Annotated in this window: 31 protein-coding genes; 16 read left to right on the top strand and 15 right to left on the bottom strand. The window is 55.9% G+C overall.

The genetic code is table 11. From position 1 onward, the window contains the following. Window positions 1-126 precede the first annotated feature (126 nt). From ACTCIA_RS07745 to ACTCIA_RS07735, 3 genes are all read right to left on the bottom strand, one after another. On the bottom strand, window positions 127-3,450 hold the full coding sequence (locus ACTCIA_RS07745; protein ID WP_463001235.1) for a carboxyl transferase domain-containing protein: 3,324 nt from the start codon (window positions 3,448-3,450) through the stop codon (window positions 127-129). A 51-nt stretch (window positions 3,451-3,501) separates the two neighbouring features. Next, window positions 3,502-5,202, bottom strand: a complete 1,701-nt coding sequence (locus tag ACTCIA_RS07740) for an AMP-binding protein (RefSeq protein ID WP_463001234.1) — start codon at window positions 5,200-5,202, stop codon at window positions 3,502-3,504. A 244-nt stretch (window positions 5,203-5,446) separates the two neighbouring features. Next, window positions 5,447-8,626, bottom strand: coding sequence for a sigma 54-interacting transcriptional regulator (locus tag ACTCIA_RS07735; protein WP_463001233.1), 3,180 nt, complete (start codon window positions 8,624-8,626; stop codon window positions 5,447-5,449). 254 nt (window positions 8,627-8,880) lie between these two features. Between ACTCIA_RS07735 and ACTCIA_RS07730 the strand changes: the two genes are divergently transcribed. Further along, a complete protein-coding gene (locus ACTCIA_RS07730; RefSeq protein ID WP_463001232.1) occupies window positions 8,881-10,068 on the top strand; it encodes an MFS transporter in 1,188 nt (395 codons plus the stop codon). On the opposite strand, the gene ACTCIA_RS07725 is transcribed toward ACTCIA_RS07730, so the two are convergent. Genes ACTCIA_RS07725 through ACTCIA_RS07715 form a run of 3 tightly spaced genes read right to left on the bottom strand, consistent with a single transcriptional unit; the run spans window position 10,049 to window position 12,848 of the window. Further along, window positions 10,049-11,284, bottom strand: a complete 1,236-nt coding sequence (locus tag ACTCIA_RS07725) for a hypothetical protein (protein WP_463001231.1) — start codon at window positions 11,282-11,284, stop codon at window positions 10,049-10,051. The genes ACTCIA_RS07730 and ACTCIA_RS07725 overlap by 20 nt on opposite strands. 10 nt (window positions 11,285-11,294) lie before the next feature. Further along, the gene (locus ACTCIA_RS07720) at window positions 11,295-11,753 is read right to left on the bottom strand and encodes a YcgN family cysteine cluster protein (protein WP_463001230.1); all 459 of its coding nucleotides are present in this window, start codon (window positions 11,751-11,753) and stop codon (window positions 11,295-11,297) included. Window positions 11,754-11,780: 27 nt separating this feature from the next. Then, entirely contained in the window at window positions 11,781-12,848 is a 1,068-nt protein-coding gene (locus tag ACTCIA_RS07715; protein WP_463001229.1) for a DUF362 domain-containing protein, read from the bottom strand. A 200-nt stretch (window positions 12,849-13,048) separates the two neighbouring features. Here ACTCIA_RS07715 and ACTCIA_RS07710 point away from each other — a divergent pair, with 200 nt between their 5' ends. The 6 genes from ACTCIA_RS07710 to ACTCIA_RS07685 all read left to right on the top strand — a co-directional run bounded on the left by ACTCIA_RS07710 (window position 13,049) and on the right by ACTCIA_RS07685 (window position 22,033). Further along, the gene (locus ACTCIA_RS07710; protein WP_463001228.1) at window positions 13,049-14,617 is read left to right on the top strand and encodes a B12-binding domain-containing radical SAM protein; all 1,569 of its coding nucleotides are present in this window, start codon (window positions 13,049-13,051) and stop codon (window positions 14,615-14,617) included. Window positions 14,618-14,693: 76 nt separating this feature from the next. Further along, window positions 14,694-16,481: a sigma-54 interaction domain-containing protein gene (locus ACTCIA_RS07705; RefSeq protein ID WP_463001227.1), complete on the top strand. Its 1,788-nt coding sequence runs from the start codon at window positions 14,694-14,696 to the stop codon at window positions 16,479-16,481. Window positions 16,482-16,932: 451 nt separating this feature from the next. Then, the gene (gene dctP / locus ACTCIA_RS07700; protein ID WP_463001226.1) at window positions 16,933-18,030 is read left to right on the top strand and encodes a TRAP transporter substrate-binding protein DctP; all 1,098 of its coding nucleotides are present in this window, start codon (window positions 16,933-16,935) and stop codon (window positions 18,028-18,030) included. A 92-nt stretch (window positions 18,031-18,122) separates the two neighbouring features. Then, window positions 18,123-18,638 carry a TRAP transporter small permease subunit gene (locus ACTCIA_RS07695; protein ID WP_463001225.1) on the top strand — a complete coding sequence of 172 codons (516 nt, stop codon included), beginning with the start codon at window positions 18,123-18,125 and terminating at the stop codon, window positions 18,636-18,638. Continuing rightward, entirely contained in the window at window positions 18,635-19,957 is a 1,323-nt protein-coding gene (locus ACTCIA_RS07690; protein ID WP_463001224.1) for a TRAP transporter large permease, read from the top strand. Before ACTCIA_RS07695 ends, ACTCIA_RS07690 begins: the two co-directional genes overlap by 4 nt. Window positions 19,958-20,002: 45 nt before the next feature. Continuing rightward, entirely contained in the window at window positions 20,003-22,033 is a 2,031-nt protein-coding gene (locus ACTCIA_RS07685) for an acyl CoA:acetate/3-ketoacid CoA transferase (RefSeq protein WP_463001223.1), read from the top strand. Window positions 22,034-22,084: 51 nt separating this feature from the next. Here the strand turns inward: ACTCIA_RS07685 and ACTCIA_RS07680 are convergent, their stop codons facing one another. Genes ACTCIA_RS07680 through ACTCIA_RS07660 form a run of 5 tightly spaced genes read right to left on the bottom strand, consistent with a single transcriptional unit; the run spans window position 22,085 to window position 29,600 of the window. Next, complete coding sequence (locus ACTCIA_RS07680; RefSeq protein ID WP_463001222.1) at window positions 22,085-23,356, bottom strand: sensor histidine kinase; 1,272 nt, start codon at window positions 23,354-23,356, stop codon at window positions 22,085-22,087. Beyond that, window positions 23,353-24,030: a response regulator transcription factor gene (locus ACTCIA_RS07675; RefSeq protein ID WP_463001221.1), complete on the bottom strand. Its 678-nt coding sequence runs from the start codon at window positions 24,028-24,030 to the stop codon at window positions 23,353-23,355. Before ACTCIA_RS07675 ends, ACTCIA_RS07680 begins: the two co-directional genes overlap by 4 nt. Beyond that, window positions 24,024-27,173: an efflux RND transporter permease subunit gene (locus ACTCIA_RS07670; RefSeq protein WP_463001220.1), complete on the bottom strand. Its 3,150-nt coding sequence runs from the start codon at window positions 27,171-27,173 to the stop codon at window positions 24,024-24,026. Before ACTCIA_RS07670 ends, ACTCIA_RS07675 begins: the two co-directional genes overlap by 7 nt. Then, a complete protein-coding gene (locus tag ACTCIA_RS07665; RefSeq protein ID WP_463001219.1) occupies window positions 27,166-28,338 on the bottom strand; it encodes an efflux RND transporter periplasmic adaptor subunit in 1,173 nt (390 codons plus the stop codon). Before ACTCIA_RS07665 ends, ACTCIA_RS07670 begins: the two co-directional genes overlap by 8 nt. Beyond that, window positions 28,335-29,600: a TolC family protein gene (locus tag ACTCIA_RS07660; protein ID WP_463001218.1), complete on the bottom strand. Its 1,266-nt coding sequence runs from the start codon at window positions 29,598-29,600 to the stop codon at window positions 28,335-28,337. Before ACTCIA_RS07660 ends, ACTCIA_RS07665 begins: the two co-directional genes overlap by 4 nt. Before the next feature lie 807 nt (window positions 29,601-30,407). Between ACTCIA_RS07660 and ACTCIA_RS07655 the strand changes: the two genes are divergently transcribed. The 4 genes from ACTCIA_RS07655 to ACTCIA_RS07640 all read left to right on the top strand — a co-directional run bounded on the left by ACTCIA_RS07655 (window position 30,408) and on the right by ACTCIA_RS07640 (window position 35,443). After that, window positions 30,408-31,253 carry a radical SAM protein gene (locus ACTCIA_RS07655; RefSeq protein WP_463001217.1) on the top strand — a complete coding sequence of 282 codons (846 nt, stop codon included), beginning with the start codon at window positions 30,408-30,410 and terminating at the stop codon, window positions 31,251-31,253. Next, on the top strand, window positions 31,235-32,089 hold the full coding sequence (locus ACTCIA_RS07650) for a substrate-binding domain-containing protein (protein WP_463001216.1): 855 nt from the start codon (window positions 31,235-31,237) through the stop codon (window positions 32,087-32,089). Before ACTCIA_RS07655 ends, ACTCIA_RS07650 begins: the two co-directional genes overlap by 19 nt. Further along, window positions 32,082-32,888: a 4Fe-4S binding protein gene (locus ACTCIA_RS07645; protein ID WP_463001215.1), complete on the top strand. Its 807-nt coding sequence runs from the start codon at window positions 32,082-32,084 to the stop codon at window positions 32,886-32,888. Before ACTCIA_RS07650 ends, ACTCIA_RS07645 begins: the two co-directional genes overlap by 8 nt. A gap of 236 nt (window positions 32,889-33,124) precedes the next feature. After that, window positions 33,125-35,443, top strand: a complete 2,319-nt coding sequence (locus tag ACTCIA_RS07640) for a PAS domain S-box protein (RefSeq protein WP_463001214.1) — start codon at window positions 33,125-33,127, stop codon at window positions 35,441-35,443. A gap of 33 nt (window positions 35,444-35,476) precedes the next feature. Here the strand turns inward: ACTCIA_RS07640 and bioD are convergent, their stop codons facing one another. From bioD to ACTCIA_RS07620, 4 genes are read right to left on the bottom strand one after another with little or no spacing between them, the layout of a single operon-like run. Then, the gene (bioD, locus tag ACTCIA_RS07635) at window positions 35,477-36,100 is read right to left on the bottom strand and encodes a dethiobiotin synthase (RefSeq protein WP_463001213.1); all 624 of its coding nucleotides are present in this window, start codon (window positions 36,098-36,100) and stop codon (window positions 35,477-35,479) included. After that, entirely contained in the window at window positions 36,097-37,275 is a 1,179-nt protein-coding gene (locus ACTCIA_RS07630; protein ID WP_463001212.1) for an aminotransferase class I/II-fold pyridoxal phosphate-dependent enzyme, read from the bottom strand. Before ACTCIA_RS07630 ends, bioD begins: the two co-directional genes overlap by 4 nt. 16 nt (window positions 37,276-37,291) lie before the next feature. After that, window positions 37,292-38,572, bottom strand: a complete 1,281-nt coding sequence (gene bioA / locus ACTCIA_RS07625; protein ID WP_463001211.1) for an adenosylmethionine--8-amino-7-oxononanoate transaminase — start codon at window positions 38,570-38,572, stop codon at window positions 37,292-37,294. Next, window positions 38,565-39,539, bottom strand: coding sequence for a biotin--[acetyl-CoA-carboxylase] ligase (locus ACTCIA_RS07620; protein ID WP_463001210.1), 975 nt, complete (start codon window positions 39,537-39,539; stop codon window positions 38,565-38,567). The genes bioA and ACTCIA_RS07620 overlap by 8 nt, the downstream gene beginning before the upstream one ends. A gap of 274 nt (window positions 39,540-39,813) precedes the next feature. Between ACTCIA_RS07620 and ACTCIA_RS07615 the strand changes: the two genes are divergently transcribed. From ACTCIA_RS07615 to ACTCIA_RS07595, 5 genes are read left to right on the top strand one after another with little or no spacing between them, the layout of a single operon-like run. Next, window positions 39,814-40,356 carry an N-acetyltransferase family protein gene (locus tag ACTCIA_RS07615; protein ID WP_463001209.1) on the top strand — a complete coding sequence of 181 codons (543 nt, stop codon included), beginning with the start codon at window positions 39,814-39,816 and terminating at the stop codon, window positions 40,354-40,356. 17 nt (window positions 40,357-40,373) lie between these two features. Further along, the gene (locus tag ACTCIA_RS07610; RefSeq protein ID WP_463001208.1) at window positions 40,374-41,471 is read left to right on the top strand and encodes a M20 family metallopeptidase; all 1,098 of its coding nucleotides are present in this window, start codon (window positions 40,374-40,376) and stop codon (window positions 41,469-41,471) included. Window positions 41,472-41,491: 20 nt separating this feature from the next. Continuing rightward, complete coding sequence (locus ACTCIA_RS07605) at window positions 41,492-42,424, top strand: DUF362 domain-containing protein (protein WP_463001207.1); 933 nt, start codon at window positions 41,492-41,494, stop codon at window positions 42,422-42,424. Window position 42,425: 1 nt separating this feature from the next. Beyond that, window positions 42,426-44,087 carry a 4Fe-4S binding protein gene (locus ACTCIA_RS07600; protein ID WP_463001206.1) on the top strand — a complete coding sequence of 554 codons (1,662 nt, stop codon included), beginning with the start codon at window positions 42,426-42,428 and terminating at the stop codon, window positions 44,085-44,087. Window positions 44,088-44,147: 60 nt separating this feature from the next. Next, window positions 44,148-44,684, top strand: a complete 537-nt coding sequence (locus ACTCIA_RS07595) for a hypothetical protein (RefSeq protein WP_463001205.1) — start codon at window positions 44,148-44,150, stop codon at window positions 44,682-44,684. Window positions 44,685-44,787 lie beyond the last annotated feature (103 nt).

Below are 44,787 nucleotides of genomic sequence, written 5' to 3'. Positions count from 1 at the left end.
AAAGTCCTAAAACTGGTATAATCGCCAACCAATAAAAAAATAACTTTTTGATTTTACTTAACACTTAATCACTTAAAACTTAACACTGCCTGTAAAAAAAGACTTTTTACAGGCTTATCAAACTTACTACCATGTATCAATATCCGGCCGTTTTTTCCCGGTCCGGGCGGCGGCCGGGGGCATGGCGGCAAGGCCGCGCATGATCCAGTGCCGGGTGTCTGCGGGATCGATCACATCGTCGATTTCCAAAAACGAGGCCATGTTGATGGCCTTCCCGTGCTCATAGGACATGGCCACCAGGGAATCGTATAACTCCTGGCGCTTTTCCGGGTCTTTTTCCGCCTCCAAATCCTTTTTAAAACCCAGCTTCACCGCTCCTTCCAGGCCCATGCCGCCGAATTCGCCCGTGGGCCAGGCGATGTTGAACACCGGCCGGTGATAGCCGCCGCCCACCATGGCCATGGCCCCCAGGCCGTATCCCTTGCGCAGAACCACGGAAAACACCGGGATGGTGGCGCCGGCCGCAGTCACAAACAACCGGGCAAAGCGCCGCACCTGGGCGCTTTTTTCGGCTTCCGGGCCCACCATGAAACCCGGGGTGTCACAGAGCACCACCATGGGAATGTCAAATGCGTCGCACAACTTCATGAACCGGGCAGCCTTGTCTGCGGCATCCCCGTCAATGGCCCCGCCCAGGTGCCAGCAGTTGTTGGCCATCAGGCCGAAGGGCCGGCCCTGGATACGAATCAGGGCGGTGACAATGCCTGTGCCGTACTGACCGCGAAGTTCGGTAACAGAGTCCGTATCCGCCAGAAGCAAAATGATTTCCGATACATTGTAGGCCCTTAGCCGGTTTTCCGGAACACACCGGCGCAGCCTGCGCTGATCTGCACACTGCCAGTCATCCACCGGACCCTGAAAATAGGAAAGGTATTTTTTGGCCGCAGCCACAGCCCCGGCCTCGTCTTCCACGAGGATGTCAATAACCCCGTTGGGTCCCTGCACGCTGGCAGGCCCGATCTGCTCGGGCCGGCATTTGCCCAGGCCGCCGCCTTCGATCATGGCGGGTCCGCCCATGCCGATGTTGGCGTTTTTCGTGGCAATAATCACGTCGCTGCAGCCCAGCAAAGTCGCGTTTCCGGCAAAACAGTACCCGGAAACGATGCCCACCACGGGCACCAACCCGCTTAAGGCGGCATACCGGGTAAAAGTATCCAGGTCCAGTCCGGCCACCCGCAGTTCCATGGCGTCCACGTCCCCGGGCCGCCCACCGCCGCCTTCGGCAAAAAGCACCACCGGCAGGCGCCATTGCTCTGCCAGATGCAGCATGCGGTCGGTTTTCTGGTGATTAAACGCCCCCTGGGTGCCGGCCATGGCCGTGTAATCATAGGCCAGCACCATGCACCGGGCCTTTGTCTCGTCAAACCGATTGCCGTTAACCGATCCGATCCCGGTGATCAGCCCGTCTGCCGGGCTTTTTTTGATCAGTTCCGCCAAAGACCGCCGACGGCGCTGGGCGGCTACCGCCAGGGCGCCGTACTCGATAAAGCTGTCATCATCCACCAGGTCTGCGATATTTTCCCTGGCCGTGCGCTGTCCGGTTTTTCTGCGCTTTTCAACCGCTTCGGGCCGGGCCTCGTCCATGCAGGCCCGGTGCCGGTCGGCAACCTCGGCCAGATCCGGCCGGATATGGTCCAGATCCACCTCTTTTTCCGCATCCGCCTGCTCGGCATCCACATGGCCTGGTTCAATCCAGGCCAGCGCCCTGCCCCTGGCCAGGGTGTCGCCGCGCTTGACACAGATGCGCCGGATCACGCCGCTGACGCCGGCTTCGATTGCATGCTGCATTTTCATGGCCTCAATTACGGCCACGACCTGTTTTTCATGCACCACCTGCCCTTCTTCCGCCTCGACTTTCACCACCGTTCCGGGCATGGACACCCGGCAGGGCTCGGTGTTTTCCGGGGCGTCGTTTGCATCATCGGCCTGCCCCGCGTTTTTTCCCGGGCCCGGGCTGTCTTCAGGCTGATCAAAATAATGCGCCCGGTGGCCGCTGTCTGCCGCTCCGGTCAACCGGCCCAGTTGGGTTTCCACAAACCGGGTGGTCACCTTGTTTGCCACAACATCCGGGTGCCGGACCAGGTTCTGGAGCAGGCCGATATTGGTGGCCACTCCCTCGATGCGAAACTCGCACAGGGCCCGGTAGGCTTTTGCCAGAACATCGGCATATTCGGGTGAGCGGCTGTGGCAGATCAGCTTGGCCAGCAAAGAATCAAAATTGGGATTGATTTCATAGCCGGCATATCCAAAGGTATCCACCCTTACCCCCGGACCCAGGGGCGGTTCAAACACCCGCAGGGTGCCGGATGAAGCCGATATATCGCCGTTTTCCGAAATTTCTTCCATGTTGATACGCAGTTGCACGGCATGGCCCGCGGGCGCGCTGATCTGCTCCCGGCCAAGCCCCAGATCCGGCAGGCTCCGGCCCCGGGCGATTTCAATCTGGGCGCGCACCAGGTCAACGCCGGTGATCTCCTCGGTGACCGTGTGCTCCACCTGGAGCCGGGGATTGACCTCAAGGAAATAAAAGGGCTCGGGACCGGCTGCCTGTCCTGCATCCACCAAAAACTCGAACGTGCCCAAACTCCTGTAATCAACGCTTTGGGCCAGCTCCACGGCCGCATCTGTCAGGCGGGTGCGCAGGGAGTCGTCCATGCCCGGGGCGGGTGCGATTTCCACAAGCTTCTGGTTGCGGCGCTGCAGGGTGCATTCCCGCTCCCACAAATGCGAAACCCCGCCCCGGCCGTCGCCGATGACCTGGACCTCGATGTGACGGGCATCGGCAATCAGCTTTTCCACGTACACATCCCCGCAGCCAAAGGCCGCCTCGGCCTCGGAACAGCACATGTCAAATGCCGCATCCAGGTCTTCCAGGCTGTACGCCGCCCGCATGCCCCGGCCCCCGCCTCCGGCCAGGGCCTTGATCATCACGGCCGCACCATCTCCCAAAGACCCGAAAAACTCCCGGGCCTGATCTTTGGTGACCGGTCCGGGAGTTGCCGGCAGCAGGGCAATGTCGCATTTTTGCGCCTGCTGCCGGGCCATGGCCTTGTTGCCGAACAGCTCCAGGCTTTCGGGCGTGGGGCCGATAAAGGCGATGCCGGCGGCTTGGCATTTTTCTGCAAACTGCGCGTTTTCGGAAAGAAACCCGTATCCCGGGGCAATGGCCATGCACCCGTTGTCCCTGGCCGCGGCAATGATCTGATCTGCGTCCAGATAAGCCGCCGCCCCCAGTCCCTGAAGGGGCACGCTTTTATCCGCAAACCGGGTGTGCAGGCATTTTTCATCATCTTCGGAGAAAACCGCCACAGTTCCCATGCGCAGCTCTGCTGCCGCGCGGATGATGCGCACGGCAATCTCGCCCCTGTTGGCCACCAGTATCTTTTCCATATTTTTTCCCCGTAAAAGCTTCTCGCATCTCTTGTTGTTTATCTGGAAGAATTATAATTTATCTCTTAGCTGTTCCTTCTGCACCTTGCCCGTGGCGGTGAGGGGCAATTGATCCACGATCCGGATCTCCGGGATCTTGTAGCCGGCCATGTTCTGCTTGCACCAGGAAAGCAGCTGTGCCGCATCAAGGGCTTCGGTCTGATCCGGATTGAGCTGGACAAAAGCAACCGGCACCTCGCCTTTGTCCGCATCCGGCCGGCCCAGCACCGCGCTGCCGGCAATTGCCGGATGGCGGCCCAGCAGGGTTTCCACTTCCGATGGAAATACGCTCATGCCCTTGACCTTGAGCATTTCCTTGCTGCGGCCCAAATAAATCAGATGCCCCTGCTCATCAATTGCCCCGATATCGCCCGTGTGCAGCCAGCCATCCCTGAGCTGGTCAGCAGTGGCTTCGGGCTTTTTCCAGTACGCCTTCATCAATGAAGGGGTCTGGATGAGGATCTCACCCTCCTGTCCCAGGGCCAGGGGTTTGGCCGTGGCAAAATCCACCACCATAAACCGGGTCCCGGGCATGGGAAATCCCACAAACACCGGGCGGGAGGCCAGATCCATGTCGTTTTCCTGCATGCCCGCGGTAAAAGTGTCCAGGGTATGGGTTTCGGTCATGCCGTAACTGCTTTCGCGCATCACCGTGCCGGTGAGCTCATACCAACGCTGCCGGTAATCCTTGTTGAGTTTTTTCACAAAGGAGGAAACCAGGGTTTCGCGCAAAGACGAAAAATCCGTGGCAGACGCATCCGGATGTTCCATGAGTTCGACCATGTTGTCCACCAGGCCGTAAATGATTGAGGCCCTGTATTTTTCAATGGCTGCCAGCACGGCCGCGGCATCCCACCGGACCATGAGCACCTCGGTCACCCCGGAAAGCACCGGTGAGAGCACCCCGGCATCCTCGCCGGCAATCCAGAACACCGGCAGGTAGTTGAGCATCACGTCCTGTCCCCCGGGCCGGCCCAGGGCAAAAATGGAGCCGCATGCGGCCGTGTAGAGCATATCCCCGTGTGTATGCACACATCCCTTGGGCATGCCTGTTGTGCCGCCTGTATAATTGAGCGCGGCCGTATCGTCAAGATGGATATCCACCCCCGGACAGGACCGGGTTTCTTCATTTAAAACAGTCATAAAATCCAGGGAACCGGGGCACTCCTGGCGGGGGACCTGCGCCAGATCCGGGATTGCAATGGCCGGTGTCTCCGGCAGCCAGTCGGTCAGACTGGTGGAAAGCACGGCTTCCAGGTTGGTCTGGTCCCGGGTTGCGGCCACCACCCCGTAAAGCAGATCCAGGGCCACGATAACCCTGGGCCCGGCATCCTGGATTTCGTAAACAAACTCGGTCTCCTTGAACAAGGGGTTGACCGGCACGTGGATGCAGCCCAGCTTGAGAATGCCATAAAATGCAATTAAAAACTGCGGGCAATTGGGCATAAACACCGCCACCCGGTCGCCTTTTTCCAGCCCCTGACCGGCCAACCAGGCGGCAAACCGGTCACTGTAGTCATCGAGCTGGGCAAAGGTCATTTCCGCCCCGTAATAAATAATGCATGCCTTGTCCGGCATCTGCCGGGCCTGTTTGCGCAAATAGCCGGTCATGGGGATTTCTCCCAGGGGATATTCCACCGCCCGGGGCATGCCCGCGGGCCAGTTGTCCTTCCACAGCTTTTCCAGTTCATCCAGATAGGTCTGCCGGTCCATACACCCTCCCTTGATTTTCATTTATGATTGCCAACCATCCCGGAATACGACCCGATCAGACCGCGGTCACGGAAAATCGGGTTATTGTTTTCACGGTACTGAATGTATCATTGAATGGGAAAGCAATGATTGTGCCGGCCCCCGGCATTTAAAAAACAATTATAATTTTAACATGTTATTTAACAGCGGCAGAAAAAGGAAAAGCACGAGAGCACGAAATTTCAAAAAACAACGATATTTCGTGTCATATTTTGACATCCTCCCCCGTGTCCGCCAAAAAAGCCGAACCCGTTTTGGTTTCAGCGGCAAATGTGGATTTCCGGGAAATGTCCAGCTTTTTCATTCGCGAAAACAAGGTATTGGGATGGATGTCCAAAATCTCCGCAGCGCCTCCGGCTCCGGCCACTTTTCCCCGGGTTTGCGCCAACACCCGAAGAATATGACTGCGTTCGTTTTCCCGCAGTGTAACCCGTGCCTGATCCGGGGAAGGGTGGTCTTTGCGGAGATCCGGAACCTGGTAAAACGACCCGCTGCTGAGAATCACGCCCCTTTCAATAACATTTTCCAGCTCCCGGACATTGCCGGGCCAGTCATAGGCCGTAAGCTTTTCCATTTCCATGAGAGGTATGGTTTCCAGGTTCTTGTTGCATTTATTGGCATACACCCCGAGAAAATACTCAGCCAGCAGCGGGATATCCTCTTTTCTGCGGCAAAGCGGGGGCACTTGTATGGGAAACACGTTTAAGCGGTAATACAAATCCCGGCGGAAGCGGCCCGCCTCCACCTCAAGGCCCAAATCCCGGTTGGTGGCGGCAATCAGCCGGAAATCGGATTTCAGCACCCGGCTGCCGCCGACCCTTTCAAATTCATGACTCTGGAGCACCCGCAGCAGCTTGACCTGCACTTCCATTGAAATGTCCCCGATTTCATCCAGAAACAGGGTCCCGCCATTGGCCAACTCGAACCGGCCGATTTGCCTGGAGACCGCCCCGGTGAACGCACCTTTTTCATGCCCGAAAAGCTCGCTTGCAATCAGGTTTTCCGGAAGCGCACTGCAATGGACCCGGATAAAAGGCTTGTCCGAACGAAGGCTGTGGCGGTGAATGGACCGGGCCACCAGCTCCTTGCCCACCCCGGTCTGTCCGAAAATCAGCACCGTGGTATCGGTTGGCGCTGCTTGCCGGGCCTGGCGGAAAACGGTCTGAATGGCCGGGCTTTTGCCCACAAAATCGTCAAAATGGATGGTCTCCAGGTATTCTTTTTCGTAATGCTCTTTTTCAAGTTGTTTTTGTTCATACAAGCCCCGCAGTGTCTCCCAGGCCTCGGCATTGTCCATGGCAATGGCGGCCTGGGCGGCAAAATACTGCAGCACCTCCAGATCCGTTTCCTTGAATGCGCTCCGGAAAAGGCGGTTGTCGTGATATAAAACCCCGATCAACTCATTGCGGATTTTCAATGGCACGCAGATGCAGGACCGGATGGCACTGCCGGCTGCCGGCCGATCCCCGCCCGCAGTGTCGAAATCCATGATCCGTCCCCTGCCGGTTTCCACCGTTTGGCCGATCACCCGCATGGATGGCCTGAAGTCATTTCCTGTGACGTCTTTGGTGGTGAGATTTTTGGCGGCCTTTAACACTGGTTTGCGGGAATGCTGATCCTCCAGAATGAATATGGCGCCCCTTTCGGCCCCGGTAATCCGGTTGGCAGCGGAAATGATTCTGCGCAAAAGCGCACGAAAATCCCGGATGCTTGTCAACTCCTGGCTCAACTGCAGAATTTCTTCAAGAAGGCTTTCCCCGTAGCGCAAATTCCGGACCAGGGGCCGGATATCATCGGGCACAAGGGTTTCATTAAAAGAAAACAATTCCCGGGCCGCAGGCTGTGCATATTCCATGGCCATTTTCTCATCACCCGTCCGGATATATTCCCTGGCGGCTTCCACCATGGACCTGGCGCGCTCAATTCTGTGCCCGCAGGTTTCAAGGTCTGAAATGGAGCGGCTGATCAGGTCCAGGACCGGCTTGCCGGAAAGCCCGGAATTTCTAAGCATCAGGGCCTTGTGGCGGCAGGCCACCCCGCGCATGAGCAGGTTTCCGCTTTCAATGGAATAACGGATCTCTTCGGCCAGATCCAGGCCCTCCATGCGGGGAAACGTCCCCTCGGCCGCGGCCTGGCAGATCAGCAACATGAGCGCGCTGTATTTCACTGTCATGGCCGACTTGCGGCTGTCGTCAAGATACTGCCGGATGCAGGAAACAGCCTTATCGGACCGGCCCGCCAGATGGTAGCCGTATCCGAGCAGGGCCAGGCCGCCAAGCCGGGCATACAGGCTTTTGCTTTTTTCGATTTCCGCCCAGGAGTTGTTAATGGTTTCAATGGCGTCCTCCGGCCGGTGCAGTTCCAGCAGCAGATACCCCATGGAAACCCCGGCCAGGCCGGATATGGACAGATTGCCGATACTGCGGCCATGCTCCCGGATGGCATGCAGCATTCCCAGGGCCTGGGAATAAAGACCCGTATGGCCCAGACAGACCCCGGCGGTCAGCGCGGCCAGAAGCGGCAGCCGGCCTTTCGGAAACCGGTCTTCCACGTCCGGCACCAGGGTTTCATAAATCCCCACCACATCCCGGTACCGGCCTGACCAGTAATGATAGAACATCCCGAAAATGCTCACCGACTTTTGAATGGAAGGATCATCAATGCTGCGGGTCAGTTCCCACCCGCTTTGGAAATGATCCAATGCCGGCTGATAACGGGAACGAAGCCACTCGCTTTTGCCCAGGTGCATCCTGAGAAAGCCGGCGGACTGCTGGTTGTCAATGGCTTCTGCCCTGGCAATGGCTTCTTTGAGAATGGCAATCACCCGGGCCGGGTTGTCGCTGTCCGTGGAAACCCTGGCGTATTGAAGCGTGGCTTCAACAAAAAGCGCATCCGCCTCAGGACCGGAAATCCGCCGGAGATCCTCAATGGCTTTGTCATAATATTGCCTGGCCTGTTCATCCCGGAATTGACGGCGGTGAATGTCGCCGTTTTCAATCAAGATCCGGCATCCGTCAGGACCATTGGCCACATGGAGAAGGTGCCAGGCCACCCGCAGGGTTCTGTCCCTGCCGCGGACAAGGTTTCTGCCCAGCATTTCCGCGATATGCCCATGCAGGCGCTCTGCTTTCTCAAATGGCAATTGCGCCCTGAATTCCTGCTGCACCTGATGATCCAGAAAATAAAAGTCTCCCGGACTGCTCCGGGCAAGCCATTTTTTCTCCACACCCCAATCCAGGGCGGCAAAAATCGCAGAGGCCTTGTGACCCGACAGGTCCTGGAGCCAGTCAATGCTGAACTCGCCTTCAAACAGGGCCGCCAAAGCCAAAATGGCTTCACATTCTGAAGAATTATCCGATTCCGGGAAAAGTGCTTTGCGGCTCATGGATCCGACCTGATTCAAAAACATTTCACATGAACAAAATTAAAATGCCTAACGAATTCACCTCAGGCTGTCAATTCTCAACCCGAGGATGCGCGGTCAAAAAACAGGCAGGCGGTCTTTTGCACAATGCCCTGCAGGCCTGGAAGTTCAGACATAATGATTGCATTTATTCACGGAACCGATATTTTTGAAACGCTCAGTTTAAGTGGGAACAAACAAACACATGCCCCAGGCTTTTCCCGGGACCCGGATTTATGCAAAAATACATTCTTTTTACGGTGCTTTCAGCCATATTCATCGTTTTTGTGGGCATGGGCATCATCGTACCCATTCTGCCCATATATGCGGCCGAACTCGGGGCCACCGGGTTTGCCCTGGGGGTTATCGTGGCCGCGTTTGCCTTAAGCGGCGGTCTGCTGCAGCCCTTTGTGGGCAGCTTCTCAGACCGGCACGGCAAAAAAGGGTTTCTGATCACCGGGCTTTTGATATTCGGGCTCACCGGCTATACCTATACCCTGGCCTCATCCGTGGGACACATGGTGCTGATCCGCACCCTGCACGGGGCCGGATCGGCCATGATCGTTCCCATTGCCATGGCCTACATGACCGAAATTTCCGCCGGGAAAAACGTGGGCCGCTACATGGGCATGCTCAATATCGCCATTTTTTCCGGAATCGGCGCCGGACCGGTGCTGGGCGGTTTTTTCCTGGACCTGTGGGGCAGAAACTCGGCCTTTTACACCATGGCCCTGCTCAGCTTTCTGGCCGCAGCCCTGGTGGCGCTCGTCCTTCCCGGCCGCGATCCCCTGACCATACAGGAAAAGCAGGGCTCCATGCTTTCGGTGTTTGCCCGCATGCTCCACCACCGGAAGGTCATGGGCATCCTGCTGGCCAGAATGGCCACCATGATCATCATGGTGCCCACCTTCGCGTTTCTGCCGCTTCTGATGACCCGGCATATGACGGCCAGCGGCACGGAAATCGGTATGGTCATTGCCAGCCGCACCATTGTCAATGCCGTATTTCAGATGCCTTTTGGCAGCCTGGCCGACAGGTACAACAAAAACCGGCTTCTGCTTTTGGGAAGTACCATCATCAGTATCGGCATTTTCTCGGTTCCGTTTGCCGTCAGCTTTGCCGCGCTTTTGCTTTTGTTCGCGCTTATCGGCCTGGGCGAGGCCATTTCATGGCCGGCCATGGGCGCCCTGGCCGCGGAAGAAGGCCATCTCTACGGGCAGGGCTCCATGATGGGGGTGTTTAACACCGCCATGAACACCGGGATTTTTGTGGGCGCCATGGGCGTGGGCGCCCTGGTGGACGTACTGGGCATTGCCTGGGCGTTTTACATTGTGGCGGGATTTTTGTTTTCCAGCACAATCATTGCCGCTGCCATGATCCGGCCCCGGCAAAACACCTGCCTTTCTACAGGCGATAAATCGTAGGTCTTTCATCCATGTCAATGTCGATGCCGATCATATCGCCGGTTTTAAAGCCCAGTCCCGCCAGTTCGGAGACGATCTGATCCTGTTTTTCGTATTTCCAGTACACAAACCACACGGGATTGCGCACGGTATCAATGCCGTAGGCGTCATGGGTGCACAGGTTCAGGCGAATTCTGTCCTTGGCAATGATGGTGTCGGCCTCGGACAAAAAATAATCGATTTTGTACTGGTTTTCATAAAGTGCCCGGCTCAGCTGCTTTTGCAGTTCAGGGCTGTCATCGAGGTAATGATTGGCAATCTGGAAAAGATCGTCAGGGATCTTGATGGAAAAGCCCAGAACCCCGAAACGTTCATGTTTCAGGGCAAAATCCCGCAGCTCGGCTTCGTAATCATCAATGCGCTGCACAATGTCTTCTATGGTGCGGGCCGAATCCCCCCATCCGTGAACCAGATCCTCGCACCGGTTGATGATGTCGAGATAAAATGCCTTGTTGTTCATGACATAAATCATCCGCTCCCGGTAATTTCTTCTTTTCCGGATTCTGCGGATTCCGTCGAGCTGCACCGAGCGATTGTCTATATCCTGATCCAGAAGCTCCACACGGGAAATGTCTTTTGCCTGAACCACGTGAATATCCCTTATTTTTGAAACAATGTATTCAATCTCGCAGGCAAAGCCCAGGTTGTCCTGGATCTGCTCGGAGACGCGCAGCAGGGTCATATCATGGGGGGTTTCGGTGATATAGGACTCGCACTGGATTTTGTGGGCAAATTCATTGGTATAGCCAAATTCCCAGTGCTTTCCCATGCGTTTGGCCATGACCTTGACACCTTCGATAAAAGGCATGACAATCACGCCCATGTCCTCGGCATCAATTTCCGGGGCATTGTTGAATTTCTGCTGTCTCTCGATGTTTAGTTGCTTGGCTGTTTTGGCAAGGGTGATGATCCGGTTTCTGGCATAGCGGATCCCGGCGATATCGGCATTGACCTCCAGGGAATCAAACGTCCCGCTTTTAAAACGCGATTCCAGGGGGTGGGCTGAGCGCACAATCACCTTGTAGCTTTGACAGGATTTTTTCAGAAAATCCGCCAGGGCGCCAAAATTTTCATTCTCAAAATCTTCGGCTGTGAGATAAATAAAATCCGGAACCTCAAATCCGGATTTTTTCAATATTTCCAGAAGCCTTATTTTTTCAGGCAGGGCTTGTTGCATTGGTTTATCCTCAATTGCCCGGCGATTCGGCCAGGTCTTGTTCAATAATATAAGTTTCCAGATCGTCCGGATTGATCCAATCTTCCGGGATGGCCTTATTGCGCACGGAGATGCCGGCTTTATGCGCTGATTCGGGATCGCCTGTGACAAGGGGATGCCAGGAGGCCAGATCCCGGCCTTCAAACAGCATCCGGTAGGCGCAGGTTTTCGGCAGCCAGGTCATCTCAGAAATGTTTTCCGGCGTGAGGCAAAAACATTCGTTTCTGACGGCTTTTCTGTGCTCATAAGCGGTACATCGGCATTTAGAAATATCGAGAAACCGGCAGGCCACGCTGGTATATACAATCTCGCCGGTATCTGCGTATTCCAGCTTATGCAGGCAGCATCTGCCGCACCCGTCGCAAAGCGCTTCCCACTCCGCAAAGCTCATTTCTGCAAATGTTTTCTGCTGCCAGAATTTTTTGTTCATAAACGCCACAACCATAATATTTCTGGATCATTTCAGGCTCAGAGCCTTTTCCGGACAGATCTCCTGGCAGCAGAAACAGGTGATGCAGATTTCGGCATCCACATGGGGCAAGTCGTCATCTCCCATTTCAAGAGCGCCCACAGGGCATTGCTCCACACATGTTCCGCATGCGGTGCACCATTGGGAGGCTTGCGGCAACAGCTGCGCACGCCGGCCCATGAACTCCTGGATGGGCGGATTGCCCACAATGGCATCTCCGCCCAAAGGCGGCAGCACAAAGCCTTCAATCCGCTCAAGCTCGCCAATGACCTCTATAGTCTCCGGGTTATAATCGCCCAGGCCGTCTTTTCCGGCTTTGCGGAAAAAACCAAGCCGCCGGGGGTCAACGCCCATCATCTGCGCGATCACCGCATCCAGGGCCACGGCGTTATCCGATGCCAGGACTTTGCCAATCTCGCGGATATCCGGGGAGGCCGGGCCGTTTCCCTCCATGCCGAGCACTGCATCCACGATAAACAAATCCGGCACACGCAGCTTAAACACGTCCACCACCAACTCGTGAAAGCGCTCCGGGCTCCCGGCAGCCTGGTGAAGCTTGGCCTTCTGAGCCCCGGGCAGAATCCCGTAGCTGTTTTTAATGGCACCAGTGATCACGGTCAAACCATGGGTTTTGAACTTGGGCAGGCTGATGATCACATCGGCTTCCATCACGGCCCGGGAAACGCTCACAGACGCCATAAATTCGGGATTAAAGTCCATTTTCACCGAATCGATGCCGATATTTTGGTAATAGCCCTTTGCCGCCTCCATAAGCCCGGTTTCTTCAAAGGCTTTTTCGTTGGCACCGTAATCAAACAATCCCGGATTGTCGCCCACAATGATTTGAGCAGGCCCCTGGCTTTCCACCCGCTCAACAACCGCCCGAACAAGGGCCGGATGGGTGGCAATGGCCTCATCCGGTTTTGCAGAACGAAGAACATTGGGCTTTATCAGCACCCGTTTGCCGGCCAAATCCTGCGGAAAATGGTCAAATGCCAGGTCAACAGCACTGCGGATATTTTCATAGGCTGCCGGATGAATCAGTACCCTGCTCATAGCCATGCCTCCTGTAAGCACATCGGATTGATTTTACTTTTGATCATATTGCCGAATATATTCCAAATCCCCCCGGGTGTCAAAACAGGATTGCACAACCCGGCCAAACCATACCAGCGGTTGCATTTTTCCCCGATCAGACGTAAGGTGTGCCAACACAATCAAAACCCTTAATCATTCTTCAATAATTGCTGACACAAATGCCCGATCCCTGGATTGCACTGATTTATCCGCCCGTGGCCAAACCGGCAGAGCCGCCGGCCGGCATTGCCCGCCTGGCCGGGGCCCTGCGCGCCGGCGGTGTGGGCTGCAGGGTCATTGACGCCAATATCAGCGGGCTTTGTCATCTGCTCAATACAGTCTTGCCGCAAAACGACACATGGTCTGCAAGGGCGTTCAAACACCGCGACAACCATCTTCACGCCCTTCGGGACCCTGCGGTTTACGCCCGGCCGGATGCATACAGCCGCGCCCTGTCAGATCTGGGCCGGCTACTGCACAATGCCGGTCAGCCCACTGGGACGCGCCCGGGGCTGGCAGATTTCACCCACGCCCGATTCAGCCCCGTAAGCAGCGCGGATTTGCGCAAAGCCGCCCAAAGGCCCCGGGACAACCCTTTCTATGATTACTACCAAAACCATCTTGCACAAGAAGTGCTCAACTCCGGTGTCCGAGTGGCCGGCATTTCGATTAACTATTTGTCCCAGGCCCTGTGCGGGTTTGCCCTGATCGGAGTGCTCAGACATGTCCGTCCGGATCTCGGAATTGTTCTGGGCGGCGGCCTGATCACTTCCTGGATGCAAAAGCCGGGCTGGAAAAACCCTTTTGAGGGCCTTGTGGATGCCCTGATTTGCGGACCCGGGGAAAAAGCGCTGCTGGAAATGGCAGAATGCCGGGACACCGGCAGATTGCCGGCGCCCTTGCCCGATTATACGGACCTGGCCGCAAACCCCTATCTGAGCCCCGGTTTTGTGCTGCCCTACAGCGCCTCAGACGGGTGCTGGTGGAAAAAATGCGCATTTTGTCCGGAAAAGGCCGAAAAAATGCCGTTTCGCCCGGTTGCCCGCAGCACGGCAGCAGCCCAGCTCCGGCACCTGACCCAACAGTTTCAGCCGCGTCTGATCCATCTGCTCGACAATGCCATTTCCCCGGCCCTTTTGGGCCAAATGGTCCATACCCCGCCCGGAGCCCCGTGGTACGGGTTTGTGCGCATGGGCCCGCCCCTGGATGATCCGCACTTCTGCTGCAAGCTGGCCGCCTCAGGCTGCGTGATGCTCAAACTCGGGCTGGAATCCGGCAGCCAGAAGGTGATCGACCACATGGAAAAAGGCATTGATTTGAAAACCGCCTCAAAAGTGCTCAAAAATCTGGCCCGGGCCGGCATTGCCGCCTATGTTTACCTGCTGTTTGGCACACCGGCTGAAAGCCGTGCAGAGGCCTTCCAGACCCTGAAATTTACCGCGGCACACAGCCCATATATTGATTTTCTCAACCTGGCCGTGTTTAATCTGCCCGCACACAGCCCTGAGGCCCAAACCCTGGAATCCAGGAATTTTTATGCAGGCGACCTTGCCCTGTACCGGGATTTTGCCCACCCCTTTGGCTGGCAGCGGAGCCAGGTGCGGCGTTTTCTGGAAAAAATCTTTAAAAAACATCCCGCCATCCGTCCTATTGTCCGCCGGGACCCGCCGGTATTCGGCGCCAACCATGCCCCGTTTTTCGCCCGCGCCTTTGAGCACCCGGGAAAAATGCGGTCAATGCCCTGTTGATTTTGCCTTTTTTCAAGGATATATTCATCGATATATCCGCAAACACATTGTTTTCAAATTGTATCGGGAACCGCTCATGACCGCCAACCGCAAAAACTGCTCCATGGAACATCTTTATGCTGTGTTAAACTCCACCCACAACGGTATCATTGCCGTGGATAACCACGGCATGATCACACTGTTTAACCGGGGGGCTGAAAAAATCCTCGGATTTTCCACTCAGGAAGCGCTGGGCCAAAAAGTTGATGCCCTGTTTAATGTGCCCTCGCTTCTCACCACGCTGCGCTCTGGCCAACCCGATGTGGGCCGCAACGTGGTCATCAACGGCAAAAGCATCTATTCCAACCGCTCGCCGGTTTACAGGGACGGCAAACAGGTGGGCGCGGTGGCCATCTTCCAGGATACCACGGATATCGAAAAGCTGAGTCAGGAACTCGCCGCTGCAAAAAATTCAGTGGAAATTCTGGAAACGATTCTGGAAACCACATATGACGGCATCGTGGTTGTGGACAAAAACGGCATTATAACCCGGTTTAACAAGGCCTACCAAAGCTTTCTGGGAATTGATGAAAAAGATGCCCTGGGACGGGCTGTGGAAGATGTGATCGAAAACACACGCATGCATATCGTGGTGAAAACCGGCAAACCCGAAATCGGTGAAACCCAGAAAATCCAGGGCCATGAAATGGTGGTCATGCGCATTCCCATTTACAAAAAGGGCGAAGTCGTCGGGGCCGTGGGCAAGGTTTTGTTCCGGGATGTAAAGGAAATCCGTTCTATGGTGGAAAAGCTGGATTTGGCCACCAAAGAGCTGAAATACTACAAGGGCGAAGTCATGCGCCTGAAGGGGAGCCGGTATAATTTCAAAAATATCGCCGGCCGGAGCGAAAAAATGCTGCAGGCCAAGAACCTGGCCAAAACCGCCGCATCCGGCAGTTCCAACGTGCTGATCCGGGGGGAAAGCGGCACAGGAAAGGAACTTTTCGCTCATGCCATCCACGATTCAAGCCTGCGGCGCTACGGTGCGTTCATACGGGTCAACTGCGCGGCAATACCGGCGGGCCTCCTGGAATCCGAGCTGTTCGGCTACGAGGCAGGCGCGTTTACAGATGCAAAAAAAGGGGGCAAACCGGGAAAATTTGAAATGGCCCAGGGCGGCACCCTTTTTCTGGATGAAATCGGCGATATGCCCCAGGAGATGCAGGCCAAGCTTTTGCGGGTGCTCCAGGAAAAAGAAGTCGAACGCCTGGGCGGCGAGCGCATCATCCGCCTGGATATCCGTCTGATCGCCGCCACCAACCGGGACCTCGAAGAGTTGGTGAGAAAAGAGGCGTTCCGCCAGGATCTGTATTACCGGCTCAACGTGCTGAAAATCGAAATCCCGCCTTTGCGCGAAATCCGCGAAGACATTCCGCTGCTTTGCGAACGGATGCTCCAGGAAGTCAACGAGGATCTCGGAACGGCAGTGGAAACCCTCGACCCCGGGGTTATCGAAATTTTAAAAGCCCATGACTGGCCCGGCAACATTCGGGAACTTAAAAATGTCATGGAAAGGGCCGTGGCCGTTAACACGGACCGGCAACAGGTGATCCGGAAACACCACCTTCCGATTTATCTTCTGGATATCAACCCCAGCCAAAACCCAGGCGCTCTGCAGCCGGATAAGAACGCACCCGGCTGGTTAACCGGCGGCACCCTTTCCGAAATTCTGGCAAAGACCGAGAAAGCCGCAATTGAAAACGCCCTTTGGGCGACCGGCAACAACCGGAAAAAAGCCGCGGAAAGGCTGGGAATCCATCGCTCCGGCCTGTATCAGAAAATCAACCGGTACAATATCGGCACCGGCGATAGCGGCCCGGATTAAGGTTTTAAAACCACCGTCGATCCTGTTTCTGCAAGGGGGTTGAAACCGGCCTTTGAAATCCGGTTTCACGCTTATATGTCCAAAAAAAGAGACATGTCTATTTTTCAGGAATAGCTGATTTTACAATTCCTGACCCACGCTCTTGCCATTTTTGTCTATTCTGATAGACACTGCTATTGTTCAAAGCCCTTTTTCCCCGCACAAACAATATCTCCGGGCCGTGAATATGCTGCTTTCAAGGGTTTTTCAAACAGGTGGCACACCTGTTGCTTTTTGGTCTGCGTTCAGATTCTTTAATTCTGTATTTTAAAGATAAAACTGTTTATGTTTCAAACATTCGTTTTCCCGGCCAGGAATCAGGGGAAAGCAAAACAAGAACAGCCCCGCCGGCGGCGACTTCCAGACAGGACGCCGTCTTTCCGCCGGGGCAACCAAAGACAAGGGGGTTGACATGTTTCGAATCAAAACCATCACGTTGGTCATGGCCGCAATTTTTACAATGGCCGTGGGATTTACCGGGTGCGGCGGGCAGGAAACCGGAGAAGAAAGTGTTGAAGCCGTACTACCGGATGTGCGCTGGACCCTGCAGACCACCTGGTCCCAGGGATGGCTGCTACATGAAATGGCAGAAGATTTTGCAAAACGGGTAAATGATTTAAGCGGCGGCAAATTTATCATCGACGTCCAGCCGGCCGGGGCCATTGTCGGAGGCCTGGAAGTACTGGATGCCGCGGACTCCGGGGCCATTGACGCCTATCATTCCTGGCCCGGCTACTGGATGAGCAAGCATCCGTCCGCGCCCTTTTTCGCTTCCATCCCTCTGCACCTGGAGCCGCTGATGCATACCACCTGGCTTTACAACTACGGCGGCAAGGAACTCTACCAGGAGATGATGGACGAGGCCGGCCAGAATGTCGTTGTGATGCCCGGCGGCGTGACCGGACCGGAAATGCTGGCCCACTCCAACAAGCCGCTTGAGGAAATGGAGGACTGGAAGGGACTGAAATACCGGGCTCCGGGCTGGTGGGGCGAAGTGCTTAAGGAACTGGGCGTGGCCGTTACCATGCTGCCCGGAACCGAGCTCTATCCCGCCCTGGACCGGGGCATTCTCGATGCCACCGAGTTTTCGACACCGGCGGTCAACCGACAGCAGGGCTTCCACGAAGTAGCCGACTTTATCGCAGGCCCGGGCCTTCACCAGCCCACCTGCTTTTTTGAGCTGGGTTTTAACAAGGACGCATACAATGAACTGCCCGAGCTCTACAAAAAAATCATCGACAACGCGGCCATGGCCATGACCCTTCACATGTGGACCAAGAGCAACGTGGCTGACATGGAAGCCCTGGATCATTTCGAGGAGCGCGGTATCAAGCGCACCTACGTGGAGCCGGAAGTGCAGCGGGAGATGCGCGAACAGGCGTGGGAATGGATCGACAACGACGTCAAGAAGCGCGACAACGACCACTACAGCCGCACCTGGGCGTCGGTCAATGAATTCTGGGAACGCTTTTCCGATTACGAGCAATTCATGGTGCCGGTGCGAAAATAGCATGATGCAGACAGAAGGGCCGGCATGCGCAGAGCGCCGGCTCTTCTGTTTTTCGCAATCGCGGCGCAATGATTTAAGCATAAGGATTTCCAATGGCTGTGATCAATAAAATTATTCGGGTCATTGATTGGATCAATGAAAAAATATCCAAGGCGGTTTCGTTTCTGGTTTTTGCATTGATTCTCACGCTGACCTATGAAGTGGTGGCCCGCTATTTTTTCGGTTCACCGACCCAGTGGAGCCTGAACCTGACCTACTTCATATGCAGTTTTTTTCTCATTCTCACCATGGGCTATACCTGGCAGCTGGGGGAACACGTGGGCGTGGACCTGATTTCCAGCAAGCTGCCCAGGCGGGTGGGCGCCTTGTTAAACGCAGTATTTATTTTGGGACTTTTCTTTCTGACATGGACCAATATCGGACGGGTCATGTACAACGATATGCTCCGCTCCTGGGCGCTGCAGGAAAGATCGACCATCGGGGCCATGCCGCCTGTCTATCCCTATAAAACCTGGATATTTGTCGGAGTTGTCCTGCTTTTGCTCCAGGGTGTATCGCAATTGCTCAAGGAAATTCAGGTGGTGCTGGGAAGGGATAGACAATCATGAGTGTTGAACTGATAACTGTACTGATGCTGACAAGCCTGATTCTTGTCATTATGATGGGATTTCCCATCGGATTTTCCCTGGCCGGGGTCGCCACGGTCTTCGGACTCATCTTTGTGGGACCTCACATCGCCAGCACCTTCATGCTGCGAATGCATGTAACCCTTTCCAATTATACGCTCATTGCCATACCCTTATTTGTGTTCATGGGCATTGTCATCGAAAAATCGGGTTTGGCCGGCAGGCTCTATGACGCCATATATGTCTTGACCGGCAGGCTCAAAGGGGGCCTGGCCATTGCAACCGTGCTGACCTGCGCCATATTCGCCGCAGCCACCGGCGTTGTGGGCGCAACAGTGGTCACCATGGGCATCATTTCCATGCCGGCCATGATGAAGTACCGCTACGACAAGCCCATGGCATCCGGGGCGGTATGCGCCGGCGGCGCACTCGGGATTTTGATTCCACCTTCCATCCTGATTCTGGTCTATGCCCCGGTGGCCAACGTTTCCGTTGGGGCCCTTCTCATCGGGGCCTTTGTTCCGGGCATGATCCTGGCGCTGCTCTATGTTCTCTACATCGGTATACGGTGCTTTATCAATCCGGAAATGGGACCGTCTGCGGCAGACGGGGGCGTTCACTACACCTTTTGGCAGAAATCCAGGATGTTTTGCGTCTCGGTGCTGCCGGTGCTCACCCTGATTCTGGCGGTGCTGGGCACGATTTTCTTCGGCCTGGCCGCACCCACCGAAGCCGCTGCCATCGGGGCTTTTGCCGCGGTACTGCTGGCACTTGGCTATCGCAAACTTACTGCCGCCATGCTGATGGAGGCCGCCATCCGGACGGCCAGAACCTCTGCCATGGTATATCTGGTGGTCATCGGCGCCTCCTTTTTCACCTCGGTCTTTGTGCGGCTGGGATGCGGACGGGTCATTGAAAGCTCGATTATGGGCCTGCCGTTCGGGCCCTGGGGCGTGCTGATCGTCATGTGGCTGATCATCATCCTCATGGGCTGCTTTTTGGACTGGATCGGCATCATCATGATCGTGGTTCCGCTGTTTACGCCGGTGGCTGTAAAACTGGGCTTTGACCCGGTCTGGTTTTCCCTGATGAACATCATCGTGCTCCAGACCTCGTTTCTGACACCGCCCTTTGCCCTGACCATCTTCTACCTCAAGGGAATCGCCCCGCCAGAGGTTACCCTGGCCGACATCTACAAAGGTGTGGTGCCTTATCTGCTGCTGATGCTGGCAGCCTTGCTTCTTTTTTCCCTGTTCCCGGATATCCTGCTGTTTATGCCAAGGGCAGCCGGATTGATTTAAAACAGGCAAAAAGCCCAACAATCGCAAAATTACGGAGAACCAGATATGGGCCGTGAATATAAAGGACCGGAAAAACCTTCGAAACATCCGATACTCTCGACGCTGACGCCGTTTTCGGCCCAGAAGGGCAAGATCGTCACATGCGAAGAAGCCGTGGGCATCATCTGCGACAATGATACCATTGCCACCGGCGGATTCGTGGGAAACGGGTTTCCGGAACACATCGCCGTGGCCCTGGAAAACCATTTCCTGAAAACCGGATCCCCCCGGAACCTGACGCTGGTGTATGCCGCCGGCCAGGGCGACGGAAAGGACAAGGGCCTTAATCACCTGGGCCACGACGGCCTGATCCGGCGGGTGATCGGCGGACACTGGGGGCTGGTTCCCAAGGTGCAGAAAATGGCGGTTGAAAACCGGATCGAGGCCTACAACCTGCCCCAGGGGGTGATCTCGCATCTGTACCGGGATATTGCAGCCGGAAAACCCCGCACCATCACTGCGGTGGGCATCGGAACGTTTGTGGATCCGCGCAAAGGCGGCGGAAAGCTAAATGAGATGACCACCGAGGATATAGTGGAGCTGATTTCCTTTGACGGAAACGAATACCTGGCCTACCGGACATTCCCCATCAACGTGGCCATTTTGCGGGGCACCACCGCCGACACCATGGGCAACATCAGCATGGAAAAAGAAGCCCTGTTTCTGGAGGCCCTGGCCATGGCCACAGCGGCCAGAAACAGCAACGGCCTTGTAATCGTGCAGGTGGAGCGCATCGCGGAAAAAGGGAGTCTAAATGCCCGCAACGTGAAAATCCCCGGCATCATGGTCGATTGCGTTGTGGTGGCAGACCCGGAAAATCACTGGCAGACCTTCGGGGAGCGCTACAATCCGTCCTTTTCCTCTGAGATCAAGGTGCCGCTGCATTCCATGCCCGTCATGGCCCTGGATGGACGCAAAATCATCGCCCGGCGCGCGGCCATGGAGCTGGAGGCCAACTCCGTGGTCAACCTGGGCATCGGAATGCCCGAAGGCGTTGCCAACGTGGCCAACGAGGAAAGCATCCTAGACTACCTGACGCTTACCGCCGAACCCGGGGTCATCGGCGGCATTCCGGCCGGCGGCCTCAATTTCGGGGCTGCCACCAACACCGAGGCCCTGATCTCCCAGCCCGAGCAGTTTGACTTCTACGACGGCGGGGGCCTGGACATGGCATTTCTGGGACTTGCCCAGGCCGACGGCCACGGCAATCTCAATGTGAGCAAGTTCGGTCCCCGGCTGGCCGGTGCCGGCGGATTTATCAACATCAGCCAGAAGGCCAAGAAGGTAATATTTGTGGGAACCTTTACCGCCGGCGGCCTTGACGTGGAAATCCGGGATGAAAAACTCCACATCAACCAGGAGGGAAGCGCAAAAAAATTCGTGGACCATGTGGAGCACACCACCTTTTCCGGGCCCTATGCACTGGAAAGAAACCAGCCGGTGCTCTACATCACCGAGCGCTGCGTGTTCCGTCTCACAGCCAACGGCATGGAACTGGTGGAAATCGCCCCGGGCGTGGATCTGGAAAAAGATATTCTGGCGCACATGGATTTTAAACCCATCATGGACCACAAGCCCGAAATCATGGATCTCCGGATATTTTCAGACCAGGCCATGGATCTGAAAAAAGACCTGCTGTTTTTGTCAATTGACAAGCGGCTTTTCTATGACCGTGAACGCAACCTGTTTTTCGTCAACTTTGAGGGCTATGCCATCAAAAGCCGTGACGATATCGGCCAGGTGGAACAAAAAGTCCGCCGGATCCTGGAACCGCTGGGCCACAAGGTCTATACCGTGGTCAACTACGACAATTTTCAGATCTACCCGGAACTGATTCCGGAATACACGCAGATGATCAAGCGCCTTTCAGAGGATCTGTATTCCGGAGTGACCCGCTATACCACCAGCACCTTCCTGCGGGCCCGGCTGGGCGATGCCCTGCTGCGCTTCGACATTACCCCGCATATCTACACAACCGCCGAAGAAGCCCTGCAAGCCCTGGGCCGGGAAGACGAACCGTGGCATTTTCCGGAGTAAAAGGGCGGCCATGGAATTGCCGGCACATGGCCGCAAACCGGTACGCCCGGATCAGCCAAGACAGACTTCGACAAGATGGCCGTTGGTTTCTGAGCGGCGCTTATACGGCCAGCCCAGTTTTTGCGTCAATTGTTCGGTCAGCCGGAGACCAAGACCGAATCCAAGGTCCGGAGCTGCCGCATTTTCTCCGGCTGTATGGTTTTTGATTTCAACGCATCGGCATTTCTGAACGATCCAGACGGTGCCGCAACTGGTATGCTGAAACGCATTGCGGATGAGATTTCCCAGAACAATACGGGCGGCGATGCCGGGGATTGAAACCGGACAGGCGTCTGTCCCGACAATCAGCTCCACGTCCTTGTCTTTTAAAAGATAACGCGACTCCTCAATCAGATCACAGATAAGCTTCTCCAGGTCCAGCGTTTCTGCCGGAAGTTCGCCTTCACTCTCCCGGCTCAGCCAGAGAAGCGTCTCCGTGAGATGCTTCATGGTCAGGCTGGCGCGGTCGATCCGTTCGACAATCCGCTTCTGCCGGGATTCCCGGTTTCCTCCAGGATGCTGCTGGAGTTTATGCAAGAGCTCCACATTGTTCCGGATCACGCTGATCGGCGTTCTTAGCTCGTGGCTGCTGTGTTGCAGAAAAAGATGTTCCCGCTCAAGGCTTTCCTTGACCGAGCAAAGGCTGGTGCGGATCAACTCCGCCAGGTCATTGAGTTCCGGGTAGGAAAAATCAGGCGGAACCGCTTCCAGGCTGCTTTCATTGAGCCCGTGCGCCCATTGGCCAAGGGCCCTGACCGGCCGTTCCACCTGACGGATCACCAGCCAGGTGATCCCGGCCAGGGTTAACACGCTGACAAGGCTTAAAAGGAGCAGCAGATGCATGTTCTGCGCCGCCTTTCGCCCCACCAGCGGCGAGACGGAGGCACGGGCAACCGTTCGGGTGATAAAATAGCTGTCGCCGCCGCATGTCACCCGCATTACAAAATAAACCTTGTCAGGCGGGGCAAACCATCCGGCGTCATGGTTTTTCCGCATCACAGCGGTTTGAGCGGGCGGTGTCAGGACCTTGCGGATCTCATCGGGCATCTGCTGCCAGCGCCCCGCGATATGATAGCCGCTGAACAGGTTCAGCTGCCGCCGCTTGCCTGCCGGCACAGCCTCGACATAGCTTTCCACCACCTGGGCCATGTTGCCGGCAATGATACTGTCCATGCCGCGAATAAAAAACCGGGCGCTCAAAAACGAATACCCGGCAACAAGAACAAGCGCCAGGGTCAGAAAGGAGAAAGCCACAAACCATTTCAGGCGAATCTTTCTTTTCATGACGCATCTTCTGCTCTGACAGCAAATCCTTTTCCGGGGACGGTATGAAGCAAAGGCCTTGCAAAAGGGCCGTCCACGGCTTTTCGCAAATTAAAGAGATGGACTTTAAGGCTGTCGCTGTCCGGCGGCGTCTCCCCCCAAACCGCATCCATCAGTTTCTGCCTGGAAACCACCTCCGGAGATGCACGAAGAAGCGTCTCAAGGATTTTCCAGCCCGTCGGCGAAAGCCGGATCTCCCGCCCGGCCCGCGCCACGCTGCCCTCCTTCAGGTTCATTTCCAGATCCCCGCATCGCAACACCCGGATTTGGCCGCTTCGTCTGTGAGCCAGTGCATGGATTCTCGCCACCAGTTCCTTTAGTTCAAACGGTTTCACCAGGTAGTCGTCGGTTCCGGCTTCAAAACCCGCCAGCTTTTCGCCCAACCGATCCCGGGCGGTGAGCATCAGGATTGGCGTATCATTTCCCGCGGCGCGCAGCCGTTCACACAGGCTCAGGCCGTCCAGGCGAGGAAGGTTCAAATCAAGAAGAAGCACATCATAGGCGTTTTCCCCGGCCAGCTGCAATCCCGCCACTCCGTTGCTGGCGTAATCACAGACAATGGATTCCAGCCCAAGATAGTCTCCCACGGTTTCTGCAAGATCGAAATCGTCCTCAATCAGAAGCACGTTTAGCACGGCTGCGCCTTCTTTTGTAAGAGATTGATTTGCGGTCGGATACGCGAAAGCCGTTCTCCCGCATCATGCCGGATCATCAGGAGCACCGGAATCAGAATCAGCGTAATAACGGTGGCGAAAATGATGCCGTAAGCCATGGAAACGGCAGCGGGAATCAGAAACCGGGCCTGCATGGACGTCTCGCTCAGAAGCGGCACCAGACCGGCAAACGTGGTCAGCGAGGTGAGCAGCACGGCCCGCAGCCGGTTTTTGCCCGCCCGGCTGATGGCTTGCACCAGGTCCGCTTCCTCCTCCTTTAAGCTGTTATACGTTGAAACCAGCAGCAGGCTGTCGTTGACCACGACCCCGGATAAGGCAATGATACCATTTAAAGATAAAATTCCCAATGAAAGATCATTGAGCCAGTGGCCGAGCATGGCGCCCACAATCCCGAAGGGGATGGCCGTCATGATGAGAATCGGCTGGATATAGGATTTAAGCGGCACCGCCAGCAGAAAATAAATAATGAGCAGGGCAAGCAAAAACATTTTCAGCATGGAGGTCTGGGTTTTTGCCTGTTCTTCGGCTTCTCCGGCAAAGTGAATGTCCAGGCCGGGATACTGATTTTTCAGTCCGGGCGCGATGTCCCGCTGCAGCTGGCTGACCAGCTCGGTGGAAGAAAGGGTGTCCTTGTCCACATCCGCCGATATATAGACGGCGCGTTTGCCGTCGATGCGGGTAATCGTATCCCGGGTAAAACCGTAGCCCGCCCTGGCAACCGCGGAAAGCGGCAGCACTGTTCCGTCCGCTGTGCGGACATTGGCATCCAGCACATCCGCGGCGCTTTGCCGGGCGGATTCCGGGTAGCGGACCTTGACCTCGATCTCGTCGCTTCCCCGCTGGAACCGCTGAACGACCTGGCCGTTAAACGCTTGTAAAATCTGCTCGGCCAGCATATCCATGCTCAGGCCAAGGGCGCGCCCCTGCTGCGTCAGTTCAAAACGAAGCTGCGGCTGGCCGGGTTCGAGATTGTCTTCAATGCCGCTGACACCCGGAATTTTACAAAGCCTTTCCTTGAATGCCCGGCCCGCGGCGGTCAGTATCTCATCATCGTTTGCCCGCAGCTCAATACGCAGGGCATCGACCATGGCCGGCACGTTCTGAATGCTTACTGTCCGGGTGCCTTCCGGCAGGCCGGCCGCTTCCCGCCATTGTTTCGTAAACGTGTCGATATCATAAGGGGCCGTCTTTTTGAGCTCCACCCTGACCGATCCGGACTGATCGGCCTCGGACAGCACCTGAAGATTGGCGATGCCTGTTTCGCCATCATCTGTGCCGCAAAGCCGCCGGCCGGTTTCATAGGCGCTTTCCTCCAGGAGATTTAAAGCCGCATGGGTCCGGCCGAAGCTGGCATCGTTTTCCATCGTCAGTTGGGCGCGGACGGTATCGCCCGGGATATCGGGGAAAAAGCTCACCTGCAGCGCACCGGTCAAAGGCATTGTCACAACCAGAACAAAAATCGTCATAAACAAAACAACAACCGCATACCGGTATTTGAGCGCCCTGTCAATTACCGGCCCGTAACAGCGCCGGTTAAACCAGGAAAGCCCCTTGTCCGCGCCGGTCTGAATCTTCTGCCAGCCCCGCAGCAGCGGATTTTTGCTCACCTGCGGCCGGGTGTTGAGATGAGCCAGGTGGGCGGGCAGAATCAGTTTGGACTCAACAGCCGAGAGCATGAGGCAGATGGCCACGATCATGGCGAACTGGGCGTAAAGTTCCCCCAGGTGCCCGCTGGTCTGCGAAATCGCATAAAATGCCGCCACTGTGGTAAAGACACCGAACAAGGTCGGCATCGCCACCTGCCGGGTTCCCTTGATCGTGTTCTCCACCGTGTCGCCAAGGGCGGAACGCGTGGTGTAAACGTTTTCTCCGATCACCACGGCATCGTCGACCACGATACCCAGGGCAATGATAAAGCCGAAAGTGGTCATTTCATTGAGCGTGAGCCCGGCAAAGGCATCGCCCATGAAATAAAGGGTGCCCAGAAACACAAAGGGCAGTCCCATGGCCACCCAAAACCCCACCCACAGGTTTAAAAAAACGGCCAGCAGGACAAACACCAGGGCAATACCGGCCAACGCATTTTTGATCAGAAGCTGCAGGCGCTCCGTGATCCTGGTGCTGCGGTCATACCAGCTCGAAAGCGCCGCGCCTTCTGGCAGATTGCCGTTTTTCCGCCATTGCCCGATCACCTGCCGGGCACCGGCAACCGAATCTGAAATGTCGTCCTGCCCGGTGGTAATGACCTGCAGGGCGATGCCGGGATGGCCGTTAAAACGCGACAGCACCGAGGTGTCATCATCGAAGGTGTCACGGATCAAGGCCACATCGCCCAGCCGCACCCGGCTGCCGTCATTTCGGGTCAGAAGCGGAATGGCAGCGAAAGCTTCCTTGTAATAGGCCTGCTCCGAGGCCTTGAGCTGGAGATATACACTCTCGTTTCTCAGCACGGCTGTTGCCGTGTTCGAAGACTCCTGGTTAACAGCCGTCTCCACATCCGCCAGCGACAGTCCATAAGCCTGAAGCGCCCCCTCGTCGATTTCAATGGCCATCATCGGATCAAGCCACCCGGAAATGGTCACCCGGTTGACATAAGGATTGGCAAGCAAATCTGTTTTGAGTTCATCGGCAAGCTGCTGCAGCGTGTGCCGGCCGGCGTCGCCGTAGAGCTGGAGCCAGAGCGAATGCTCTTCCCGCTCCGCTTTTTCGATAACCGGTTTTTCCGCTGCAACAGGAAAGTTGGAGATGGCATCCACCTTGGCCTTGACGTCTCTTAACAGCAAATCGAGATCATAGTCCGCCTGTTTCTCAACGGTCACGGTACTGCCCCGCCGTGTGGAGGAACTGGTGATCGATTCGATGCCGGTGACATCCTCGAGCTGATCCTCGATTTTTATCGCCACCCCCTCCTCGGATTGTTTGGCTGATCCGCTGTCATAGGTGACCGAAATCGTCAGGCTGTCGGGCTCCATGCCGGGGAAGGCTTCCTTGCGCAAGTTTGCCGCCTGAAAAAGGCCAAGCACAATAAGGAGCACCAAAAGCAGATTGGCGGCCACCGGGTTGGTGGCAAACCAGGCGATAATCCCTTTCATCGAATTATCCATGGGCCCCCTCCGCAACCGGCTGGACCCGCATTCCCCGCATATAACCGGTCAGCGGATGAACCAGAACGCGCTGTTTGTTTTCTCTCAAGGTCTCTGGCACGGACACATAGATGGCCTCCTCATCGCTGAAACACACTGCTGCCGAAAACGCCGCCAGCGTATGGTCGTCCTTGACGTACCAAATCTCGCCCTCCTGGCTCAAAGCCGAGCCCGGCAGTTTCCAGAGATTTTCCATGCTGCGGCCGAAAATGGTCGCTTTGATAAAGGTCCCGGGCAGAAGAGGCGGTTTTAAATCCAGCGGATGATCAACCACCAGAATCAGATCCCGCTGCCGGGTTTCCTGCTCAAGGTGCTGTTTGGCCCGCAGGACCCGGGATGACCAGGTTTGTCCGTTTCCGATATTTTGAACTTCCGCATTCCAGTCGCCGCTTTCAAGCAGCTTTGCCCCGGGCAGCCTGGCCCAATCCTTGGCAGACAGGGAAACAGAGATTTCAGCCCTGTCCGTACTGTAAAGCCTGGCCATATCAGTACCGGCCTGGACGTAGCTTCCCGGAGAAATCATACGTTCAACCACCAGTGCATCAAAGGGCGCGGCAATACGGGTCCGGGCAAGATCCTTGCGGGCGTTTGCCAGAGCGGCGCGGGCATTGGCCACGGCGGCTTCAGCGGCCGCCACCTGCGGCTTGCGAAGAACCAGTTCGGATTCGGGTTTCCCGCTCACCCCGGAAGCCTCCCATTCGGCTTTGGCCTGCACGGCCTCGCGATTTTCTTCCAGCAAATTAAGCTGCGCATCACTTAAATCCTGCTTTGCGGCGGCCACTTCCGCCCGATAATCGGAATCTTCCAGCCGGGCCAGGATCTGTCCTTTTTTAAACCGCTTTCCGGGTTCGAAATCTTCGGCCAGGGACTGCACCCGGCCGGACACCTGTGAAGCCAGCGTCAGATCAAAATGCGGAGAAGCCGCTGCATGGGCGGTCACGCTGGCCCGGTAGCGGCCTGTACCAACGGTGATGACCGACACATGCGGGTATTGTTCAGCGGTTTTTTTAACCGGTACCGTCCGGTTCGCATGCTCCTTTATCCTGTGCTGAATATAAAAAACCGCGGCCAGCAGAACAAAAATGGCCGCCAAAAGAATGAACCATTGTGAAAAACGTCGTATCATTGTTTCACTCCAAGGCCGAGCGCCAGGCCGAGATCAATCCGGTTGACCAGGCGCTCATGAATCAGGTTGTTTAATTGTAGTTCAAGATCGTAGGTCTGTTCCTGGACATCGAGAAGATCCAGCATACCGGCCAGACCGGCCCGGTATTTTTCCCGGTACTGCAAGCGGTTGCTGCGCGCCGAGGTCAGGGCGGTGTTGATATGCCTTACCCGCTTTTTCAGCGCCCGCTCCCGGCCGACGGCGTCTTCGACTTCATTTACGGCATCGAGCAAGGTCTCGCGGTATGCCTGATAGGCTTTTGCGGTTTCCAGCCCGGAGATTTCGGCCGCGGCTCTCAGTTTTCCGCCCTGGTAAAGGGGCGCGGTCAACCCGGACAGCAGCGACCAGACCGGATCAGTCAAAAGGGCAGCACCGGGGGTGTCGGCCACGTCTTCAAGGGCCGCCTCCAGGTCAATGCTGGGCAAAAGCGCCTTGTAGGCTGCGCTGGCCCGCAGGCTTTCGGCCTCAATGGTCAGGTAGGCGGCCTTGAGGTCGGGACGGCGCTTCAGGGTCTGCGCCGGAAGAGAAACCAGCGGGGGGACGACCGCGGGATAATCGGCCGGAAGGGTGAGAGCAGGCCCGGCCTCCCGCCCCAGAAGGGAGTTAAGGGCCCGCCGCTGCCTGGCCAGGTTTTCCCGGTATTCTTCCAGGCCGGCCCGGGAGCTTGCCGTACGGGTACGGGCGCTGTCCAGGTCCTCAAGGGTCCCCAGCCCGTTCTTGTAACGCCCCAGAATAAAGGCTTCGTTTTTTTCAAGCACGTCAAGACGTTTCTTTTCAATTGCGATATTTTTTTGCGTGGCGATCAGCTCCAGCCAGGCCTTCATCACCTCGGCGCCCAGGGTATCCCGGGCGGACTGGTAAAGGGCCTGCTGTTGGGCCGCATCTTTTCCCGCCGCCCGGCTCTCATCGGCCAGTTTCCGCCACAGGTCCACCTCCCAGCCGATGGAAAGGGAGCCGGTATAGCTTGGATCCGTGTCCTCCTCTTTGCCGGCCGTATAGCCCCCTTTGATTTCCGGCAGCCGGTCTCCGAAAGTCTTCCGGTATTGGACCTGTCTGATGCGCAGGGTCAGCAAGGTCTGCTGCAAATCCGGATTGGCCGCCAATGCCTCATCCACAAGGGCCTCCAGCTCAGGGGAATTGATCAGGTCCCCCAGAATGGCGGCCTGCTCCCCTTCATCCAGCACGGACCAGCGCTGGATCCGCTCTCGATCCTGATCCGCCAATGCTGCGTAATCCTTCTTCAGCCCCATACTGCAGGCGCTTGAAAACAGGATGACAAGGAAGAGAAGAAAAAAAATGCCTTTTGTCCGTACACGGTTCCGCATTGTCCCTTTTTCCCCCTTAACCAAGGACTTCAAATGCAATTTTGATGGCGCCGTAAAAGGCCTAAAACGGATATCACCGTCAACCACTAAAGAGACAACTTATTGATTTTACTTAACACTTAATCACTTAACACTGCCTGTAAAAAAGACTTTTTACAGGCCCATCAATTTTGGAATGCATAACACTTTTGCGTTTTTTTGTTTTAGCTACGCAGGACATGTAACAGGCAGGAGGTTAAGACGCGGTTAAGACCGCCATTTGCAGTACAGGCGCTTTATGCATTCTGACCATGCCGGTTTATCCGACCCTTCGGCATTGTTCCCTGGCGGTAGGTTCCGGCAGTTTTCCAGACCCATCAAACCGCTCCGGCACGCCCAGTGCAGCCTTGCCTTGTCACCATTACAGGGACAGCGATCCTTCGCTTAATCTATAGATAATTTCAATATTGTTAAATATATTTATAAATATAAAATATTGGAAAAAGCACTCCATTCACACTAAGTTACGCTCTTTTGTCGATGGCATCGTAAAAGCCCAATATCTGCGTTACGCGCGATTTCTCAGAATTTCACGTAGGATAACGACGCTGCATTCTTCAAAATCGCGCAAGCCTTGCCCTTGAGCTTTTACGGCGCCATCTGAAAATCGACTTTTGAAGAGCACTTTTTTGTTTATAACTGGAAATTTTCTGAAAAAGGAGCCGAATGGAGTTATCCGCCGCCCCTGTTGCCGATCACCCGTGCATGAGCGACAGGGCTCATCACCGCATCGCAAGGATCCATCTGCCCGTTGCCTCCCGCTGCAACATCCGCTGCGCCTATTGCGAGCGCGGGATCGGCCGTGAATTGAACCAAAAAGACCGCCCCGGCATTTGTGAAAAAATCCTTTCGCCCAAAGAGGCGGTGAATGAAGCCCGAGACTTTCTTTGCGAGCAAGGCGAGCAGGCAGTTGTAGGGATTGCCGGGCCGGGCGATCCGCTGGCCAACCCGGAGACCTTTACAACCCTTTCCCTGATCAACCGGGAACTGCCTCACGCGCGGCTCTGCCTGTGCACCAACGGCCTGAACCTGCCGGGTGCTGTTGAAAAACTCAAAAAAATGAGGGTCGCGTTCCTGAGCGTGACAGTAAACGGTGTGGATCCAAATGTCACCGCACAAATCCATTCAGATGTGAGAAGCGGGGAGAGGCGGCTGGATGGCATCCGGGGGGCGGGGCTTCTGCTGAAGCGCCAGGTTGAAGGCATTCAAAAGGCGCTTGAGGCCGGCATTTATATAAAGGTGAACACCGTGGTGATCCCCGGGATAAACGACCGCCATATTACAGAAATTGCAAAATTCGTTTCAAATCTCGGTGTCGGGGTGTTCAACCCCATGCCGCTGATTCCGGCCGCCCGGCTGGGCCACTGCCAAACGCCCGATGCAGCGATGATGGCAGCAATTTACAAAGCGTGCCACCCTTACCTGCATGTATTCAGATCCTGCAAACAATGCCGGGCCGATGCCCGGGGAATTCCGGGAAAGGAGTCCTGCAAATGGAAAAAGATCGCCTGAACCGACGCGCCTTTCTAAAAACCGGCAGCCTTGCCCTTGGGGCGGGTCTTTTCACGGGAGCCGCCGCTTTTGCCGGCAGCTTCACGAATAGCGCACTTCAGGCCTGGTCCTGCGGCGGACTGGCCGAGGCATTTCAACCCGCCAACCATGCCTTTGAACAAAAAACCGGCGCTGCCATTGCCTACACCGGGGCGTTTGCCGGAGCCCTTGGTAAATCGCTTTTGTCCGGCACATCCCAAACCGAGGTGTTTGCCCCGCGGGTTCTGGAACTGGCGCGAAAACTCAGAGCACAGGGCAAAATGCGCTGGTTTGAGCCATTGTGCTTTACCCGCTACGTGGTGGCCACGCCCAAAGGCAATCCCGCCGGAATCGAAGGAATCGCGGACCTGGCCCGCGACGATGTCCGGACGGTTCTCTCCCCGGATGCCTCCCCCCCTGGCGGCAAGGCGAGTCTGATCATAATGGAGAAGGCCGGAGTGATTGAAAAAGCCCGAAAAAATGCCGTCCAATTGGGAGACTGCGTTCAAACGGCCATGACCGTGCTTGCCGACGGAAAAGCGGATGCGGCGGTGATCGAGCAGCGCATCAGCCGGCTGCCCTGCTTTGCGGGACGGCTTGAGGTCCTGCCGATTCCCGAAAAATTCATTCCGCCGGCACCCGTTCCTTTTACTATCGGCATGATGAAATGGGCGAAAAACCCGGACCTGGCCGAAGCGTTTATTGAATACATCCTCTCGGAAAAGAGTCAGCGCTTTTTTGAAGCGGCAGGCTTCATCCACGCGCGCTCCTCCGAAGGCCGGCGATTGACCCGCAAATACGGAGTTATTGATGCTTAAAACATTTTTCAGCAACTGGAAACGCCGGATCGTCCAGATCGTATCATTGGGTCTGATCGGCGAATGGTCTTTTTACGGCATTTTCAGATGCCCCTTTGCCGTTCCCTATATTGGATGCGGCAATTGCCCGGTTATCCAATGTCCGGGACGCAGTCTCTGGCTGTGGAGCTGGATTCTGATCGGCGGGTCCGTACTTGTTTTCGGCCGGGCCTTTTGCGGCTGGATCTGCCCGGGCGGCCTGGTCTCAGAGATCCTCTCCATGGGATCGTTTTTCAAAAACAAGTTAAAGCAGCGGGTAAGCGCCGGTCTTGCCTACGGAAAATACTTTGTGCTGACACTTGCCCTTTATTTCTTTTTTCTGGCCCAAAACCCGCGATGGGCCATCCCCATCCGCACGGGAGATTTTTTTAAATCCGTGGGCCTCACCTTTGAACATGCAGACCCCATATGGATCTATAAAACCCTGTTCGTGCTTGCAGCCCTGGGCCTTGGCCTGGCTGTGCCCATGTTCTGGTGCCGGTTTCTGTGCCCCACGGGCGGCGCAATAGAAATCCTTTCCCGTTTTTCCCTTTTTGGCTTTTTAAAAAACGCCCGTTGTTCGGACTGCGATCAGTGCAGGCGCCGTTGCCACCTGGAGACCCGGCCTTCAGAAATCAACTGTGTCCAGTGCGGCGACTGCAAGGAAACGTGTAAACCAAACGCCATTGAATGGAAAAGTCCCCTTGCTCCATGGCTAAATCCGGATACAAATTTTGGAAGCGGGCAGGCCCCGTCGGCAGATAGAACGCATTTCCTTTAATTGATGGGGGAAAAACAGCGTATCGCCTCCCCCGGGATTTCCGGATTCATTCGGAAACCCAAATCTGCCGCTGTTGGCCAAACCCGATGCCCCCCTGCTTGCCCCATTTCCCGCCCTGCTTGAAACCGCCTATACTATTGCGGCCTTTCCTGCTATAATAATTCAGTTTTAAGATCCTGGAGAATAATCAGATTATCCGAAATGCCCGATCACTGAAAGGCCAAAAGGAGCTGATCATGCAGGAGAAACATCCTTCAAAACCTTCGGACCTGCCATCCCTCACGCCTCAGGATTACCAGGACATGTTGATGAACGCGCCTGTGGGAGTATTCTCCAGCACACCCGAAGGGTGTTTTCTTTATCTCAATGTCGCCCTGGCAGAAATATTTGGCTATGCATCGCCGCAGGAAATGATGGCGTCGGTTAAAAACGTTGCCAAAGACCTCTATGCCGATTCCAAAGACAGAAAAAAAGTTTTGCGCCTGCTGGAAGAAAACAAAGCAGTGCGCAACCACGAATGCCGCTTTGTTCGAAAAAACAACACTACCTTTTGGGCCTCTTACAGTGTTCGCGCCGTTCACAACGAAAAGGACGGAAAGCTTTATTATCAAGGTTTTTTATCAGATATAACAGAACGAATATTGGAAAAAGAAGCCTTGTTAAGGACACAGTTCGCCATGGATCGGGCACCGGACAATATTCTCTGGATCAATAGTGCCGGCCATATTGTGTATGCAAACCATTCATCCTGCAACTCCCTTGGATATTCACGTGATGAACTGCTTTCCATGAAGATATTCGATATCGATCCGGAATTCTCCCCGAATCAATGGGAGCAACACAAAGAGAAAAGGCGCCGGGTGGGCACCATGGCCTTTGAATCCCGGCACATTACAAAGGACGGGCGCATCTTCCCGGTTGAGATCCGAAGCAATCATTTCGAGTATAACGGCGATGAGTTGTCGCTTACTTTTGATCGTGACATTACCGAGCGTAAACGCACGGAACAAGCCCTGCGGGAGAGCGAAACCCGCTTCCGGCAATTGTTTAAAATGGCCCCCACACCCATGGCCCATGTCTCCAAAGACGGCCGGGTTCTTGATGTAAACGATGCTTTCCTTGACATAATCGGCTATTCAACCGATGACGCACCAACCCTGGAGCAGGCATGGCAACTTTCGTTCGAGGATAGCGACCAAAAAGAAATCATGAGCACAAAATGGCAAAATGAACTGGAACGGGCCCTGGCTGAAAACGATGATCAGATCGAAGCCATGGAGTGTCCGGTGCGCTGCAAGGATGGCAATGAACGCCGCATGATTATCAGCACCCGTGTGATAGAAGACCGCATTATTTTAAGTTTTTTTGACATCACTGCGCACCATCAGGCGGAAGCGGAACGGAAACGGCTTCAGGAGCAGCTTCACCAGTCTCAGAAGCTCGAGGCTGTCGGTGTTCTGGCCGGCGGCGTGGCCCATGATTTCAACAATATGCTGGGAACGATCATGGGGTATGCCGAACTTGCCATCAACGACACGGGCCCGGCGGATCCCGTCCGCGGAAAAATTGAAGCCATCCTGGATGCAGCCCGGCGTTCGGCGAGCCTTACCCGTCAACTGCTGGCCTTTGCCCGCAAGCAGACCATCGAGCCGGTGGTATTTGATCTCAATACTGCGGTTGAAGGCATCATGGAAATGATACGCCGGCTGATTGGCGAACATATTGAACTGGCCTGGCTGCCGGGAGACACGCCCTGTACAATCTGCATGGACCCCGTTCAACTCGATCAGATTCTTGTCAATCTATGCGTCAACGCAAGGGATGCCATTGCGGATATCGGCCGGATCACCATTGAAACAAACGCTGTTTCATTTGATGCGGATTATTGCCAAACCCACGCGGAATTCCTGCCGGGCGATTACGTGCTTCTGGCCGTGAGCGACAACGGCTGCGGCATGGCCAACGAGACACTCAGCCATATTTTTGAACCGTTTTTTACCACCAAGGGCCTGGGCATGGGAACCGGTATGGGGCTTTCCACCGTGTACGGCATTGTTCGGCAGAATCAGGGTTTTATCAATGTTTACAGCGAACCGGAAAAAGGCACTACATTTAGAATTTATTTGCCCAGAAGCGCCGCCGATTCAGCAGAGGCAAAACCGCAGCGAACTGAAACCATCCGGAAAAGCCGGGGAGAGACCATCCTGATCGTAGAGGATGAACCGATGCTTTTGGAGCTGGGCATGATGATGCTCCAACGGCTGGGATACTCGGTTATCGCCGCGGCCACGCCCCACGAAGCCATACAGGCAGTCAGGGAAAACGCTGGAGAAATACAGCTTTTTATTACGGACGTGGTCATGCCGGAAATGACCGGCCGGGATCTGGCCGAACGGCTTCAGGAAATCCGGCCGGACATGAAATGCCTTTTCATGTCCGGCTACACAGCCAATGTTATCGCCCATCAGGGCGTATTGGACAAGGGCATCAACTTTATACAAAAACCTTTTTCCCTCAACGATCTGGCAGAAAAAATCCGAGAGATTCTGAATTGATCCGGGAACCCGCGCCTGCAAAGATGTTCTGCGTTACTGAAAAAATTGCTGAAAACTTTGGGCCAGTATTTTTGCATTCACCCGCCCAAGAGGCGGAATCTCCGCCGGAAGGGGGACTTTTCCATAGCAGGCAATGGCTTGCCGGTTCTCCGGGTTGGGCTCTCCGTTTAACACAACGCCGGCAACGTCGATTTCACGCCGCTTTAAATGTTCCAGGGAAAGCAGGGTGTGGTTGATGGTTCCAAGGCCGCTTTTGGCAACAAGCAAAACAGGCAGGTCAAGATGCTTTATCAGGTCTGTGATCATGGCTTTTTCGTTAAGGGGAACCATGATGCCCCCGGCGCCTTCGACAATGAGGGAGCCGGTGCATTCAGGCAGCGCAAAGGCCTCAAGATCGATGCAAACACCGTCGGCCCTGGCGGCGGCGCGCGGAGACAGGGGCCGGGAAAGCCGATATGTCTCTGGGTGAAAATGACGCTGCGCAAGCCCGGTGACCCTCTTGATCCAGCCGGTATCAGATCCTTGCGCATCGCCGCTTTGAACCGGTTTCCAGTAGGTTCCTTTCAATCCCGCCATGAGAATGGCGGCAGTCATGGTTTTTCCGATTCCCGTGTCTGTTCCGGCAATGAAAAACTGTTTCGGCAGTGCCAGGGTCATTTGCGTTTGTCCCTTTTCCATCGATCCAGGGCGTCTATAAGCCGGTTGAGGTGTTGGTCTGTATGAAGCGCTGTAAGGGCCAGGCGAATCCGGGATCGTCCATTTTCAACCGTGGGCGGCCGAATGGCCATGGCCAGAATGCCGGAATCTTCGAGCCGGCCGGCAAGGGCAAGCGTTTCGGCTTCGCTGCCAACGATAATCGGAATGATATGCGTTGCTGACAAACCTGTGTCCCAGCCCATGCGATGCAGCTCCGCTCTCAGCTCCCGGGCCTTTTCCATAAGCTGCTTGCGCTCCCGGTCCATCTCGGGCACCAGATCCAGGGCCGCATCCACGGCTCCCATCACCGACGGCGGAAGCGCCGTGCTGTAAATAAATCCGGAACAACAATTGATCAGATAATCCCGCATTTCTTTTGAAAAAGTGCCGTAAGCGCCAAAAGACCCCAGCGCCTTGCCAAATGTGCCCATGCAGCAATCCACCGCAGTCCCGGCGGTCAGCCCCATGCCCCGCGCTCCCGCAACCCCTGTTGCATGGGCTTCGTCAACAACCAGAATCGCCCCGTAATTTCGTGCCATTTCAACCAGCTGCTTGACGTCACTGCTGTCTCCGTCCATGCTGAAAATGGATTCAGTGACAATAAAGATGCGGCTGTAGTCCAGGTAACGGCTTTTGTGCAATATCTCTTCAAGGCGGGCCAGGTCATTGTGGCGAAAAACCGCAAGGGCGCAGCGGCAAAGGCGGGCGCCTTCGATGATGCTCCGGTGATTAAGCCGGTCGGATAAAATCAGCGATTTTTTGTCTGCCAGGGCCGGAAGAAGCGACAGGTTTGCCTGAAATCCGGAGTTGAAAATCAGTGCTGCTTCGGCCCCCTTCAGCCGGGCGAGTTTTTCTTCCACCGCTTCTGCACAGGGCAGGGTGCCGCACACCAGCCTGGACGCCGTGGCTCCGGCCCCATAGCGATCCATAAACGCCTTTGCCCTTTCCCGCAGCAAGGGGTGTCGGGCCAGGCCAAGATAATCATTGGAACAAAAATTGATTAAAGACTGCCCGTTTCGTTTAACCATGACCCCGTCGCAGGGCGTGACAGGAACCAGATAACGCAAATGGTTTTCCTGCTTGCGCCGGGCCAGTTCTTCCTGCATAAAATATGTGGCAGGGGTGTGGTTTGCCATTAAGGGTCCCTGTTCATTACAGACTTTGGGCAACCCTGACAATGGTCCGGGTCAGAAGATCCAGATCATTATCAGAGATGATGTAAGGCGGCATTGTATAAATCAATTTTCCAAAAGGACGGATCCAGACGCCTTGGTTCACGAACTGTTTCTGGACGGCTGCAAGGTCCACCGGTGTTTTCATTTCCACAACACCGATGGCGCCCAGTGCCCGGACATCGGCCACGCCTGAAAAACCCCGGCAGGGGGCCAGTCCGGACAGAAGGCGTTGCTCAATGCGATGGACGTTTTCCCGCCAGGGGCCGTCGAGCAGGAGCCGAATGCTCGCTGCGGCCACCGCGCAGGCCAGGGGATTTGCCATGAATGTGGGGCCGTGCATAAGCACGCCGCCGTTTTTGGAAATACCCCGGCTTACCCGGTTTGTGGCAAGGGTGGCGGCCAGGGTCATGTAGCCGCCTGTAAGCGCCTTGCCCAGGCACATGATATCCGGCGAAATGCCCGCATAATTACAGGCAAAGAGTTCGCCTGTTCGTCCGAATCCGGTGGCGATTTCATCGGCCACGAGCAAAACGTCATGGGCATCGCAGAGCATTTTCACCTGACGCAGATATTCCGGGGAATAAAAGCGCATACCTCCGGCGCCCTGCACGATGGGCTCGAGAACCACCGCAGCCAGTTGCTGGTGACGGGCTTCCATGAGTTGTTTGAAATCCTGGATATAGGCATCATCCCAGGGTTCGTCAAACCGGCACCCGGGGCTTTCGGCAAAATAATGCTGCTGCAGCACGGAAGTAAAATGTTCGTGCATACCCGTCACCGGATCGCACAGGGCCATTGCTCCGAACGTATCCCCGTGGTATCCGCTGCGAACCGTGAGAAACCGGTTTTTTTCAGGACATCCCATGCCGTGCCAGTATTGAACAGCCATCTTGATGGCCACTTCAACGCTTACCGAGCCGGAATCGGCAAAAAAGACCTTCTGCAGCGGTTCAGGAGTGAGGTCCACGAGCATTGATGCGAGCGCCACAGCCGGCTCATGGGTTATGCCGCCGAACATGACATGGCTCATCCGGTCGATCTGGTCGTGGGCGGCATTGTTTAAAACCGGGTGGTTATACCCGTGAATCGCCGCCCACCAGGAAGACATGCCGTCGATAAGCGCCTGACCCTCGGCTGTATAAAGCCGGACCCCGTCGGCAGACACGATCATGGTCGCCAAAGGCGGGTGAGCAATGGATGCGTATGGATGCCAGACATGATCACGGTCCTGTTGCGCCAGCCAGTGCCGCCTATCCATGGGCACCTCCCTTGAAAAACAGATCCCCGCTGGTGACCCGCTGACGGATGCCGCCGGCGCATTCCATGACAAGCGCACCGCGGTCGTCGATATCCACGGCCTTGCCTTCAATGGATTGCCTGCTGCCGACAACCGTGACGTGTTTTCCCAGGGTATGGCTTTTTTCTTTCCACTGTTTCCGCAACGGCTCAAACCCCTCTGTTTGGAACATATCAAGCGCCCCTTCGAGTTCATAAAGGATATCGCCAAGCAGTTGCACCCGGTGCACGGTGCGGGCTGATTCAATGGCAAGCGAGGTGCTCGTCGGCCGGATTTCAGGGGGCAATTGCTCGGATGCGGCAGCCACATTCACACCAATGCCAATGACCACCCAATCCAGGCGATCCATTTCCGCGCTCATTTCAACGAGAATACCCGCTGCTTTTCGTTTTTTGATCAGCACGTCATTGGGCCATTTCAAGCCGGGGGCCACGGTGGTGTATCGCTGTATTGCCCGGGCCAGGGCCACGGCTGCCACCAAAGGCAACCCGGCGGCACCGTCAAGTGTGATGCCGGGGCGCAGTATAACCGAAAAATAGAGTCCTCCGGGCGGCGATGCCCATGACCGGCCCAGGCGCCCGCGGCCGGCACTCTGGGTTTCCGCAACAACGATCGTACCTTCAGAACTCCCCTGAATGGCCAGTTTTTTGGCGTGATCCTGGGTTGATTGCATCTCCCTGCAGGAAATGATCTTTCGGTCCTGGATACGGGTTTGGAGATTCTCTGCAATTTCTGCGGCAAGAAGGCTGTCCGGCACGCTGTCGAGTGTATAGCCAAGCCTGGGCGATGAGGAAATCCGGTAGCCTTCCCTGCGAAGCTGATTGACATATTTCCAGACAGCAGTGCGGGAGATACCCAGTTCCGAGGCCAGGGATTGGCCTGAAACGACCCGCGTCTGTTTCAGTGATTTGAGAACCGCATCTTTCATGGCGAAATGGGTATCCCGGATGCGCTTTAATGTCAACCAAATTTATTAAATTGGTTGACATTAAAATCTCCTGTCCGGCATTTCATGTTTGCCAAAAATGTTGCCGGCCTGGTCAATTTCGCATCTTCTCTGCCAAATCCGTGTTTACATGCATCATATGCATGTATATATTTGTTTTGATGGTAACCCGAATTGAGTGTTTCAGACTTTTACAAGCAATTCATTTGAATTGAACCTGTTAAACCAACGCAAAAGAAAGGAGTTTTTGTCACCCATGACAGAAGTGGCTGAGTCAGACAGTGCCCAACCCGCTAGAACCAAAAAGCAGGCGGTCAAAATCCGCGAAATGACAATTGATGATCTGGCAGACGTGTTTCACCTGGGAGAGCATCTGTTTGTGGCCAGAAAGGCGCCCAACACATACCGTGCCTGGGATGAATACGAGGTGGCGGATTTGTTTTACAGTGACACGGAATTCTGCCTGGTGGCCGAGCATGAAAACGAGATCATCGGATTTGCCCTGGGCACCACGGTGAGCAAAAACCGATCCGCCTGGAAATACGGCTATCTTCTTTGGCTGGGTGTGCTGCCGGAATATCAGCGTTCGGGAATTGCCGAGCGCCTGTTTTACAGATTCAAGTCCATTATGCTCCACGACGGAGTGCGCATTCTGGTTGTGGACACCGAGGCCGACAACATGCCCGCCATTCATTTCTTCGAGCACCAGGGTTTCGGCAATCCCCAGCAGCACGTGTATCTGACAATGAATCTCGACCAGGAACGCCAGCGCATGAAAAAGCGCGAAAACGGCCACTAAAACAAAACAAATATGAAATGATCAGCAAAGACCGGCTCAAAAAACTCTTCCAGCGGCTGGTGGACATCTACAGCCCGTCGGGCAAGGAAAACGATATCCTGGACTATCTTCGGGGGTATCTGAAGCGAAACAGCATTGCCGCAACAGTCCAGTCCGTGGATGAAACCCGCTACAACCTGGTGGTGCTGCCGGAAAACGGCCAGGCCGAACTGGCCTTAATCGGCCACGTGGATACGGTCACGGCCTACGATATCGAGGACTACGGCTGGCACGAAAAACAGGATACCATTTCCGGGCTGGGCACTGCGGACATGAAATCCGGGTGTGCGGCCATGGTGGAAGCCTTTCTGGCGCTGCGCCAGGCTTACGGCCCCCTCCTGCCCGCAGCCCTGTGCCTGGTGGTGGGCGAAGAGGAAAACGGAGACGGTGCGGCCCGGCTCATCGAGGACTATCATTTTCCCTGGGCGGTCATCGGCGAGCCCACCAACCTGGTGGCCTGCCTGGGATGCTACGGGTACCTGGAAACCCAGATGGTGAGCACGGGCAAACGCCTGCACGCATCTCTGGCCAACAACCGGGAAAACACCATCGAGGTGCTGCTTCAGATGATGATGCGCATATCCCAGTACATGCGTGATCAGCGGCCCGAGCTGGTCTACAATTTCCGGGATCTTTACAGCAGCCGCTCCGGTCTCACGGTGCCGGACCGCTGCGAGGCATGGCTGGACGTGCACCTGCCCCCGGATGCGGCCATCGGCGAAATCGTCACGGAATTAGAAGATGCCTGCCTGCCGGCTGATACGGGAAATTCCCGCATTGAAACCCGCTTTCACATCGAAACCATTGACGCCGGCTACCGGCTTCCGGAAAAAGGACCGGTGGTGGAGGCGGTCCGGGATGTTTTCACACGGATGCAGATGACCTGGCAAAGCGGGGATTTCCGCAGCCATTCAGACGCCAATCAGCTCTGGGCCGCGGGCATCAAGCCCATGGTGCTGGGCCCGGGCCGGCTGGAAAACGCCCACGTGCACGACGAATGTGTATCCTTCCCGCAGGTGGCACAGGCCGCGGAAATTTATCTGGGCCTGATGCAGCAGTTGTTCTGCGGGCAATGAGCCAACAGACAAGGAGTTTTATGAAATCGCTGATAAAACCCATTGACCGGCGCACCTTTTTAAAACAGGTCCGGGGCCTGGCCTGCTTTGCCGGCGCCTCCATGCTGGTTCCCGCAAGCCTGTGGGCCCAGAACAAAATGCCGGATCTGGCTGTTGTCAACGGCGAAATCGAACCCGCCGTGAAAAAGGCCGTGGATATGCTCGGAGGCATGTCGCGGTTTGTGAAAAACGGCAGCCGGGTGGTGATCAAGCCCAACATGAGTTTTGCAAGCGGCCCGGAACGGGCCGCCAACACCCATCCCCTGGTGGTCAAGACCCTTGCGCAGCTCTGCCGCCAGGCCGGGGCCGGCCGGGTGCTGGTGTTGGACAACCCCCTGGCACCGGCTGAGCAGTGCATTGAAAACTCCGGTATTGGCGCGGCCTGCAGCGCCATTGAAAAAGACATGGCCCAGACGGTCTCAGACCCGTCCCGGTTTCGGGAAGTGGAGATTTCCGGGGCCAAAAGCCTGAAACAAACCGATGTCATGCGCGAAGTGCTAAACGCGGACGTCCTTATTGCCGCCCCCCAGGCCAAGTCCCATTCCGGGGCCGGTGTCAGCCTTTCCATGAAAGGCATGATGGGCCTGATTTCCAACCGGCGGGTCATGCACCGGCTGGATCTTCACGAATCCATTGTGGATCTGGCATCGCTTCTGACCCCGGATCTGGTGGTGGTCGATGCCAGCCGCGTGCTGTCCTCGGGCGGGCCCGGCGGGCCGGGCACGGTGCTGACCCCAAAGACAATTATTGCATCCGCGGACATGGTGGCGGCAGACGCCTATACGGTATCGTCCTTTGAATGGTACGGCAGCCGCTATTCCGCAGACCAGATCAAACATATCCGTATGGCCCACCAGCGGGGCCTGGGGCGCATGGATATTGACAAGCTGAAAATCGGCAGGGCCACGGTATAAAATGATGTTTCGCCGCCTGGCCCGGGCCGTGTGCCTGGCGATTTTTCTGGTGCTGCTGGCCGGTGCCGGAAAAATCGCAGCATCGGATCTTTTCCTGCGAATGGATCCCGCCCTTACCGGGTTGACTGCCCTGGCCATGCGGAGCCTGACCTGGATATGGCTGCCCGCGGTCGGGGTGATGGCCTCGGCCCTGTTGGCAGGCCGAATCTTTTGCGGCTATATCTGCCCCATGGGCACCACCATTGATGCGGCAGACAAGTGCCTGCTGGCCCCGGGCTTGAAAAAACAAAAAGCTTCATACGCCCCTTCTGCCCGGCTGAAGTATTACATCCTGGCATTTGCCGCCGGCGCCGCGCTTTGCGGGGTCACATTCGTTTACTGGGCCGCGCCCCTGTCTTTAATCACCCGGTTTTACGGCCTGGTGGTCTATCCGGTGGTCCTGATGATAGCCGATCAGGCCGTATCCGCGTTTTACCCAATAGCCAGCCGTCTGGATCTGCGCACCCTGATGTTTCTGGAAATCGATCCGCCCCGGTTTGCCACGGGTTTTTTCGTGCTCCTGTTTTTTGCCGCAGTGTTTGCCGCAGCCAAAATCTCGCCCCGGTTCTGGTGCCGGTATTTGTGTCCTTCCGGGGCTCTGCTGGCGGTTTTGTCCAGAAAACCCCTGATCCGGCGCCGGGTTTCCCCTGATTGCAATGAGTGCGGCATTTGCGTGCGCAACTGCCCCATGGCCGCCATTGACCCGGACGCACCCCAACAGAGCCGCCATGAAGAGTGCATTGTCTGCCGGCAATGCGCATCCATCTGCCCCAAAAATGCCGTGGCCTTTTCCGCAGATGCTTCCGCGGCCCGGCGCCTGCAGCCAGCGGTTTCCCCGGGGCGCCGGCAGTTGCTTTTCTCCGGGATAGCCGGTGCGGCAACGGCATCCGTTGCCTTAACCGGCTTAAACGTGGTGGCCCGGGATCTTTCAGAAAAGGGCACTGTGCGGGATACCCGCATGATCCGTCCGCCAGGGGCCCTTCCGGAACCCGATTTTCTGGAAGCGTGCGTGCGCTGCGGCCAGTGCATGGCCGCATGCCCAACCAACACTTTGCAGCCGGTCTGGTTTGACGCCGGTCTTCTGGGGCTGTTTTCCCCGGCGGTCACACCCAGAAGAAAATACTGCGATCCCGAATGCACGGCCTGCGGAAATGTATGTCCCACCGGCGCCATTCAAAAAATTGCATCTGCCGAGCGCACCTGGGCCAAAATCGGCACAGCCGTGATTTACCGGCAGCAGTGCCTGGCATGGGAATACAAAAAAAGCTGCATGGTCTGCGACGAGGTCTGTCCCTATGACGCCCTTGAATTTGAAAAGCGCCCGGACCTGCCCTATCCGGTGCCCCATGTGAAAGAAGACCGCTGCGCCGGCTGCGGCCATTGCGAGCATGCCTGCCCGGTCTATAACCAAGCGGCCATTGTGGTCACCCCCATGGACGCGCTTCGGCTGCAGCCCGGCCAATCCTTTGAATACGCAGCCAAGAGCCGGGGATTTAAACTGAAGGTGGAACCGGTTGGCCAAAAACCGTCTTCAGCTCAACCCGCCTATCCCGGCGCAGGCCCACCGGACGGCCCGGCCCGTCAAACCCCGGGCATGGCACCGGGATTTGACGAAGGCGGATAAAAATAGTAAAAACATTATTTTGCCCCAAAGCGCCAAGCCAAACAAAAGACATTGGAAATTATGGAAGAACAAGACCAGCAGGAACAAAATCCGGAAAAAAGCGCCGTTGAAAAAGCAGGCGAGGATCTTTTCAATTTTGCCGTGGACCGCGAAGACATCCGGGAACTCATGGCTCAGCTGCCCGAAAACGCGGATGTCAATGCCACAACCGTGGAGTATGAACTACCCCTGCTCAAAATCATCACCGTGGGATGGGCTGCGCCCTATCTCATGGAAAACAGCCGGCACAAGCCCGAACTCATGGAAGTTTACTGGAATGCGGTGCGCGCCTTTTCTCAAAACCTGTCAGGCACGGCCGGATTGATGACCGGTCAGGACATCGATTATTTCCAAGTGGTCAAGCAGCGGTTTCACACCTATCTTGCCGCCATGGGCGCCAATCCCGGGGCCGGGGATCCGGCCGCGGTCATCGGCCCGGAGTTTGCCAAAGCCTGCGGAAACAGCGATGACGTGTTCACCGTCCTGATCGGCTCGCGCATGTTTGTGGGCACGGTCAACTGCGTACGTGAATATCTCAAAGCCTTTTCCATCATTTAACCAGTGATGGCGCCGTAAAAAGTCCAATATCTGCGTTACGCGCAATTTCTCAGAATTTCACGTACGGATAAGTACGCTGCATTCTTCGAAATTGCGCAAGCCT

Source organism: Desulfosalsimonas sp. (genome assembly GCF_055149105.1).
Note: the sequence above shows the minus strand (reverse complement) of the source record. Positions and strands in the feature narration are given on the sequence as shown.

What these genes read in the sequence shown, in the direction of transcription:
- ACTCIA_RS07745 (WP_463001235.1), bottom strand. Translation starts at nt 3,450, where the DNA reads ATGGAAAAGATACTGGTGGCCAACAGGGGCGAGATTGCCGTGCGCATC.
- ACTCIA_RS07740 (WP_463001234.1), bottom strand. Translation starts at nt 5,202, where the DNA reads ATGGACCGGCAGACCTATCTGGATGAACTGGAAAAGCTGTGGAAGGAC.
- ACTCIA_RS07735 (WP_463001233.1), bottom strand. Translation starts at nt 8,626, where the DNA reads ATGAGCCGCAAAGCACTTTTCCCGGAATCGGATAATTCTTCAGAATGT.
- ACTCIA_RS07730 (WP_463001232.1), top strand. Translation starts at nt 8,881, where the DNA reads ATGCAAAAATACATTCTTTTTACGGTGCTTTCAGCCATATTCATCGTT.
- ACTCIA_RS07725 (WP_463001231.1), bottom strand. Translation starts at nt 11,284, where the DNA reads ATGCAACAAGCCCTGCCTGAAAAAATAAGGCTTCTGGAAATATTGAAA.
- ACTCIA_RS07720 (WP_463001230.1), bottom strand. Translation starts at nt 11,753, where the DNA reads ATGAACAAAAAATTCTGGCAGCAGAAAACATTTGCAGAAATGAGCTTT.
- ACTCIA_RS07715 (WP_463001229.1), bottom strand. Translation starts at nt 12,848, where the DNA reads ATGAGCAGGGTACTGATTCATCCGGCAGCCTATGAAAATATCCGCAGT.
- ACTCIA_RS07710 (WP_463001228.1), top strand. Translation starts at nt 13,049, where the DNA reads ATGCCCGATCCCTGGATTGCACTGATTTATCCGCCCGTGGCCAAACCG.
- ACTCIA_RS07705 (WP_463001227.1), top strand. Translation starts at nt 14,694, where the DNA reads ATGACCGCCAACCGCAAAAACTGCTCCATGGAACATCTTTATGCTGTG.
- dctP (WP_463001226.1), top strand. Translation starts at nt 16,933, where the DNA reads ATGTTTCGAATCAAAACCATCACGTTGGTCATGGCCGCAATTTTTACA.
- ACTCIA_RS07695 (WP_463001225.1), top strand. Translation starts at nt 18,123, where the DNA reads ATGGCTGTGATCAATAAAATTATTCGGGTCATTGATTGGATCAATGAA.
- ACTCIA_RS07690 (WP_463001224.1), top strand. Translation starts at nt 18,635, where the DNA reads ATGAGTGTTGAACTGATAACTGTACTGATGCTGACAAGCCTGATTCTT.
- ACTCIA_RS07685 (WP_463001223.1), top strand. Translation starts at nt 20,003, where the DNA reads ATGGGCCGTGAATATAAAGGACCGGAAAAACCTTCGAAACATCCGATA.
- ACTCIA_RS07680 (WP_463001222.1), bottom strand. Translation starts at nt 23,356, where the DNA reads ATGAAAAGAAAGATTCGCCTGAAATGGTTTGTGGCTTTCTCCTTTCTG.
- ACTCIA_RS07670 (WP_463001220.1), bottom strand. Translation starts at nt 27,173, where the DNA reads ATGGATAATTCGATGAAAGGGATTATCGCCTGGTTTGCCACCAACCCG.
- ACTCIA_RS07665 (WP_463001219.1), bottom strand. Translation starts at nt 28,338, where the DNA reads ATGATACGACGTTTTTCACAATGGTTCATTCTTTTGGCGGCCATTTTT.
- ACTCIA_RS07655 (WP_463001217.1), top strand. Translation starts at nt 30,408, where the DNA reads ATGGAGTTATCCGCCGCCCCTGTTGCCGATCACCCGTGCATGAGCGAC.
- ACTCIA_RS07650 (WP_463001216.1), top strand. Translation starts at nt 31,235, where the DNA reads ATGGAAAAAGATCGCCTGAACCGACGCGCCTTTCTAAAAACCGGCAGC.
- ACTCIA_RS07645 (WP_463001215.1), top strand. Translation starts at nt 32,082, where the DNA reads ATGCTTAAAACATTTTTCAGCAACTGGAAACGCCGGATCGTCCAGATC.
- ACTCIA_RS07640 (WP_463001214.1), top strand. Translation starts at nt 33,125, where the DNA reads ATGCAGGAGAAACATCCTTCAAAACCTTCGGACCTGCCATCCCTCACG.
- bioD (WP_463001213.1), bottom strand. Translation starts at nt 36,100, where the DNA reads ATGACCCTGGCACTGCCGAAACAGTTTTTCATTGCCGGAACAGACACG.
- ACTCIA_RS07630 (WP_463001212.1), bottom strand. Translation starts at nt 37,275, where the DNA reads ATGGCAAACCACACCCCTGCCACATATTTTATGCAGGAAGAACTGGCC.
- bioA (WP_463001211.1), bottom strand. Translation starts at nt 38,572, where the DNA reads ATGGATAGGCGGCACTGGCTGGCGCAACAGGACCGTGATCATGTCTGG.
- ACTCIA_RS07620 (WP_463001210.1), bottom strand. Translation starts at nt 39,539, where the DNA reads ATGAAAGATGCGGTTCTCAAATCACTGAAACAGACGCGGGTCGTTTCA.
- ACTCIA_RS07615 (WP_463001209.1), top strand. Translation starts at nt 39,814, where the DNA reads ATGACAGAAGTGGCTGAGTCAGACAGTGCCCAACCCGCTAGAACCAAA.
- ACTCIA_RS07610 (WP_463001208.1), top strand. Translation starts at nt 40,374, where the DNA reads ATGATCAGCAAAGACCGGCTCAAAAAACTCTTCCAGCGGCTGGTGGAC.
- ACTCIA_RS07605 (WP_463001207.1), top strand. Translation starts at nt 41,492, where the DNA reads ATGAAATCGCTGATAAAACCCATTGACCGGCGCACCTTTTTAAAACAG.
- ACTCIA_RS07600 (WP_463001206.1), top strand. Translation starts at nt 42,426, where the DNA reads ATGATGTTTCGCCGCCTGGCCCGGGCCGTGTGCCTGGCGATTTTTCTG.
- ACTCIA_RS07595 (WP_463001205.1), top strand. Translation starts at nt 44,148, where the DNA reads ATGGAAGAACAAGACCAGCAGGAACAAAATCCGGAAAAAAGCGCCGTT.